Origin of the sequence: Rhodopirellula europaea 6C (genome assembly GCF_000338295.1) — a bacterium.
GTDB classification, from domain to species: Bacteria; Planctomycetota; Planctomycetia; order Pirellulales; family Pirellulaceae; genus Rhodopirellula; species Rhodopirellula europaea.
On sequence record NZ_ANMO01000053.1, the window covers coordinates 1 to 51,998 of the forward strand.

General features: G+C 55.3%; 42 protein-coding genes, 1 tRNA gene and 1 pseudogene. 21 read left to right on the top strand and 23 right to left on the bottom strand.

The window, feature by feature from the left end; translation table 11 throughout:
• Nucleotides 1–299: 299 nt before the first annotated feature.
• A complete protein-coding gene (locus RE6C_RS04515; protein WP_039961211.1) occupies nucleotides 300–1,259 on the top strand; it encodes a DMT family transporter in 960 nt (319 codons plus the stop codon).
• Between the two features lie 31 nt (nucleotides 1,260–1,290).
• On the opposite strand, the gene RE6C_RS04520 is transcribed toward RE6C_RS04515, so the two are convergent.
• The 13 genes from RE6C_RS04520 to RE6C_RS04585 form a co-directional block, all read right to left on the bottom strand.
• Complete coding sequence (locus RE6C_RS04520; protein ID WP_261340108.1) at nucleotides 1,291–1,992, bottom strand: Yip1 family protein; 702 nt, start codon at nucleotides 1,990–1,992, stop codon at nucleotides 1,291–1,293.
• Between the two features lie 254 nt (nucleotides 1,993–2,246).
• The gene (locus RE6C_RS04525; RefSeq protein ID WP_008654302.1) at nucleotides 2,247–2,720 is read right to left on the bottom strand and encodes a DsrE family protein; all 474 of its coding nucleotides are present in this window, start codon (nucleotides 2,718–2,720) and stop codon (nucleotides 2,247–2,249) included.
• 295 nt (nucleotides 2,721–3,015) lie between these two features.
• The gene (locus RE6C_RS04535) at nucleotides 3,016–3,936 is read right to left on the bottom strand and encodes a F0F1 ATP synthase subunit gamma (RefSeq protein ID WP_039961198.1); all 921 of its coding nucleotides are present in this window, start codon (nucleotides 3,934–3,936) and stop codon (nucleotides 3,016–3,018) included.
• On the bottom strand, nucleotides 3,923–5,437 hold the full coding sequence (locus tag RE6C_RS04540; protein ID WP_008654309.1) for an alternate F1F0 ATPase, F1 subunit alpha: 1,515 nt from the start codon (nucleotides 5,435–5,437) through the stop codon (nucleotides 3,923–3,925). The genes RE6C_RS04535 and RE6C_RS04540 overlap by 14 nt, the downstream gene beginning before the upstream one ends.
• A 93-nt stretch (nucleotides 5,438–5,530) precedes the next feature.
• Nucleotides 5,531–6,271 (bottom strand): F0F1 ATP synthase subunit B family protein, encoded by a 741-nt coding sequence (locus RE6C_RS04545; protein WP_008654311.1) that lies wholly within the window; start codon nucleotides 6,269–6,271, stop codon nucleotides 5,531–5,533.
• A gap of 16 nt (nucleotides 6,272–6,287) precedes the next feature.
• Nucleotides 6,288–6,554, bottom strand: coding sequence for a F0F1 ATP synthase subunit C (locus RE6C_RS04550; RefSeq protein ID WP_008654312.1), 267 nt, complete (start codon nucleotides 6,552–6,554; stop codon nucleotides 6,288–6,290).
• 82 nt (nucleotides 6,555–6,636) lie between these two features.
• Nucleotides 6,637–7,323 (bottom strand): F0F1 ATP synthase subunit A, encoded by a 687-nt coding sequence (locus RE6C_RS04555; RefSeq protein ID WP_008654313.1) that lies wholly within the window; start codon nucleotides 7,321–7,323, stop codon nucleotides 6,637–6,639.
• Complete coding sequence (locus tag RE6C_RS04560; protein ID WP_236617944.1) at nucleotides 7,320–7,667, bottom strand: N-ATPase subunit AtpR; 348 nt, start codon at nucleotides 7,665–7,667, stop codon at nucleotides 7,320–7,322. The genes RE6C_RS04555 and RE6C_RS04560 overlap by 4 nt, the downstream gene beginning before the upstream one ends.
• Nucleotides 7,654–7,938 carry an AtpZ/AtpI family protein gene (locus RE6C_RS04565; RefSeq protein ID WP_008654315.1) on the bottom strand — a complete coding sequence of 95 codons (285 nt, stop codon included), beginning with the start codon at nucleotides 7,936–7,938 and terminating at the stop codon, nucleotides 7,654–7,656. The genes RE6C_RS04560 and RE6C_RS04565 overlap by 14 nt, the downstream gene beginning before the upstream one ends.
• A 15-nt stretch (nucleotides 7,939–7,953) precedes the next feature.
• The gene (locus RE6C_RS04570; RefSeq protein WP_008654317.1) at nucleotides 7,954–8,349 is read right to left on the bottom strand and encodes a F0F1 ATP synthase subunit epsilon; all 396 of its coding nucleotides are present in this window, start codon (nucleotides 8,347–8,349) and stop codon (nucleotides 7,954–7,956) included.
• The gene (atpD, locus tag RE6C_RS04575) at nucleotides 8,340–9,800 is read right to left on the bottom strand and encodes a F0F1 ATP synthase subunit beta (protein WP_008654318.1); all 1,461 of its coding nucleotides are present in this window, start codon (nucleotides 9,798–9,800) and stop codon (nucleotides 8,340–8,342) included. The genes RE6C_RS04570 and atpD overlap by 10 nt, the downstream gene beginning before the upstream one ends.
• Nucleotides 9,801–9,931: 131 nt before the next feature.
• Nucleotides 9,932–10,528 carry a histidine phosphatase family protein gene (locus RE6C_RS04580; RefSeq protein WP_008654319.1) on the bottom strand — a complete coding sequence of 199 codons (597 nt, stop codon included), beginning with the start codon at nucleotides 10,526–10,528 and terminating at the stop codon, nucleotides 9,932–9,934.
• Nucleotides 10,525–12,906: a phosphoketolase family protein gene (locus RE6C_RS04585; protein WP_039961212.1), complete on the bottom strand. Its 2,382-nt coding sequence runs from the start codon at nucleotides 12,904–12,906 to the stop codon at nucleotides 10,525–10,527. The genes RE6C_RS04580 and RE6C_RS04585 overlap by 4 nt, the downstream gene beginning before the upstream one ends.
• A gap of 430 nt (nucleotides 12,907–13,336) precedes the next feature.
• Here RE6C_RS04585 and RE6C_RS32105 point away from each other — a divergent pair, with 430 nt between their 5' ends.
• Nucleotides 13,337–13,489 (top strand): hypothetical protein, encoded by a 153-nt coding sequence (locus RE6C_RS32105; RefSeq protein WP_160167184.1) that lies wholly within the window; start codon nucleotides 13,337–13,339, stop codon nucleotides 13,487–13,489.
• Nucleotides 13,490–13,597: 108 nt separating this feature from the next.
• Here RE6C_RS32105 and RE6C_RS04595 read toward each other — a convergent pair whose 3' ends face one another.
• The gene (locus RE6C_RS04595) at nucleotides 13,598–13,903 is read right to left on the bottom strand and encodes a hypothetical protein (RefSeq protein ID WP_008654323.1); all 306 of its coding nucleotides are present in this window, start codon (nucleotides 13,901–13,903) and stop codon (nucleotides 13,598–13,600) included.
• A gap of 314 nt (nucleotides 13,904–14,217) precedes the next feature.
• Here RE6C_RS04595 and RE6C_RS04600 point away from each other — a divergent pair, with 314 nt between their 5' ends.
• Entirely contained in the window at nucleotides 14,218–16,275 is a 2,058-nt protein-coding gene (locus RE6C_RS04600) for a glycogen debranching protein (protein ID WP_173401768.1), read from the top strand.
• Nucleotides 16,276–16,561: 286 nt separating this feature from the next.
• A complete protein-coding gene (locus RE6C_RS04605; RefSeq protein ID WP_008654327.1) occupies nucleotides 16,562–18,430 on the top strand; it encodes a heavy metal translocating P-type ATPase in 1,869 nt (622 codons plus the stop codon).
• A gap of 354 nt (nucleotides 18,431–18,784) precedes the next feature.
• On the opposite strand, the gene RE6C_RS04610 is transcribed toward RE6C_RS04605, so the two are convergent.
• From RE6C_RS04610 to epmA, 3 genes are all read right to left on the bottom strand, one after another.
• On the bottom strand, nucleotides 18,785–20,347 hold the full coding sequence (locus RE6C_RS04610; RefSeq protein ID WP_052034920.1) for a sulfatase family protein: 1,563 nt from the start codon (nucleotides 20,345–20,347) through the stop codon (nucleotides 18,785–18,787).
• Nucleotides 20,348–20,516: 169 nt separating this feature from the next.
• The gene (locus RE6C_RS04615; protein ID WP_008654330.1) at nucleotides 20,517–22,124 is read right to left on the bottom strand and encodes an aquaporin; all 1,608 of its coding nucleotides are present in this window, start codon (nucleotides 22,122–22,124) and stop codon (nucleotides 20,517–20,519) included.
• 9 nt (nucleotides 22,125–22,133) lie between these two features.
• The gene (epmA, locus tag RE6C_RS04620) at nucleotides 22,134–23,216 is read right to left on the bottom strand and encodes an EF-P lysine aminoacylase EpmA (protein WP_008654331.1); all 1,083 of its coding nucleotides are present in this window, start codon (nucleotides 23,214–23,216) and stop codon (nucleotides 22,134–22,136) included.
• Between the two features lie 279 nt (nucleotides 23,217–23,495).
• On the opposite strand from epmA, the gene RE6C_RS04625 reads away from it, so the two are divergent.
• From RE6C_RS04625 to RE6C_RS31415, 8 genes are all read left to right on the top strand, one after another.
• The gene (locus RE6C_RS04625) at nucleotides 23,496–24,596 is read left to right on the top strand and encodes an acyl-CoA desaturase (protein ID WP_008654334.1); all 1,101 of its coding nucleotides are present in this window, start codon (nucleotides 23,496–23,498) and stop codon (nucleotides 24,594–24,596) included.
• Nucleotides 24,597–24,918: 322 nt separating this feature from the next.
• A complete protein-coding gene (locus RE6C_RS04630) occupies nucleotides 24,919–25,734 on the top strand; it encodes a TetR/AcrR family transcriptional regulator (RefSeq protein ID WP_008654335.1) in 816 nt (271 codons plus the stop codon).
• On the top strand, nucleotides 25,731–27,221 hold the full coding sequence (locus RE6C_RS04635) for an efflux RND transporter periplasmic adaptor subunit (protein ID WP_008654336.1): 1,491 nt from the start codon (nucleotides 25,731–25,733) through the stop codon (nucleotides 27,219–27,221). The genes RE6C_RS04630 and RE6C_RS04635 overlap by 4 nt, the downstream gene beginning before the upstream one ends.
• On the top strand, nucleotides 27,218–30,415 hold the full coding sequence (locus RE6C_RS04640; RefSeq protein WP_039961200.1) for an efflux RND transporter permease subunit: 3,198 nt from the start codon (nucleotides 27,218–27,220) through the stop codon (nucleotides 30,413–30,415). The genes RE6C_RS04635 and RE6C_RS04640 overlap by 4 nt, the downstream gene beginning before the upstream one ends.
• Before the next feature lie 138 nt (nucleotides 30,416–30,553).
• Complete coding sequence (locus RE6C_RS04645) at nucleotides 30,554–32,158, top strand: aspartate:alanine exchanger family transporter (protein ID WP_008654339.1); 1,605 nt, start codon at nucleotides 30,554–30,556, stop codon at nucleotides 32,156–32,158.
• A gap of 295 nt (nucleotides 32,159–32,453) precedes the next feature.
• Nucleotides 32,454–33,488 carry a DUF1559 domain-containing protein gene (locus RE6C_RS04655; RefSeq protein WP_008654340.1) on the top strand — a complete coding sequence of 345 codons (1,035 nt, stop codon included), beginning with the start codon at nucleotides 32,454–32,456 and terminating at the stop codon, nucleotides 33,486–33,488.
• 5 nt (nucleotides 33,489–33,493) lie between these two features.
• Nucleotides 33,494–34,678: a PepSY domain-containing protein gene (locus tag RE6C_RS04660; protein ID WP_008654341.1), complete on the top strand. Its 1,185-nt coding sequence runs from the start codon at nucleotides 33,494–33,496 to the stop codon at nucleotides 34,676–34,678.
• A 2-nt stretch (nucleotides 34,679–34,680) separates the two neighbouring features.
• Entirely contained in the window at nucleotides 34,681–35,736 is a 1,056-nt protein-coding gene (locus tag RE6C_RS31415) for a hypothetical protein (RefSeq protein WP_160167185.1), read from the top strand.
• Nucleotides 35,737–35,861: 125 nt separating this feature from the next.
• Here RE6C_RS31415 and lipA read toward each other — a convergent pair whose 3' ends face one another.
• The gene (gene lipA, locus RE6C_RS04670) at nucleotides 35,862–36,812 is read right to left on the bottom strand and encodes a lipoyl synthase (protein ID WP_173401767.1); all 951 of its coding nucleotides are present in this window, start codon (nucleotides 36,810–36,812) and stop codon (nucleotides 35,862–35,864) included.
• Nucleotides 36,813–36,901: 89 nt separating this feature from the next.
• Here lipA and smpB point away from each other — a divergent pair, with 89 nt between their 5' ends.
• The 5 genes from smpB to RE6C_RS04695 all read left to right on the top strand — a co-directional run bounded on the left by smpB (nucleotide 36,902) and on the right by RE6C_RS04695 (nucleotide 43,012).
• Nucleotides 36,902–37,534, top strand: coding sequence for an SsrA-binding protein SmpB (gene smpB, locus RE6C_RS04675; RefSeq protein WP_008654345.1), 633 nt, complete (start codon nucleotides 36,902–36,904; stop codon nucleotides 37,532–37,534).
• A complete protein-coding gene (locus RE6C_RS04680; RefSeq protein ID WP_081605560.1) occupies nucleotides 37,534–38,250 on the top strand; it encodes an ABC transporter ATP-binding protein in 717 nt (238 codons plus the stop codon). Before smpB ends, RE6C_RS04680 begins: the two co-directional genes overlap by 1 nt.
• Nucleotides 38,247–39,614, top strand: a complete 1,368-nt coding sequence (locus RE6C_RS04685) for an ABC transporter permease (protein ID WP_008654347.1) — start codon at nucleotides 38,247–38,249, stop codon at nucleotides 39,612–39,614. Before RE6C_RS04680 ends, RE6C_RS04685 begins: the two co-directional genes overlap by 4 nt.
• 296 nt (nucleotides 39,615–39,910) lie before the next feature.
• Complete coding sequence (locus RE6C_RS04690; RefSeq protein WP_008654349.1) at nucleotides 39,911–41,260, top strand: right-handed parallel beta-helix repeat-containing protein; 1,350 nt, start codon at nucleotides 39,911–39,913, stop codon at nucleotides 41,258–41,260.
• Between the two features lie 300 nt (nucleotides 41,261–41,560).
• Nucleotides 41,561–43,012, top strand: coding sequence for a sulfatase family protein (locus tag RE6C_RS04695; RefSeq protein ID WP_039961204.1), 1,452 nt, complete (start codon nucleotides 41,561–41,563; stop codon nucleotides 43,010–43,012).
• 91 nt (nucleotides 43,013–43,103) lie between these two features.
• Here the strand turns inward: RE6C_RS04695 and RE6C_RS04700 are convergent, their stop codons facing one another.
• Entirely contained in the window at nucleotides 43,104–43,514 is a 411-nt protein-coding gene (locus RE6C_RS04700; RefSeq protein WP_039961206.1) for a hypothetical protein, read from the bottom strand.
• 66 nt (nucleotides 43,515–43,580) lie between these two features.
• Nucleotides 43,581–45,665 carry a hypothetical protein gene (locus RE6C_RS04705; protein ID WP_008654359.1) on the bottom strand — a complete coding sequence of 695 codons (2,085 nt, stop codon included), beginning with the start codon at nucleotides 45,663–45,665 and terminating at the stop codon, nucleotides 43,581–43,583.
• A gap of 231 nt (nucleotides 45,666–45,896) precedes the next feature.
• Between RE6C_RS04705 and RE6C_RS04715 the strand changes: the two genes are divergently transcribed.
• Nucleotides 45,897–45,970: transfer RNA gene (locus tag RE6C_RS04715), tRNA-Arg, on the top strand.
• 228 nt (nucleotides 45,971–46,198) lie between these two features.
• Here the strand turns inward: RE6C_RS04715 and RE6C_RS33440 are convergent.
• Both RE6C_RS33440 and RE6C_RS04730 read right to left on the bottom strand, forming a co-directional pair.
• Nucleotides 46,199–47,269: pseudogene (locus tag RE6C_RS33440) on the bottom strand (tyrosine-type recombinase/integrase); the annotation flags it as partial.
• Between the two features lie 82 nt (nucleotides 47,270–47,351).
• The gene (locus RE6C_RS04730) at nucleotides 47,352–47,651 is read right to left on the bottom strand and encodes a hypothetical protein (RefSeq protein ID WP_008654362.1); all 300 of its coding nucleotides are present in this window, start codon (nucleotides 47,649–47,651) and stop codon (nucleotides 47,352–47,354) included.
• A gap of 249 nt (nucleotides 47,652–47,900) precedes the next feature.
• Here RE6C_RS04730 and RE6C_RS32110 point away from each other — a divergent pair, with 249 nt between their 5' ends.
• Nucleotides 47,901–48,101, top strand: a complete 201-nt coding sequence (locus tag RE6C_RS32110; RefSeq protein WP_160167186.1) for a hypothetical protein — start codon at nucleotides 47,901–47,903, stop codon at nucleotides 48,099–48,101.
• 38 nt (nucleotides 48,102–48,139) lie between these two features.
• Here the strand turns inward: RE6C_RS32110 and RE6C_RS29880 are convergent, their stop codons facing one another.
• Entirely contained in the window at nucleotides 48,140–48,562 is a 423-nt protein-coding gene (locus tag RE6C_RS29880; RefSeq protein ID WP_081605563.1) for a DUF1580 domain-containing protein, read from the bottom strand.
• Nucleotides 48,563–49,289: 727 nt separating this feature from the next.
• Here RE6C_RS29880 and RE6C_RS04745 point away from each other — a divergent pair.
• Both RE6C_RS04745 and RE6C_RS04750 read left to right on the top strand, forming a co-directional pair.
• Nucleotides 49,290–49,982 (top strand): ParB N-terminal domain-containing protein, encoded by a 693-nt coding sequence (locus tag RE6C_RS04745; protein WP_008654368.1) that lies wholly within the window; start codon nucleotides 49,290–49,292, stop codon nucleotides 49,980–49,982.
• Nucleotides 49,983–50,863: 881 nt separating this feature from the next.
• Complete coding sequence (locus RE6C_RS04750; protein WP_008654370.1) at nucleotides 50,864–51,991, top strand: hypothetical protein; 1,128 nt, start codon at nucleotides 50,864–50,866, stop codon at nucleotides 51,989–51,991.
• Nucleotides 51,992–51,998 lie beyond the last annotated feature (7 nt).

Here is a 51,998-nt window from a genome sequence, read left to right on the forward strand (position 1 = left end):
CTTGGCAACACAGCAGTTAAAAACTGCACGACCTCTGCGTTCAGGAGGGTGATTTTAATTTTGCGAACACGGCACTTCAAAAACTGCACGACCTCGTAGTTGGCGTTGTCTTAAGAAACAATTTTTCGCCGTGGTTTTGGGGACCAGGCACGTGCCGTTTGAGTTGGCACGAATTCTGGTGAACCGATCGGGTGAGTCCGGTGTCGCCGCAGGAGCAGGGTGACGCCTTGCGACATCTTTCTCGCATTGCGACTCTGATGTCATCTCCATCGCCCCGCTCCATCGAATCGAGTCGTTCCGTGACCACGGAAACCACCGCTGTCGAATCTGTCGCTGAGACTGGTCCAATCCCCGTCCAGTTTTCTTGGGGATTGACGCTGGCGATCGTGGGGACGTTCCTGTTTGCCCTGAAGTCGATCTTTATCAAGCTCGCCTTTGCGGCCGGAGCTGACGCAACATTGTTGCTGGCCATTCGGATGGGGATGGCGTTCCCGTTCTACGTGGTTGTGTTCGCGGTGTTGCTTCGCCGTCGGCGGGCATTGGTCGCTGGCTCGGACACGCCAGCTTTCCCCATGCCGATCGTGATCCGTTCCCTGTTGCTCGGATTCCTCGGGTACTACCTCGCCTCTTATTTGGATTTGTCAGGGCTCGAGTATGTGTCTGCACAACTCGAGAGGCTGACGTTGTTCACTTATCCGGCGATGGTCGCTGCGCTCGCGTGGATGTTTCTCGGCGAACAAGTCAACGCGAGAATCTTGGTCGCGATTGGTTTGTCCTACGCTGGCGTTTGGTTGATGTACGGACAAGAGAAGGCGTTCACGCCCGACGCCAACACCGGTTGGGGAGTCTTTTTGGTGTTTCTGGCCGCGCTCAGCTATTCGCTGTACGTGTTATTCGCCAAACCGGTGATGCAAAAAATCGGAAGCCGCGAATTCACCAGTCTGGCGATGATCGGATCGACCTTCTTCGTCGCCGTCCACTTTCTGACCACGCATTCGGTCGATGACTTCTTTGAAGTTCAACCGATCGTCTATGTGTACGGGGTGGTGCTCGCGTTCGTGTGCACGGTGATTCCGAGTTTTATGATCAACGAAGCCATCTTGAAGATTGGAGCGACACGAACAACCGTGATCGGTTCGGTCGGGCCAGTGTTGACGATGTTGCTCGCTGTCATGATTCTCGGCGAGCCTTCGTCATGGAAGCACTTTGCCGGAATGGCGATCGCCATCGTCGGCGTCAGCTTGGTCGCAAAGAAGTGAAGCGGCCTCGGTCATTTGCACTTGCTCAATATCAACCGAGTGCAACCGCAGCGAATACCAATGCCATGATTGGGACGAAGACAACGGCTCCCGCGAGGAGCAGGTTAAAGAATCCCCGCCAAGCGGATCCGAACGACTGGACTTCGGCGATGGTATTGCACATCAGCACGAACGACCATATCGCCAAAACAATCTCGACCAGCGACAGAGCAAGCACGGGGACGATCAATCCTGGATTCGATTCCAAGCGAGGTGTTTCGCTCGTGAACAATTCCTCTCTCAGGAGCAACAGTTGAGGAATCCAAAGTATCGACGCAACGATGCTGGGGATAGATGCCCATGTCAAAGCGGTTCGCACCGTTTCGCTGGTTCCCCTGCCGCCCATCCACTTGCCGGTAATGGCAACCAACCAAGCGCCAATCCAAACCCCAATCAGCCCACCGATCGGTCCGAGGATGACGGCGACGGTGATGATCGCAGGCAATGGCAATCGATCGCCAAGGTCACGCATCGAAGCGCGGTCCAGCGTCTCGCCAATCCCTGACAGACATGCGAACAGCACCACGTGCAACGTGGGGTCGACCGAGACGATTTGACGAACAGTCCTTCGCGGTGAAAGCCAGATTGTTTTGAAAGGTTTGAACTCACCTGGAGGTTCATATTGGGTGGGCGGCCCAGCAGGGTCACTCGTTGTGAATTGCGGAGTTGAATATGGATTATCGTGGTGGCTCAAGGCGCCCTTCTCCGGCTCAGGTGGATGTTTTCAAATAACCTACGTTGCAACGAAGGATTGTGTCCATGACAGCGACTTCCTTCATTGAAACTTCAACGACCGAACCAAAAATCGAGTTCGCACCCCCGTGCATGCAGCATGAATGCTGCATTTGTGACCTTGCGTTGCATTGCCCGAACCGAACAAGGGAATGTTAAGTGCGATGTGCGTTGTCGAAAGCAGTTGTTTGCCGAGATGGTTTGATGGAACCAGGATCAATAGTCCATGACTTTGTCGGCTTCGATCAACATCTTGCCGAGCATGGGTAGCGTGGCAATTTGGGCATTGCGTTTGAGGCCAGGGTCGGTGACGTGAGCCGACTTGGCACAATGGGGGCACACCAAGACTTTTCCACCGCCGGCTGCAAACTTCTCGTAGAGTTCTGCCAGTGATGGTGAGTCAGGTCCCCAATTGAATTTGAGTTCCTGTTTACGTTCGGCGATGCGGACACCTTCCAAATCCACAAACAACGTTACTTCGGCGCCATAGTCCTGCATCAAGTTGGCAACCTTCACCGCCATGAAACAACGATGTAAATCTTCGGTGAAGTGGGACAAATGCACCACCACCTTTTGACCGCTTCCATCAACCTTCGATGTCTCCTCCGCGTTTGCTGATGAACCAATCGATGCGATGGCGACTGAAACGCCTAAAAGACCAACGCGAAAAATTTGTTTTGCATAAGACATGACTGAACTCCTGATGTGAGCTGAAACGGGACCAATCGGTTCAGTCCAGGTTTGGCAAACGACATACCGTCAACAGAAATCCGTGTGGCTTGGTTCTGACGCCTGTGAACCTGTGCGTCGGTGGACCTTGCGTGTGTTCGACGCACACTTGGTTGTGTCAGCATGACCCGACATCCGCGTTCGTTTGCGTGGTTGTAACATCTTGGCGCAGGTGAATCGCGTCGCCCGTTCGTCGACTAGCAGAGCGGCTTTGATTGGCGTTGCTGACTTGATTGCTCGGATGAATTTCTGCCGGTCATTGCTGGCCATCCGTCAACGCTTCGAAACCGACAACAACGTCCAGCAATTCTTCTGTGATCGCGGTTTGCCGTCGTGTTTTGAACGCCGTGTTCAGTTCGTCGAGCGTTTCTTCGATGTTCTTCTCCGCGGCCTGCATCGCTGCGATTCGACTGGCGTTTTCACTGGCCAACGATTCCGCGCAGGCTTGGTACAGCGAAACGTAAAGGCTTTGTCTCATGAGCAGCGAAAACAGTTCCTTGCGCTCGCCGCCAAAAGTAGGCAAGCAGGGTGACTCCCATCGCTTGACTGAAAGTTGTCTCAGCCATGCCAGGTCGATTGGCAGCAATTGCTTTGTGTGAGGCCGATACGCTCCCGCCGAGGACCTTGTGTTTGAGTGGATTCTCAGCGACGTCAAATTTCTTCGCTTTCGCACCGCTTCCACCGCGGTCAGCAAATCACTGACGCAGTCCGCGATTTCGGGCACGGAAGTCGGAATCCGAAACGCCTTGTCGATTGACCATCCGCTGTCGGTCAACAAAAACGCGACTCGCGAGCCGACGATCCACAATGCCTCAGGTGGCCGTCGACAGTGGCGGGCGTGATGTTCCAATGCAAGTGTCGCGATCTGTTCATTGAATTGACCGCACATGCCTTGGTCGCTGCCAAAGACAATTACTCCGTGGTGCGAACTGTCCTCACAGAAACTCGATTCCCGGTTTTCACCACTCCATTCATTGGTGGTCAGTTGGCGGAGTTTCTGCTCACGCAGAATCACTTGAAGTCCCAATTCAATGGTCCGGTTGTAATCCATCAAAGCGTCGGCGGCGCGTTGGTACTGATGGATGCGAACGGAAGCCAACGTCTTCATGGTGGTCACGACCGACTGTAAGTCCGACGCCGTTTCAATCTTCCGCCGCAACAGTTCAAGTGTTGGCATGAACCGCTCCCGCAGCGATGTCGGCAATCTGTTCCACTTGCCGCTGATCGAGTTTTTCACCGGCTTGCATTTGCTCGCACAATTCAGCTGCCTGCGACGTCACGGCGTCTTGGATAGCACGCTCAAGCCCGGGAAGTTGGTCCAGCGGAGATCCATCCAATACACCACTGGTTACCGCAACCAACGACGCGATTTGCTGTGGTAGCGTCAGCGGTTGAAACTGAGTTTGCTTCAAGATTTCTCGAATCAGACGCCCTCGATCGAGCGTTGCACGAGTTTCTTCATCGAGTTGGCTGCTGAAGCGAGCGAAACGTTCTAGTTCTTCGAATTGCGAGTACGTCAGTCGCAAGTCACCGGCCACGACGCGGTAGGCGGGCAACTGGGTTTTGCCTCCCACTCGAGAGACGCTGCGACCAACATCGATCGCGGGCAACACGCCTTTTCGAAACAATATCGGTGACAAGTAGATCTGACCGTCAGTGATCGAAATCAAATTCGTCGGAATGTACGCCGACACGTTTTGGGCTTCTGTTTCGATGATCGGAAGAGCCGTCAATGAGCCTCCTCCGGCGCTCTTGCTCAAATGCGTGGAACGTTCCAGCAAACGTGAGTGGACATAAAAGATGTCGCCTGGAAACGCCTCTCGACCTGGCGGTCGGCGCAGCAACAAAGAGAGGTGGCGGTACGCTCTCGCATGGGATGTCAAATCATCGTAGACGATCAGGACGTCGCGGCCCTGCCGCATGAAGTGTTCGCTCATCGTCGTTGCCGCGTAGGGTGCAAGGAACTGCAATCCCGGCGGGGCGTCATCGGCGCCGATCACAACAATGGTGTGGTCCAAGGCGTCGTGACGACGCAGGTTTTCGATCACGCGAGCCACGCCGGTGCTGCGTTGGCCGATACTGCAATAGATGCAAATCACATCGCGGCCGCCTTGGTTGATGATTGTGTCGATCGCAATCGCAGTCTTGCCTGTTTGACGATCGCCCAGCAACAACTGCCGTTGACCACGGCCGATCGGGATCATGGCGTCAACGACTTTCAGGCCGGATTGCAGCGGGACCGTCACCGGAGCACGTTGCATGATTGGCGGCGCATCGCGTTCGCAAGGTTCGCGGGGCAGATCGTCAAGCGACCGACCACCATCCAATGGCCGACCAACGGGATCCACCACCCGGCCAAGAAGTTGATCGCCGACGGGGGTGTCCAGCACGGTGTGCATTCGCTCCACCCGCGATCCTGCGGTGATTCGATCGCTGGAATCCAACAACACACAACCGACTTGGTCGGGATCCAAGTTGAACGCGTAGCCAAGATGACCACCAGCGAACCGAAGCACTTCGTCGACTTGGACGTGTGGCAATCCGTGCACGCGTGCGATCCCGCGTTGGACTTCTTCGACGGTACCGATTTCGGTGACCGTCAATTGCCCGGCCTGAGACTTCACCGCTTGGCCAAATTGGTGAGCAGCGGATTCGAGCGTTTCCAAGTAAGTGGTCATGATCGAGGGTGACTTTCACAGCGGCGAGGCTTGAAAGAGGGATTTGGGCCAGGTTCAAAGACCAACCACCTCATTTATCGTTCGCACCGATGTTTACGCCACGTTGGCCTCCATCTTTTTCAGAGCACGTTCCGCATTCCAAGGCAGGCTGTAACCGCCCGCGTCCATTTCGATTCCCGCGATCAGCGCGGGCTCTGATTCAAATCGAACTTCCGCATTGTTTTGAAACACTTGATGAATGGCTTCACGAATCAGACTTCGGTCGGTGTCATCCAGTTCATCGGTAGATCGAACCAAGACCGGGTTTCCCGAATCCGCCAGTTGCGTGGCAATCGAGGCACGCTGGATTTCGTTCAGCATCTGCAACTGCTTCACAAACGTTTGGCAAACCCGTTTCTGCAAGTCCTCGTCCGCCAGTTGCTGAATCGTTTCTCTTGCGGCCTGGAACCCCATTCGTTGAATGTCACGACGAGTTTGATTGGCGAGTTCCTTTTGGTCTCGTTCAAAGGTGGACGTCCAGTGTGCTCGTCGCGTGTCCGCTTCTTTCCTCGCTTCAGCGATCAATCGCTGACGTTCGCTGTCTGCTTCTGCTTTGGCCTTCGTGAACAGGTCATCTCGTTGTTCCTGCAGCAATTGCGATTGTTTTTCCAGTTCCACACGCTGCTGGTTCGCTTCGGCTTTCGCGGCTTCGGCATCGGTTAGACGCTGCGTCACCTTTTGTTCCCTTGCCTGCATCGCGCGGACGACGGGGCCGTAAAGGAAATGTCGCAACAACCCAACCAGGACCAGGAAGTTGATGACTTGTGCGGTGAAGGTGAACCAATCAATGCTCATCGTTTCGTCTCCCTTCCTATTGCGTCAGCTGGTTCCAGAAGGGATTCGCGAACAATAGGATCATTGAAACGACAAAGCAGTAAATGGCCGTCGACTCGATCATGGCCAAACCCACGAACAGGGTACGAGTGATCGTGTTGGATGAATCCGGTTGCTGTGCGATGGAACTGAGAGCTTGGGCCACGGCACGCCCTTCGGCAAACGCTGGCCCGATGGAACCAATGGCGGTGGTCAGTCCCGCCATGATGATGCTGGCGACGGCGATCGAAGTGGTGCTATCCATGATGTCTTCCTTTTGGATTGAAATGTGAATTCACTGTTCGGCGGACGAACGAGAAGGATCACGAAAAGTGTTCACCGCACAATCACTTCGCGACTTTGGTTGCCGATGCGATGTAGACCATCGCCAAAACGGCAAAGATGTAAGCCTGGATCATTCCTGTCAGCAGCCCCATCACTTGCATCACAATTGGAATGAAGAGTGGGACGAAACTGATCAGAATCGCGGCGATCACGGCGCCGCTCATCATGTTCCCGTACAAACGCACAGCCAGTGCCAAAGTCCTTGAAAGTTCGCCGATCAAATTGAAAGGCAGCATCAAAGGAGTTGGTTGCAGGTATCGCTTCAAGTACTCCCCTACCCCGTGTGAGGCGATCCCAAACACGGGGACCGCCACGAACACGCAAGTCGCCAGTGCGGCTGTTGTTGACAATGATCCCGTTGGTGCGACGTAGCCAGGCACGATGCTGAGTAAGTTCGCTACTGCGATGAAAAGGAATAGAGTTCCGACAAATGGCAGGTATGGTCCCGGGTCGTGCCGGCTGACATCTCGAATTTGATCTCGAATGCCGGTGACAAGCACTTCCAACAGATTTTGCCAACGCGGAATCTTGGTGTCGCTGGTCAATCGTCGCGTGATCCACCACGAACCGATGACCAACAACGCCATCACCAACCAAGTGAACGCAAGCGTGGCGTTGATCTTCACAACTGGCCAAACTTCGGATTGCCACAGGATCGATTCGTCCGGTGAGATTTGCACACCATTCATGGTTCGCTCCCGGGACGCAAAGTTTTCGCTGGCGGATTTTGTGCTGGTGCGAGTTGGAAGCTCTTGTCACGCTGGGCGATAGTGCACACACCGACTGTGCGTATAAGCGCGAAGCCCGCGGCCGCTGCGACCAGGATCCGCCAATCCCCACTTCGTGCCAGTGCGGCCAGAATGCCCAGTACCACCGTCATCCGTAGCAACGCACCGCCTCCAAGCAGCAACCACGGCTGATGAGACGCGGGCAAGCGAACCGTGGTCCACCACAACGACGCCACGAAGAACACTGCAGCTGCGGCTCCCGCGAGAAACCCGCTCGTCATCGCCATCCATTCATTCATCTTCATTCTCCCGGTTGATCCACCACCAAGCGTTCAGACATCCGATTCCGACACCGCCGATCAATAACATCAACGTCCACGAAAACCGACTCGGCCAACGTTCATCAATCCAGATTCCCAAGGCGATTCCGAGTAGTGTTGGAATTGCGATCGACCAACCAACCAAACCGAACATGCCGAGTCCAAACCATGCCGATCGATCGCCTTGCTGACGTGCATCGAGTTTGCGAGATTGCTTCGCATCGACGTTTTTCTGTAGCGTTTGACGCTCGTTCATGGATGGAATCGCTCCTTACACCACATGGTCTTCAGTCAGTGCCATTGTTCGGCGAAGGAAGTCCGCTTCCAGTTTTGCGATTGCCGAATGAGCAGCATGTTGCTGTTCGTCCATCTGCGAAAACTCCTCGAGAACCAAACGTCGCAATGTCTCCAATTCAGTTCCATGGGATGCGGCTTCGGCAGAGACGTAAACATTATCCGCTCGTTTGATGAGAATTCCGGTGCCGACGGCCGCAAAGGATTCTTTCCCCGCCTCATCGACCCAACTCAGCAAACCGGGAACCAAAGCGGCCAAGAAATCGACATGTCGCGGCAGTAAACAAAAACTTCCATGCGTGCCTTCGGCAACCACTTTGTTGACTGTCAGATCCAACACGATCTCGTTGGGTGTGTTCAACTTCAGGTGCATGACGGGGAGCTCGGAAGTTTGCCGACCATGTACAAGTCTCGCTCCGGCCGATTCTGAAACTCGTCATTCAAGATGCGTTCGCATCCGTCCAACGTGTCGTCGATGCTGACCATGTGTCCTTCGTGACCCGTGAATTGCTGCGTCGTGAAGAATGGTTGAGTCAAGAATCGCTCCAAACGTCTGGCCCGGTTCACCGTCAAGCGATCCTGACGAGACAGTTCTTCCATGCCCAGCATCGCGATGATGTCTTTCAATTCTTCGTATCCGGCCAGCGTTTGACGTACCTCGCTGGCGGTTTGGTAGTGCCGATCACCGACCACGCCGGGCAACATCATTTCCGAAGTTGACTTCAATGGATCGATCGCGGGATACAAACCCTCGCTGGCTCGTTTTCGCGACAATACGACGGTTGCGGATAGGTGTGCAAAGGTGTGCACCGCCGACGGGTCGGTGAAATCATCGGCCGGGACATAGACGGCTTGCACCGACGTGATCGCGGCATCCGAGGTGGTGCAAATGCGTTCTTCCAACTCTGCCAAGTCGCTCGCAAGCGAAGGCTGGTATCCCACACGGGATGGCAGTTGGCCGAGTAGACCTGAGACTTCCATCCCGGCCTGCACAAACCGAAAGATGTTGTCAATCAACAGCAGCACGTCTTGTTTCGCATCGTCGCGAAAGGACTCTGCCATCGTCATCGCGGCGTGGCCGACACGAAATCGGGCACCTGGTGGTTCGTTCATTTGTCCGAAGACCATGACGGTGTTGTCACGAACACCGGCGGTTCCCATCTCGCGGTACAGTTCTTCGGCTTCTCGGCATCGCTCACCGATTCCGCAGAACAAGCTGATTCCATCGTGACCGCCGACGATGTTGTGGATCAACTCAGTGATCAAAACGGTTTTGCCAACGCCTGCGCCACCGAATAAGCCTGCTTTGCCGCCGCGTTCGAGCGGCGACAACAAGTCGATCGCCTTGATGCCGGTCGTGAACACTTCCGATTTCGCGATGCGACGGTTGATCGTGGGCGGCGCCTGGTGAATGCTTCGATGCTCGACGGAGCTCAAGCTTTCACCATCGTCAAGCGTGTTGCCAAACACATCGAGCACCCTGCCCAACAGAGGTTTGCCAACGGGAACCTGCATCGGTCGTTCAAGACTCTGCACAGCAGTCCCCCGCGACAATCCTCGTGGCGATGTGATCGCGATGGCTCGCACGGTATGCGGGTCGAGTTGGCTGGCGACTTCTGCTACCACTTCACCACAGTCGCCAATCCGCAGTTCACAATTCATGGACGGTGGTTCACCGGGAAAGTAAACGTCAATCACGCTGCCGCGAACGGCCACGACGTGTCCTCTCGCGGAATCCTTCGGAGAGGGCGGAGCGTTCTCCATCCCATCAGATCCGGCTTTCACGGTGAAATCAGGCGATGGAGGCGATGGCTGGGTGTGCATATTGGGTACATCGTTGGAGTGCTCTCACGAACAAATCGCTAAGATGCATTCGCTGTGCCGCGAAAGAACGCACGGCAAGAGAACGCGGTTCGGCCTTGCCGGATTGCGTTCCATTCAGTCCGTTTTTTCATTCAGTCGGTGAGGTAACTGCGATCGTTCCACAACCGGATGACTGGGTCTCGTCGAGAATGGTGATAGCCGACAATGCTCAACGCAGCCGTGCCGAGAAAAAAATGGCGACCGGTATCCGGAGGCAAGCCTAGCCAACAGGCGGCAAAGACTTGCAGGAAGTGCTTGTGGGCGAACAATAAGCAGGCATCGTCCAGCTGGCGAATACGCTCGACAACGCGAGTGACACGCGTCGCCACATCGGTTAATGATTCGCCATTGGGGCAACCATCTTGGAAGAGATTCCAACCCGGATTCTTCTCTTGGATTTCGCTTCGCGTGAGCCCTTCGTAGTCGCCGCAATCCCACTCCGTCAGTTCCGCAACTGTGTTTGCCCGTTTGCCGTAGCCGGCGAGTTGGCAGGTTCGCTTCGCTCGCTGCAAAGGGCTGGTCCAGACTTCCGCAAACCGAAGTCCTTCCAGTCGACTTTGAAGTTGAGCCGCATTTTGTTCGCCCTTGGGCGTCAGTGGCATATCAGTTGAACCGGTGTGCTGCCCCGTGATTGTCCATGGCGTTTCGCCGTGCCGAGCAAGATAGACTTGAGGGAATTGATCGCTCATGACCCGGCACTCCATTGCCAATTCCGGACTTCGGGCATGTCTTGTCCGTTCCGATTGATGTAGCGTCGATGCTCGACCAACTTTTGTTGCATCAAAGTTTTTAAGAGTTGGCCTGGTTCACCGGTTTCGGGCAAACGATCAATCACGTCCATCACCAAATGGAACCGGTCGAGATCGTTCAGCACCGTCATGTCGAATGGTGTGGTGATCGTGCCTTCTTCCTTGTATCCACGGACGTGAATATTCGCGTGGTTGGTACGACGGTACGTCAACCGATGGACCAACCATGGGTACGCGTGAAAGGCAAAAATCACATGCTTGTTCTCTGTGAACAGGGCATCAAACTCAGGGTCGCTGAGACCATGAGGGTGTTCTGAATTGGGTTGCAATCGCATCAGATCGACCACGTTGACGACTCGGATTTTCAGCTCGGGCAAGTGCTCGCGTAAGATCGATACCGCTGCCAACGTTTCCAAGGTCGGGACGTCGCCACAACAAGCCATCACAACGTCAGGAGAATCTGATGACTCGTTGCCTGCCCACTCCCAAATTCCAATTCCTTTTGCGCAGTGCTCCACCGCTTCGTCCATCGTCAGCCACTGCGGCGACGGGTGCTTGCCCGCGACGATGACGTTGACATAGTGCTTGCTTTGCAAACAGTGATCCATCACGGAGAGCAAGCAGTTGGCGTCCGGCGGTAAGTAGACGCGAACGATTTCGGCTTTCTTGTTCGCAACCACATCGATAAAGCCCGGGTCTTGATGGGTAAAACCGTTGTGATCTTGCCGCCAAACGTGCGAAGCGAGCAAATAATTCAACGATGCGATTTTGTGACGCCAGGGCAACTCCGACGTGACCTTCAACCACTTTGCATGTTGGTTGAACATCGAATCGACGATGTGCACAAACGCTTCGTAGCAATTGAAAAGCCCGTGCCGGCCTGTCAGCAAATATCCTTCCAGCCAGCCTTCGCATTGATGCTCGCTGAGCATCTCCAGGACACGGCCGGTTGGTGCAAGTGATTCATCGTCCTCGACCGTCGCCGCGTTCCACTGCCGCTGAGTGACATCGAAGACAGCTTCCAAGCCGTTCGAAATGGTTTCGTCGGGACCGAAGATTCGAAAGTTCTTGTGTTCGTCGTTCAATTGAACGATATCGCGAATGAATTTGCCCATGACGTGCGTGTCACCGATTCCACGGCAACCTCGTTGGGTGATTGTGACGGCGTAGTCTTGGAAGTCGGGCATCTTCAATGGTCGTAGCAAACGTCCGCCGTTAGCATGCGGGTTCGCTCCCATCCGACGATCACCCCTGGGTGCGAGATCGGCTATCTCGGGCCGCAACCGCCCGTCTTCATCAAACAGTTCTTCTGGGCGATAGCTGCGGAGCCAATCCTGGATTTGTTGCAAGTGTTCGGGGCATTTGGCGGGATCTGACAATGGCACTTGATGCGAATGAAAGGTCCCTTCGTTGCGGACACCATCAACGGCTTTGGGCCCCGTCCATCCCTTGGGGGACCTGAGCACGATCATGGGCCAGCGAGGGCGAGTTGTGTCGCCACTTTCGCGTGCTTTTTGTTGAGCTGATCGAATTTGTTCGATGGCGACGTCGAGGGCTTCCGCCATCGCTGCATGCATTTTCATCGGATCATCGCCTTCCACGAAGATGGGCGTCCAACCGTATCCTCGCATCAGCTGATCCAGTTCCGCGTGGTCGATGCGAGCGAGGATGGCGGGGTTCGCGATTTTGAATCCGTTTAGATGCAAAATTGGAAGCACTGCGCCGTCAGTCGCTGGATTCAGGAATTTGTTTGAGTGCCACGCGGTCGCCAGTGGACCGGTTTCTGCTTCGCCATCACCCACCACACAAGCGACAATCAAATCGGGATTGTCAAACACTGCACCAAAGGAATGACTCAGCGAATACCCAAGTTCACCGCCTTCGTGAATTGAACCAGGACACTCCGGCGACGCGTGACTGGGAATCCCTCCGGGAAACGAAAACTGAATGAACAGCTTCCTCATTCCAGCTTCGTCTTGGCTGATATGCGGGTAGATCTCGCTGTAAGAACCTTCCAAATACGTGTTGGCGACAACCGCGGGGCCGCCATGTCCCGGACCCGAGACATAGATCATGTCGAGATCGTATTGTTGGATGACTCGGTTCAAATGGGCGTAGATGAAGTTTTGGCCTGGCGTCGTTCCCCAGTGCCCAAGCAGCATCTTCTTAACGTCCTCAATCCGAAGCGGGCGTTTCAGCAGCGGATTGTCATAAAGATAGATCTGCCCAACGGACAAATAATTCGCGGCCCGCCAATAGGCGTCGATCTTTTGTAGTGTCTCGGCAGCAACATGAGTGGATTCGAGTGTTTCAATCACGGCATTGGCTTTCACGGTTGGATGGGCGATGTCATGAACGATTGGCAATCTCTGTACCACTGTCTTCGTGAATTGGTCTGCTTGGAGAAAACGTCTTGTTTTCGACGCCACAGCAACCGGATGGCACGAGGAGAGATCTGATCTCAAACCATACTGTGCCAGGATGTCATTCGACGCACAGAGAATGTGCGTGCTGGAGCACTCTCATGTGGTCAGACTTCGACAAAACGGCAGGGCACGTGAATCGTTTGTGAATTGCCGCTATCCGACGGCCACTTTTTCAGATTTGGCCATTCTCTCACACGGAAAATGAAATGAGTACTCCAGCCACCAGCCAACGACTGCCCGCAGAACCCGACGCCCACGTTCTCTCTCGCCACTTTCGAACCGGATCCGCGTTCTCCTAGCGGCCAGTTTGATCGGAACGTGTTTGTCTTTGCTTTTCTTTCGCGAAGTTGCCTACCTCGCTGCGATTCCAATCCCCTTCCTGTATGCGGTATTGGCGCTGACGAACAACTTGGAAGTGCGATCTCGGGCAACCTCGTTGCGAGGGCATGCGACGCATCGACTTGCGGGCGGTTGATCTAATGAGGCGTACCGCGTCAGCGGCGGTCAACAAGACGCCAACCGGGGCTGATGCCCATCGGCTAATTGTTGTCATTCGGTATACGTGACCACGCAAGTTGCTAATTCAAGCGTGCGTGGATGTGAACGCAGGTGGATCACTGGCGGGAAAGCTCTCGTCGCTTGCCTCGTCGATCCAATGGTCTTCGATGTCATGGACCATATCCGATTGCCACTTCACGGCCAAGTGAGCCGCCTCCGCTACTTTCGTGAGCAGCTCCGAATATCGATGAGGTGGTTCGCTGGACGCAAAAGCGTGAGCCTGCGATTCAAAAATCTTTTCCTCGGATTTGTCATTGGCAAGCGTGCACGCACAACCATGAACACGTTTGCAAAGGGACCGCCATTCGGACTGAATAAATGGATCGTTCATTGGATACCTCGCAATTGAAGTGCAGATTCTCGGCTGATACGCAAAGCTTGAGCCATTCGTCGAATCATGCGCCAATGACTCAAATGTGGCTTTTGAGTCAAGGTTGCGATGGCGACTGAGCGTATGCGGACAGTGAATGTGCGATGGCGCACGGGATGTGACAGTGTCGACGCTCAATCATGTCAACCTTCCCTCAAGAAACCGATCGTTCGGGGTTGGTCCCTGGTTTGCGTTTTGGACTCCAGGCTTTCACTCTGTTTCTCCAACCGGATTCCAAGCATGTCGATGGCACGTTCCCATACTTGGATTCCAAGATGAATGCCTGGCAAAGAGCCGAAGGTTCGCCGTTCCCACTCGGTGCAAGTTGGATTGCGGAGGAGTCTTCCTTTAATTTCTCGCTCTATTCGCGACATGCCACCACGGTGCATTTGTTGCTGTACCGGAAGGATGATTTAGTTCATCCAGCTCGTGAAGTGAAGCTGAACTACCTATTCAATAAGTCGGGACCCATTTGGCATTGCCGCATTCATTGTGAATCATCCGATGACTGGGCTTACTATGCCTATCGAGTTGACGGGCCGGCGCCGCAGGGAGGTTACGACTTCCATGATTTTGACTTTCAAAAAGTTCTTTTGGACCCCTTTGCAAAAAGAGTCTTTTTTCCGGAGTCATTCTCTCGAGAAGCTGCCCGGCGGCCCGGTTCCAACGAAGGTCAAGCCCCGCTTGGGATACTCCCCAATCAATTCTGTGAATTTGATTGGCAGGACGATCGGATTTCGCGTCATGGAAGCGATCTTGTGATCTACGAGATGCATGTGCGGGGATTCACCAAGAACCCAAACTCTGGAGTGCCTGAAACGCGTCAAGGCACATTTCTCGGTGTCGTCGACAAAATTCCCTACCTCGTGGAATTGGGCGTGACCGCGGTCGAGTTGATGCCGGTGTTTCAGTTCGATCCAGACGACGGAAACTACTGGGGGTATATGCCTCTGAATTTTTTCTCGCCGCACCACGCATATTCAACGAATCCATCGGCTTGCAATCAAAGAGACGAGTTTCGAATGATGGTGAGGGAGCTGCATGCGGTGGGCATCGAGGTCATCTTGGATGTCGTCTACAACCACACTTGCGAAGGCGATCACCGCGGGCCAACGTACAGCTGGAAAGGGATCGACAGCAGCACCGCGTACATGATGACGGGCAATGCGAACACTCCGTACGCCAATCACAGTGGTACGGGGAACACGATGCACACGGCCAACCGAGCGATTCGTCGGATGATCGTCGACAGCTTGCGATTCTGGGATTCGCACATGCATGTCGACGGATTTCGTTTTGATTTGGCATCCGTCTTTACCCGAAACAGTGATGGTTCCATCAACTTGGATGATCCACCCATCGTCAGTGAAATTGGCACCGATTCAGACCTTTGTGACGATCGGTTGATTGCTGAACCCTGGGACGCTGATGGCCAGTTTCAGCTGGGGAAGAAATTTCCCGGGCAGCGATGGATGCAGTGGAATGCTCACTACCGAGACACTATGCAGCGTTTTGTCCGCGGTGATCGTGGCATGGTTCCCGACTTGATGACGCGTTTGTACGGCAGTTGCGATTTGTTTCCCGATGATCTGCGTCATGCGTTGCAGCCCTCGTTGAGCGTCAACTACATCACATCACACGACGGCAGCACCATGTACGACTTGACGGCCTACAACGAAAAACGAAACTGGGCGAACGGGCACAATAATACCGACGGAGCGAAGGAATACAGTTGGGATTGTGGTTGGGAAGGAGACGAAGAAACGCCATCCGAGATCTTGCAGATTCGCAAACAACAAGTCCGCAACTTTTTCTGTTTGCTGATGCTGTCCAATGGAACTCCGATGTTCCGGATGGGGGACGAGTTTCTTCAAACCCAACGTGGGAACAACAACCCGTACAACCAAGACAACGCGACGAGTTGGTTGGACTGGGATCGACGTGTTGAGCATGCGGATATCTTCGAATTCGTCCGCGAAATGATTGCCTTTCGTAAGTCCCATCCGTCGATCAGCCGTTCGCGTTTTTGGCGAGGTGATGTGCGATGGTACGGAACGGGGCACTTGGTCGATATGTCCTCCGAATCGAGACAACTTGCATACTGTTTGCATGGCGAATCGCAAAGCGACAAGGATATCTATGTCATGATCAATGCGGGATCCGAGTCGATCGAATTCGGGATCCAAGAGTGGGCGTTTGAAAAGTGGCGGTTGGCTGTCGACACGTCGTGCACGTCACTCAGTGAGCTTGCCAGCAGGCCTGAGAGCCAATGCGTTGTTACTCCCGCATGGAATTCACCCGCTCGATCCGTTTGTGTTTTGGTTGAACGTTAAACTTTTACATGCCTCGCTCTCGCTTGCCTGCTTCTTGATAGAGTCCCCTGGCGGGCTGTTGATTTAGTTGTATACCGAATGACAACAATTCGCCGATTGGCGACAGCCCCGGTTGACGTCTGATTAACCGCCGCTAACGCGGTACGGCTGGCTAAAATAGCAGTACCGCTAGGTGCTCGTCTCTCGAGTCAGTCATTTTGGACAGCATTACGCCGGGAGGATCTATCGTGGCGTCACGAAGGTTCACCTGCATCGGACGACGCACAACAACCGCCAGGCAAAAAATATGAACAATCGTTTGCAACTGGGAATCGCCGGGCTTGCTGTTTTTGCAATCGCCGTTCACCTGTGGCTGCGTTTTGGGTTGGCGTTGGACGGGCATGTCGCCGGCGTCGCGATGCGTGACTGGCCGTTGGTGCTCGCTCTCCTTTTTGGCGGCGTTCCGTTGGTATGGGAATTGTTGGTCAAGCTATTTCGAGCCGAGTTTGGATCGGATTTGTTGGCCGGCATCTCGATCGTAACTGGTGTGTTGCTCGGCGAATATTTGGCAGCCACGATCGTTGTCTTGATGCTTTCCGGTGGGGAGGCATTGGAGTCCTATGCCGTTCGCAGTGCATCGTCGGTGCTTCGTGCGTTGGCCAATCGAATGCCATCCATCGCGATTCGACAGGTTGGGGACACGACAGAAGAAATTTCTTTGGATGAGATCGCTATCGGCGACATCGTGTTGATTTTGCCACACAAGGTTTGTCCGGTGGATGCAACGGTGGTGTCTGGTCACGGTGCCATGGACGAGTCGTATCTGACTGGTGAACCGTATCGGATGTCCAAGACGCCGGGTTCGCTGGTGCTCTCCGGCGCAATCAATGGCGACTCGGCACTGACGGTCCGCGCGGACAAGCGCGCGGTGGATTCGCGTTACGCCAAGATCATGGAAGTGATGGAGGCGTCGCAGCAGAACCGTCCTAAAATTCGACGGCTCGGGGATCAACTCGGTGCCTTCTACACACCACTTGCGGTATTGATTGGCGTGGCGGCGTGGGTGGTCAGCGGCGACCCGTTGCGATTCCTTTCTGTGATGGTGGTGGCAACGCCGTGCCCTTTGTTGATTGCGATCCCCGTTGCGATTCTCGGTGCCATTTCTTTGTCGGCTCGACGCTCGATCATCATTCGTGATCCGTCCGTTTTGGAGCAAGTCGATCGATGCAAGACGATGATCTTCGACAAAACGGGAACGCTGACATACGGGCGTCCCAAATTGGTCGAGCAAGTGGTCGATCCCGATCAGGACGCGTCCCGCGTGTTGACTTTGGTCGCCAGCCTCGAACGCTACTCGAAGCATCCGTTGGCGGAAGCAATCGTTTCCGCAGCAACCCAAGACGGAAGTTCGTCTTCTGGTGCTTTGCTCAGCGTATCCGAAATCAGCGAACCTCCAGGCGCTGGACTGCGCGGCATCGTCGATGGTCACGAGATGCAGATCACCAGTCGCAAGAAGTTGCTTGCCAAAGGCGATGAGTGGGCGGAACGATTGCCCGAACAATCCGGCGGTTTGGAATGCGTCATTCTGATCGACGGGAAGTACGCGGCCACCTATCGGCTGCGAGATTCACCGCGAAAGGAAGGCCATTCGTTTGTCGATCACTTGGATGATCGCCATGGTGTCAATCGAGTTGTCTTGCTGTCGGGGGATCGCACCTCGGAAGTCGAATATCTTGGCAAGCAAGTCGGCATCACCGAGTGCATGGGCGATCAAAGTCCCGAAGACAAACTGCGTTTTGTTACCGAGCAAACCAAGACTTCCAAAACCGTCTTCGTCGGTGATGGAATCAATGATGCTCCCGCATTGATGGCGGCAACGGTCGGAATCGCGTTTGGGCAAAACAGTGACGTAACAACCGAAGCAGCCGGCGTGGTGATTTTGGATTCGTCCCTCGCACGTGTCGATGAGTTGATGCACATCAGCCGACGGATGCGACGAATCGCTCTTCAAAGTGCCGTCGGCGGCATGACGCTTAGCGTGATTGGTATGTTGATCGCCTTTGCCGGCTATTTGCCGCCTGTTGCGGGCGCGATTACGCAAGAAGCGATCGACGTGGTGGCGGTGCTGAACGCGCTGCGAGTTGCTTGGGCACCAAAGTCTTTGACTGACTTTTGACGTCTCTGGATCGGCAATCGATCTGCCAACTCCGTAGCCGATGGAGGCCCTCCGTCGGCAAAACCATTTTTGCAATGCAGGAGATTACTGAGTCAATTCATGGGCTCGTGTTTGATGGTGAGTCCGACCGCTTGTTGGGATTGTTTGCGCTCGAGCCGACGGAGAGCCTCCATCGGCTACATGTTTGCTAGCGGGTGATTGCGGCGGTTTGGAGACGAACACTGAGAATCGCTTGGTGGGTGACACAGTGTGAAAAGAAAACTGTGGTCTCAGCTTCAACGAAAAAGCGGCGGGCTCTTGGGGAGAGCCGCCGCTTAGAGTGTTCACTTTGCTTGATGAATCAAACGCTTTGCTTTAGTTCGCGTTGCGGTTGATTGGCTCTTCAACGACGAAGGCCTTTGGGAAGTCGGCGGCATCGGAACCACCTTGTTCTGACCAACGTTTGTTGTTGGATCCGCCGCGAGGTTGATTCATGGGGATGTCCATTCCTCCCTCGTCACCGAGCATTGCGTAGAGCTGGTCTTCCATCTCTTTGGCAACCGATTTGTAGTCCGGGTCGTGAATTAAATTGTTCAGCTCGTCAGGATCAGTCTGCAAGTCATAAAGTTCGTCGGTGTCCCAAAGCCCGTAGTAGGTGATGTATTTGAAACGGTCACCACGCAAGGCAAACTGGGTCGGAGTTTGTGGGAAGTTCTTTTCCCAGTAGTACACGTACAAGAAGTACTTGCGCCAGTCGGCGTCGCGATCGTTGGGCAAGTCGAGGAAGCTTTGGCCGTCCATGTATTCCGGTGCTTGCAAACCGGCAGCGTGCAAGATTGTCGGGCCGACGTCGATGTTTCCAACCACGTTCTCGATCGGTTTGCCACCGTCGAATAGGTTGGGGCACTGCATCAGCATCGGAACGCGAATCGAGGCTTCGTAAGAAACACGTTTGTCGATCAATCCGTGCTCGCCCCACATGAATCCGTTGTCACCCATGTAGATGATAAGCGTGTCATCGTGGATGCCCATATCTTTGAGTTGTTGCAGCACGCGACCAACGCTGTCGTCAACGGCCAGCACCGATTCGCAATAACGACGGTACAGATAGTCCAGGCCCTTGTCGCTGTGGTACGAGAAATCGATCCCGTGCCAGCTGTTCTTTTGATCGCGAACCCAGCGAGGTGTGTTCTTGTCAGCGGACAGTTCTTTGCCGGTTGGCAAAAAACTGAGGTCTTCATCCGCATAACGACCTTGGTGTCGTTCGGCGGGAGTGAAGTTGGAGTGGACCGCTTTGTGAGACAGGTAGAGGAAGAATGGTTTGTCGTCGTCGCGTTCCTTCAACCAGTCCACTGCGTAGTCGGTTAGCTCGTCAGTGATGTAGCCCTTTTGCTTGACTCGTTCGCCATTGACGTTGAGCGTGTACTTGGGGCCGGGCGGCAAGTAGTTGCCTTGACCGCGGAAACTGACCCAGTGGTCAAAGCCCGGTCGTGGGTCATCGTGATGCCCGCCCATGTGCCATTTTCCGACAAAGGCCGTGTCGTATCCGGCTCGTTGCAAATACTGCGGGAAGAACAACGTGCCGTCGGGTACCAAGCGGTTGTTGTCGATCACCCGGTGTTTGTGGGTGTATAGGCCGGTCAAGATGGACGCGCGGCTGGGCGAGCACAGGCTGGTCGTGACAAAAGCGTTCTTGATGTGCGTGCCGTTGGCCGCGATCGAATCCAGGTGCGGGGTTTCCAAGAAAGGGTGGCCAGCGCAACCCATCGCGTCGAAACGATGGTCATCTGTCAAAATGAAGACCACGTTGCGTGACGAGATTCCATCACGTTTGGGCGTTGGAGGAAGCTCGTCGGCAGCTTGTCCAACGGATCCACTGAAGGCCACGCATAGCAACGCGGCGAGAAACGGGCGGACTTGTGAAAGTGCAGTTCGCATGTTCAACAATTCTTTGGGGCGGGGATGTGGGGGAGGCCGCCATTGTAGTCGAATTGCGGGGCGAACTTCGCTGGCACCAACGCGAAATTGTTGCGGATCCATGCGGGCCCGCGCGATGATCGGCAGAAATGCAGTTGGCAGGCTGGGACGGATGCCAAAACGTCACCCGTTATTGATTCGCGGCAGCGTCCCAGATCGCTTGGTCTGCTTTTTGAATGATCGGTTCGAACTGCTCAATCTCGACCGCATTGTTGCCTTGTTCGTGTTTGCGAAACAGGAACAAGTAGGTCTCGTTTTGAGGTCGATAGCGATGGAAGAAGAACTCGTTTTTGCGAGCGATCGCTTCCAACAACAGTTCCCGTTCGGGGCTATCGGTCGAATGGTTCGCTGTCGTTTGATTCGATTGTCCAGTCGCGTCTTCTTGCGTTGGTTCTTCGAGCAGAGCATTCGCCAGAAGTGTTGCCAATTGGCGGTAGCCGACTTCGTTGGGCAGCATGCGATCTTCCGTCAATTGTTCATCGGAAGGTTGCCATTGCAATTCGACCAGTGCCAATGATTGGGCTCGTGCAACGTCTCGAAGCATTTGCTCGAACGCTTCCAGTCCGGCCTTGTAATTTGGGCGTCGGTCACCGGGCATTGCAACGGGAGTGAGCAAGATGACTCGTGTTTGTCGCTGCTTCAGGTCATCCACCAAGCCCATCAAGTCGGCTTGGATTCGTTCGGAGTTTTCAGCGTACTGACCAGCTTCGGATTGTCCGTACCAGATGAGAGCAACGGTAGGATTGGCTGCGTCGATGTCAGCTAAACGCCGGGCTCTTCCGGCTTCGACGGTGTCGAAACGTTTGCGAGCGATGGCCGATACCGTGTCCCCGGACCAACCTAAATTTCGGATCGACAATTTCCAATCAGGACGTTGTGTTTGCAGGGCAGCTTCCAATTCGTCGCGAGGTTGCATGCGTTCGACGAAAGTGCCACCGATGATTGCCACACGGTCGTTAGGGCGAAGCAGCGAGTTGCCTTCTCCGGCCATCGAAGTGCTGCCACACGCTCCGATAAGAAACGCGAATAAAACGACCGCCGAAATCTTCTTAGTCATGGCACCTTCCTCTGTGTCCAATTCGTCTTTGCCTCGCACGAATCGATACAAGCATCCACCCGCGATCGCACCCACAATGGGAGCGGTCAAATACAACCAGAGCAGATTGTAGTGGCTCGACATCACGGCGGGACCCAGGCTGCGAGCCGGATTCATGGACGCTTTGGTGAGCGGCCCGGCAACGAACGCTTCCATCGCGATCGTGGCGCCGACCGCCAAGCCTGCGGTGATCGATTTTTCTTTTGCGCCGGTGGAGACGCCAAGCACGACCCACATCAAGATCGTCGTCATCATGAATTCCACCGCCCAAGCCGATCCCGTTGGCAACGATGCCATCGTGGCACCCAGCTTGACGTCATCCACTCCGAACACAATTCCTAGCGAACCGGCAGCGAGCAACGCGCCCACGCACTGTGCGACGACGTACGCAGCGGCGTCAACGACCGGAAAACGGCCGACGCTGGCAAAAGCGATCGACACAGCGGGGTTCATGTGCGCCCCCGATAGATCGCCGATGGAATAAATCATCGTCATCACGATCAGGCCCCAAACCGTTGCCACACCGACGTGAGTCAGGAGGCCAGTTTGGTTGTCGACAACCATCGCACCGCAACCGATCAGCACCAAGCAATAGGTGCCAATGACTTCGCAAACGCATCGTCGAGTCAAAGAGAGTTGCATCGTGTGGAATCAAGCTCGGGTGGTCGGGAAGGGAACAACTTCTTCGATGGAATGGGCGTCGACACGCAGCATCAGCAATCGATCGATGCCGAGCGCCACGCCGCTGCATTCAGGCAATCCTTGCCGCATTGCACGCAACAAGGTTGTCTCCACGGCCAAAGCTGGGCGGCCGTGGGCCAATCGAATTCGATTGTTGTGCTCGTAGCGTTTTTTTAGCTCGTCTGCGTCCAGCAATTCGTCGTAGCCGTTGGCGAGTTCAACCCCACGATAGAACAGTTCGAAACGTTCGGCGCACTGCGGATCATCTTGGCAAGGTTTGGCAAGCGCGGCTTGGGTCAGCGGGTATCGAGTCAGGATGGTGGGGGCGTCGTTTGCGAAAAACGGTTCGATCCGCTCGCTCAACAAAACGTCCAACAGAGCGTCGCGATCAAGGCCGATCGACTCAGCGAGCGATGTGTCCAGTTCATCGACCAGGGCATGCAGGTCAACGATGGGTGTTTCAATCGGATCGAAGCCGAGATGTTTCTCAAACGCTTCGCGGTAGGTCACTGTTTTGTACGGAGGCGACTGGAGCACTTCGACGGCCAAGTCGCCCAGCAGCTTGATTGCGGACGCTGCATCGCCGCCGACCTCGTACCATTCCAGCATCGAAAATTCGACGTTATGCCGAGTCCCGGTTTCGCCTTTTCGAAACACCGGGGTGATGGCATAGATCGAGGGAGCCCCCTCGGCCAGCAAACGCTTCATGGCGGATTCGGGAGACGTCTGCAAATAGAACTTTGCTGGCGAATCAGGCTCGCTGACCAGTCCCACCTGAGACGCTTCGACTTCGATTGGATCCAGAAACGCGTCGACAACGCAGTCGCGGCTGAGGCAAGGCGGTTGGACCTCGATGAATCCTCGGTCGTCAAAGAATCGCCGAATTTCGCGGAGCATTTCGGCTCGTTGTTTCAGCCGAACCGCCAAATTCGTTTTGGGCGGTGCGTTGATCTTGTCCGCGGCCGTTTGATCGCCATCCAAAACTTCGGCAGCGGTCACCTCGAGGGCCGAATCGGCATCGGTTTCAGATGAGAACGCGGGTGGATCGGGCATGGACGTCAGGCGAATAGAGGCTGGCAAGTGGCAAAAGTGGCGATCCAACGGCCAAGGATACGCTCAATGCGAGCGTTCTCCACCCGGTTAATCGTGGATCAGACCCCAAGAATATGGGCATACGAAGAACAATTACATAACCGTTACACGCTTTTACACTACACGTGACGTCGAAACTGCCCCGCGTTGCTATTCTTCCGGCGGAAACGAGACGTCGGTCAGTTTTTGGCTGCGTCCCACGACTTATTTAACGCACCACGAGACCAGGATCGTTCTCTGATGTCGACCGTTGTTGAACCCACCAAAAACCGTGCCCCAAGCAAGAGCGAGGGCAACGCTGACCAACCCAACACCCACGTAGCTGAATCCACGACGTTGGACTTGCCTCAAACAGGCGAAAAGCTGCGTTTGGATCAACCTCAAGCCGAAGACGCCGACGGTTTCTCGTCGCTGGTCGCTCAAAAGGCCGCCAAGAAACGCGATTTGGCCAAACCCACCAAAGCTGACCGAGTCCGAGCGTCCAACATCAGTTGGTGGGCCGTCGGATGGTTGGCGATGGCTCACATCGTTTGCTTGGCCGCACCGTTCACGTTCACCTGGACCGCTTTGATCACCGCCGTGGTGTTGCACTGGGTCGCTGGCAGCCTTGGGATTTGCCTCGGCTACCACCGTTTGCTAACGCACACCGGCATGAAAACCTACAACTGGGTCCGATACACGTTCGCCGCGATTGGCTGTTTCGCTGGCGAAGGCTCGCCGCTTGATTGGGTCGCTGACCACCGCAAACACCACGCTCACAGTGACCTCGAAGGTGACCCGCACTCGCCTCACGATGGTGGTATCTGGAGTCACATTTTCTGGCTCGCATTCCACACTCACAACGGTGACCGTGACGCTTACCTGACTCGCTGGGTTCCCGACCTGTACAAAGACCCAGCGATGCGGGCTTTTGACCTGTTGTTCCTGCCGATTCACATTGTCGCTTCGTTTGCTTTGCTCGGCATTGGCTACGCCTTCGGCGGTTGGGAACTCGGCATCTCGATGTTGGTTTGGGGTATGTTCGTTCGCTTGGTCGCTGTTTTGCACGCGACTTGGATGGTCAACAGTGCATCGCACATGTGGGGCTACAAGAATTACGAAACCACCGATGACAGCCGCAACAATTGGTTGGTTGCGATCGTGGCTTACGGTGAAGGCTGGCACAACAACCACCACGCTTACCCACGTATGGCCAAGCACGGTCACAAATGGTGGGAATTCGACATCACTTGGCAAGCCATCAAGCTGCTTCGAGCTGTTGGGCTGGTTTGGGACGTGGTTGACTACCGCACCGTTGCTGAAAAGAAAGCTCGCGACGCAAAGCAATCCGTCGCAGCTTAGTGCTAGGGCGTTGGATCCGACTCGGTCCGATCCACCGCGAATCGAAGCCAAAACACAAAAAGCCGACCTCTCACGAGGCCGGCTTTTTTCGTGCGCTGACACCATTCGAGTTAATTGGAATGTTTGGGTTTGGCCCCGGGAGTCTGTGATTTGCGACGCAGCAACGGCGAGCACCAGAACAGCCCGTATGCCGGAAATTAGCTGAGTTTTTGTATCGCACCACACAAATTTTCAAGCGTGGTCGCAAATGGATCGGCGTCTTTTTGACGCATTGTCAAAAATGACATCTTGTCAAAAAGAGCGATCGGACGATTATGGGGGTATGAACCAAGCGACCATTGAAAAAGCGACGGCGGGCATGACGCCGAAGCAACTAGAAATTCAGCAGCGAGAATCACGCATTCTCGACAAAGCCTTTCCGATGCTGCGAAGCGGCGGAGTGGGGGCGATCAACATGAACGCCATTGCGAAAGAGATGGGGTGTACTCGCGGCACGATCTACAACCACTTCGCCAACAAAGAAGAGATTTTGCTGGCGCTCGCGACGCGATCTGTTCGCCGCCGGATCGCTTTGTTCCAGTCCGCGATGGCGAGCCAAGCCGAATCTCGCGACCGGTGTGCGGCGGTTGGAATCGCGGTCGAAGTCTATGCCGACTACATGCCCGACGAATTTGCGATCGAACAAATCATTCGGCACGACGTCGTGTGGCAAAAGACATCCGAAGGGAGACGGGATGTGTTGTCGGATTGCGAGCAACTGTGCATCGGTTCGCTCGGCCAAGTTGTTCAAGCGGCCATTGCTGCGGGTGACTTGAAACCGGGACGCGGCCAAACGGCGTCGGAGCTGACTCAGCAACTGATCTTTGGGTTGTGGTCGCTTAGCTATGGAGGATTGGTTTTGGAAGCAACCAGTCCATCGTTGAAAGCGGCCGGCATCGACGACGCGAGAATGACCATCCGTCGCAACGGAAACCTTTTGCTGGATGCCGTCGGTTGGCAACCGCTCTTCAACGCCCGTCGTTACAACGCGTGGGCGAAACGCTTGCGTCCGGTGTTGATTGTGAACGCAAAGAAGATTCGGCAATTGCCGTTCAACAGTGAACAAGATTTTGCCTACGCCTCCGAGGCCGCATCATGAACGCATCATCGCACCCCATCAAACGACGCTCGTTTTGGAAGGCTCGGACCATCGGCGCAATCGCCTTCGTTGCAGTGCTCGGAACGGTTCTATCGGCTGCGTTGGGACCGGGAGTCGTCGGGTTGGACCCTGCTCCGGCGGGCGACGGATCGACGGCAGTGGAAACGCCGCGCTTGCATGTCCGTGTGGCTCAAGCCCAATCAATTGAAGGTCCTGAGCTGTTCCATCGATACCGCGGTGAAGTCATTGCTCGTCGCGACAGTTCGCTCGCGATGCGACGTGGTGGACGATTGCAAGAAGTCGCCGTTCACGAAGGTGATCTGGTCAAACGCGGCGATGTTTTGGCACGGATTGATGTCGCCGATCTATATGCGGCTGCGGCCTCTGCGGACGCTGAGATCGCTGCGGCAGAGGCAGCATTGGAAGAGGCAACCGCGGGACCTCGGTACCAAACCATTCGAGCCGCGGAAGCCAGAGTTCAACAACTGGAAGCCCAATGGACCGCTGCGAAAAATCGATTTGAACGACAGCGATCCCTTCGCAGTCGCGGAGCGGGAACGCAACAAGAATATGACGATGCCAAGTTTGCCAGCGACGCACTCGCCGCGAATCAGATGTCCGCGAAAGCGGAGCTCGATGAACTGAAGGAAGGAACACGGCAGGAACAAATCGCTGCCGCCAGGGCTCGCTTGCAATTGGCGAAGGCTGCTCGCCAACGCGTCGATGTGGATTTGTCAGACAGCCAAATCGTGGCACCGTTTGACGGTGTGATCGCAGCGCGGTTGTTCGATGAGGGATCGATCATCGGACCCAATCAACCGGTGCTGCGAATCTTGGAATCGCCACCTGTTCACGCGACATTTGGCGTTCCCGCCGATGTGTCCGACTTTCTGAAGCTGAACGATCGTTTGAGAGTGTCGGTTGGCGAAGATGGGCCTGACAACTCTCAGCCGGCTCGCGTTATTCGAATGCAGCCACAGATCAATCTCGTCACACGGACTCGCGTCATCGAAGTCGAGCTACAAACCGATAACTCAGACACCGCGACCGAGTCGATCAGCTGGATCGGCAAGACAGCGACTCTTTGGGTGCCATGGTCGCAGACTCAAACCCAACAAGATGGCTGGATCGCACAAAGCGATGGAGCCGATCGGATTCCGATTTGGGTTCCGACATCCGCCCTGGTTCGCGGTGTGCGAGGATTGTGGTCGGTTTATGTTGCGGAACCCGAGTTGCATTCCGATTCGAACGCCAAATCCATCGACACGGCATTGGGTGGAATCGACACAAACGTCGTCACGATCAGTCGCCGGGATGTTAAAGTCATTCGAACCGCTGGCCAAATGTCATTGGTTTCTGGTTCGATCGCTGGAACGGAAGCCATCGTGGTGGAGGGGACTCAGCGGGTTGGTCCGGGAGTCAGTGCGGTCGCGGTTTGGGACACGCCAGCATCTTCGTTGTCATCGCAGGAGACGGCGGCACGATGAGCAAAGCTGTCTCTCCGGTGAAAGACAACATGGTATTCAACCAGACATGGTTGGAACGTGTCGCGGAACGTTTTTTTAATGACCGGCGTTTGCTTGTTCTGATCCTTGCTTTGATCTTGGTCGCGGGGCTTAGCAGTCTGGCGATTCTGCCGCGAATGGAAGATCCGGTTCTGGCCCGTCGCGTCGCTTTGGTCAACACTCGATTGCCCGGTGCGGGGGCCGAACGCGTTGAAGCGTTGATCACCGAAAAGATCGAAGATCGGCTGCGTGACATTGAAGAGATCAAAGAGCTTCGCTCGGTGAGCCGTGTCGGGATCAGCACCGTTTCGATCGAACTTCGCGATGAAGTCACCGAGACGGACACGGTTTGGTCGCGTGTTCGAAGCCGAATCGAAGACTCGCTCCCCACTCTTCCGCCCGGTGCCTCGCGGCCCGAATTTGATGAGCTGGAAGTTCGCGCGTACGCGTTGATTGTTGGGCTGACTTGGCACGGCGACGGTCCCGCTGACACCAGGTTGCTGCGGCGTTTGGCAATCGATCTGCAAGACCGAATGCAGAATGTGATTGGCACCGATTCAATCGATCGGTTTGGCGATCCCGGCGAAGAGATCGACGTGCGGTTGGATCCACGAAGACTCGCGGCGATGGGATTGACTCCGTCGGACGTGGCGTCGCGGTTGGCGGCCTACGATGCAAAAGGAACCGCCGGTCAGTTGCGGAACGCTCCGATGCAAATGCTGATCGAAGTCGGCAACCAATTCGATGCGACCGAACACATTGCCTCGATTCCTATTCGTTCCGGTGACGGAAACGACATTCGGCTGGGCGAACTCGCACAAATTCAGCTCGCCGTGCCGGATCCGCCTTCGACGGCTTCATTGATCGAGGGGCACGAAGCGGTGGTGTTGGGCATGATGGTTCGACCCTCCTATCGAATTGACACTTGGACCAAAGATGCGGAAGCCGTTTTGGCGGAAGTCGCTGAGACGTTGCCCGATGGTGTTCGTCTCGACACGATATTGCGGCAAGGCGATTACGTGGATGCTCGTCTGCAATCGTTGACCGGCAATCTGTTGATGGGTGCCATCGCTGTCGCTTGCGTGATTTGGTTGTTGATGGGATGGCGATCTGCATTGATCGTGACGCTGACGTTGCCGCTCGCCAGCCTGATGGTTTTGTTCGGGTTGCGTGTTGTCGGCATCCCGATTCATCAGATGTCGATCACTGGTCTGATCATTGCATTGGGGTTGTTGATCGACAATGCAATCGTTGTGGTCGATGAGGTTCAGGCTCGTTTGCGAAGCGGCATGTCGCCTTCCAAAGCAATGACGAGCAGCGTTTCGCACTTGGCGGTTCCATTGCTCGGGTCAACGCTCACGACCGCACTGGCGTTCGCACCGATCGCGTTGATGCCGGGGCCGGCGGGTGAGTTTGTGGGTTCCATCGCGATTAGCGTGATCATGGCAATCACTTCATCGTTGTTCTTGGCATTGACCGTCATTCCAACGATCGCATCGCGAGTCCTTGCCAGTTCGTACAACGTGGCGGACAGCGGAACCTCCGCTTCTGAACCTCGTCTTCGATGGTGGACCAATGGGATTCGATTGCCGCGTGTGACTCAAGTGTTTGAGTCAGTCGTTCGCTTGTCGGTCCGGCGTCCCGCGATTGGGCTGGCCATCGCTTTCGCGTTGCCGGTGTTGGGTTTTGGTTTGGCTCAAACTTTGGAAGAACAGTTCTTTCCGCCCAGCTCACGCGATCAATTTCACATCACCGTCGAAGGCGACGCGACATCTTCTTTAGCAACAACGCGAAAGACGGCGGGAATTGTCGACGCGATGGCTCGCGAGATGGGCGCGGAGCGGATCGACTGGTTCTACGGCGAAAGTGCACCGCAGTTTTACTACAACGTGATCGCGAATCGACGCGGCACCGCGAACTTCGCGCAGGCCCTGGTGCGAATGCCTGAAGGTCAAACGCCCACTCCCGTCATACGCGAATTGCAGAAGCGACTGGACCGACGCATTCTTTCCTCTCGCGTGTTGGTGCGTCAGCTCGAACAAGGTCCGCCGTTCGCAGCCCCGATCGAGGTCCGACTGTTTGGACCGGACTTGAACGTGCTGCGTCAGATCGGCGAAGACGTGCGTGCCCGTTTGACTCGCATGGATCACGTGGTCGCGGTTCGAACGGATCTTGCGGAAGTGTTGCCTCAATTGACATTGGATATCAACGATGCCGCGAGTGCTCGTGCCGGGGTGACGCCGAGCGAGGTGTCTCGTCAACTTTCGACCGCGCTGGAAGGCCAACGTGGCGGCAGTGTTCTGCAAGGCAACGAAGAACTGCCGATCATCGTTCGTGTTCAGGCCGATGATCGAGGTGATTTGGCCAGTCTTGAAAGCATGGACTTGGTGCTCGCGTCGAAGGTCTCATCTGACGGCGACCCTGCGCCGGCTCGGCTGACTCCAGTCTCCGCATTCGCGACGACCAAGTTGCAGCCGGAATCGGCCGCCATTCCTCGGCTCAATCGACGCCGCATGAACGAAGTCGCTGCCTTTTTGGATGCGGGTGTGCTTCCCAGTTCTGTCCAGCGTCGACTGGAAGCGGACTTGGAATCGGATCCGTTGGATTTGCCCGCCGGTTACTCGATGGAATTCGGCGGCGAGGCATCCAAACGCGATGACGCGGTCGGCAATCTGTTTTCGACGGTCGGTGTGTTGGCTGTTTTGATGTTGGCAACTCTCGTGTTGTCTTTCAGCTCGTTTCGGATGGCCGGCATCATTTCCGTGGTGGCCGTTTTGTCGATCGGATTGGCGATGGCTGCCCTTGCAATCAGCGGCTATTCATTCGGATTCATGGCGATCATCGGCACCATGGGTTTGATCGGTGTCGCCATCAACGACTCGATCGTGGTGTTGGCGGGCATCCGAGCCAATCCGAAAGCGTCGGCTGGCGACATCGAGGCGACCGTTGCGGAAACCATGCACACGTCTCGCCACGTGGTTGCGACGACCTTGACTACCATGGCGGGGTTCACGCCATTGATTTTGGACGGCGGAGGCTTCTGGCCGCCGATGGCTGTTTCGATTGCCGGAGGCGTCGCCGGGGCAACTTTACTGGCATTGGTCCTGGTTCCGACGCTTCATCAACGATTGCTGAGAACGCGGCGCGATGAAGAGCCTTCTGCAGTCGCGGTCTGACCGCCCGAGTGTTGATGCTAGCGTCCACGAATAGGACCTAGCCCGCGCGGGACGAAAACCATACGCGAACGCAGGTTGTGATATTGGCTCAAGCCTCGTATTGTCCGGCCGGTAACTTTCCTTGGGGCTTCGGAGACCATGAACCCAATTCTCGTTCTCCTGTGTGTGATTGCCTTGGGCCTGCTGGTTGGCCGCGTTTCTTTTCGCGGCATCTCGCTGGGCACATCGGCGATCCTGTTTGTCGCTTTGCTTGCCGGGCATTATGGATGGACCATTCCGACGGGGTTCGGAACGCTTGGTTTGGCTTTGTTTGTCTACTGCGTCGGAATTTCGGCGGGGCCGACCTTCTTTCGCGGGCTCGCTTCACACGGCCGTGCCATGGCGATTACTGGTTCCGTCATCGTCCTGACCGGCGTCGCGGTGACATGGACATGCGCCCGGCTGTTGGGGCTGCCAGCGGAATTGGCCGGAGGGTTGATGGCTGGCGCGATGACCAGCACGCCCGCACTTGGTGCGATCACCCAATCATCCAGTGATCCCGCCGCCGTCGCGGTTGGTTTTGGTGTGGCTTATCCAATTGGAATCATCGCGGTGGTTTTGTTCGTTCAAATCGCGATCAAATTGTTTGCCAAGTCGATCGATAGCGACGGGACCGATTCCGCCCCAGAAACGGCTGCGCGATCGAGTGCCGCGACCGCCGACTCGAACGGTATCGGCAGACGAGTCGTTCGAATCGCCAATCCGGTTGTGTCCGGCAAACGTCCCAGCGATATCGTCGCCTTTGCGGATTCACCATGCCAGATGTCGCGAGTTCAACGGGAAGGTCGCTGGCGTCCCACACCGCCGGACTACCAATTTCACATCGGTGACGATGTGATGTTGGTTGGCGGAGCCGCTGAGATTCGCCGAGTGTCGGAAACCTTGGGTGAATTGCAAGACACTGCGGAACCAGTCGTCGATGCGGATCGCGAACGTCGATACGTCGTCGTGACATCGCCCGAAATTTACGGCCGGACGCTCAAAGACTTGCGTTTGCGATCGAAGTATGGAGTGACAATTGTTCGAGTTCAGCGTCATGACGTGGAGTTTGTTCCGTCGGCGCGCACGCGCATCGAGTTTGGTGATGGCTTGGTAGCCGTTGGTGAACCGGACGCACTCGCAAAGATTGCGAATGCTGCGGGGCATCGCCCCCGCACGGTGAACGAAACCGATTTGTTGTCACTCGTCGCCGGCATTGTGATCGGAATTTTCGTCGGCAACTTGTCGCTGCAAATTGGCGAGTTCTCAATGTCATTGGGGATCGCTGGTGGCCCGTTGATGGTGGGACTCATCCTGGGGCACTTTCGTCGACTCGGTCCCATTCGAGGATCGTATCCACCCGCGGCGATGCTGTTGATGACGGAAGGCGGCTTGGCGTTATTCCTGGCTGATGCGGGATTGAACGCGGGCGCCAACGTTGTCGAAGTTTTAATGGAGCGAGGCGTGATGCTGTGCGTGGCTGCCGCGGCCATCGCAATTATTCCATTGTTGGTCGGCTTTGCCGGATCAAGGTATCTCGGCGGGCGAACGTTGTGGCAATCGCTCGGTGCGACCTGCGGCGGGATGACGTCCACGCCGGGATTGGCGGTTCTGACGGGAGCGACCGATTCCAGCCAACCGGCAACCAGCTACGTCGCGGCCTATCCGGTCGCACTGGTCTTGATCACCGTTGCCGCACCTTGGTTGGTCGACCTGATCAGCTGAGCCAATCTTGCTGGTCGTTTCGTTTTAATTGCCGATGTCGAGCTGCCACCGAAAAGTGCCATATTGCGAAAATCTCTGGTTTCAGGTGGTTGCAATCGCAAGAATCTTGTGAACAATTGCTTGTAAATGAGACCGCCTCTCAATAAGCAGCTGGCCGTTTCGCCGATCACGTAGCAAGCCAAAGAAGTCTGCGGTCAGTTTCTGCAGGAGTTCTCTCGCCAGCCAACGTCGGACTTGTGGCAACTTCCCACGATGGGTAATCGCCATTCAATCTTCGACTTTGACGAGAGTAGCGATGCGTTTGAAGAGATGTTCTGAAGCTCGTGGTTTTACTTTGGTTGAGCTTCTGGTGGTCATTGCGATCATCGGGATTTTGGTTGGCCTTCTACTACCCGCTGTCCAAGCAGCCCGCGCCGCCGCTCGGCGGATGAGTTGTAGCAACAACGTCAAGCAAGTGTCGTTGGCGACACACAACTATCACTCAACATTCAACCGGTTTCCTGGAATTGGTGACTCGATCACAAATGGCTGGAGTGTTCAGGCTCAGATCCTCCCCTACGCTGAACAGTCTGGTCTTTACGACTTAATTGATTTTGAAGCGGGCCTGGGGCGTGCTGCTTCGACCACCGGTTTCAACCCGCCCAATGACGAAGCCGCGGCAACTGTGATCCCTTTTTACAATTGCCCGAGTGATGACGTTCGCCCGAATAAGATGGTGACTTACACGCGAGGTCGGAACTCTTACGGATGGGAACATGCTGGGCTGAACTATTCCTTCAACGTTGGGACTGGCACCGGAACCAATGTCGACTACGGAAGCCCCACGGACGGTTTGTTCTGGCGGCAATCAAAGACGCAATTTCGCGACATCTTGGACGGTACATCCAACACGATCTTGTTGGCCGAAACATTGATGGGACCTGGTGCAGATGCTGCCGAGATTCCATACCACCTCAATGGAAAATTCGTCGCCACTGGATCCGGTCGCAATGTCAGCGACATGCAACAATTTCGAGATTCCGTTTGGGGGCAAGATCCTCGAACCTTCATTGGTTCGCACACAAATTGGTCGGGTACGCGCAACACCGCATGGATCTCTGGTTTCGGGAGTGGCGGTGGTTCCATCAACGGTTGGTATACACCGAACAATGCCTTGCCGGATCTGGCGGTCAGGGCCTACATGGTTAGCGGACCGCGCAGCCAACATGAGGGCGGAGTGATGGTCGGTCTTGCCGACGGCAGTGTACGGTTCGTCACTGACAGCATTGACCTCGAACTGTACCGAGGTCTGTGGACCGTCCGAGGCCGCGAAGTTCAGACGGAGTTTTGATTCCAATGTCGACAACCATTCAACCCAATCACATCAATTCACCTGCGTCTGAACCGCAACCGGAAGCGACTGCTTTGCCGAATTCGCCGGAGCAGAATTCACCGGTTCCCAAGCGAAAGCCAAAGAAGAAGACTTGGTATGGCAAGCTTGGGAAGTCCACCTTGATGCTTGTTCGTCGAACGCATCTTTACTCGGGAATTTTTATGTTCCCGTTTGTGTTGCTTTACGGTTTCACGGGCTGGTTCTTCAACCACCCTCGTCTTTTCACTGGCGATGAAGTGCGGTCATTCGCCTCGGCAGATCTACCAGAAGGAACGATTCAAGGGATTCCGCAGGCCGAGGAGTTAGCAGCTTCGGTCGTGGAAGAAATGAACTTGGAATCGTTCTTGATTGACGGACCGATCATTGAATTGTCGAAAACTCGGTCACCTCGCTATACCGGGTATTTAAGCTACTCGGTCAATACTGAATCTGCTTCTCACCAGATTACGGTCAATCCTAACACTGGTGATGGCGAAGTCCGGACAACTCACGTCGTTGCGTCCGACGACGATGACGAACCCAAGATCAATCCGATCGGTGACATCATTCATGCGACGGTCCCCGGAGGTCCTTTGGAAATCGCTCAGGAAGCGATTCCAAAGGTCTTGGACGAGTTGGGACTCGAAAGCGGTGAAGCTTTCACAGGCAGACGATCGCCCTCTTTGGAATTCGCGGCAATCGCAGATGGAGTTCCCTGCATCGTGACCTGGAATCTGGGGAGCGGTGGCATCACCTCGGTTCGTGAAGATTCTCGGTCTCAGATGGAAGCGAAATCTTTTCTTCAACGACTGCACTTAGCACGTCACTATTCGCCTGGATGGGATGTTCGTTGGGTTTGGGCGTTGATCGTTGATGTGATGTTCGTGTCCATGGTTTTTTGGGGCGTTTCGGGTTTGATGATGTGGTGGCAGGTCAAACGCACCCGAGTATTGGGTGGCGGCGTGCTGGCGGCTAGCATCGTGTTCACGGTTTTGATGGCGCTCAACATGCACGACAGTATGACAACGGGTGCCGGTCGAGGTGGCCGCGGAGGCGGAGGTGGCGGCAACCGCGGGGGTGGTGCAGCTGTTTTACCACCTCCGACACAGGATTCACTCACGCTGCGCACTGTTCCCAATTCATCCGCCGACTTCCTTCAAGGTTCCTGAATATGTCAATCACACGAATAAAATTCCCGCGGTCTCTTCACCTGATGGGCGGACTTGCGTTCTTGTTGACCTGCGTGAGTTTGACTTCCGACGCAATCGCGGATGAGCCCGCCCACGACGAACTTGTGGCTTCGATGGCGGACACGCTTTGGTCAGGAGTTCAGCAATCCTTACCCGACGAAAAACAAGACGCTTCGGAGGTGCCATTGATTGGTTTGATCAAAGTGCTTCGTCAATCAGGAATCGATTCGGCGGCAGCTGCTGGTGGTCGCGGCGGTGGCGCGGGAGGCCGTTCAGGCGGGGGCAGGGCTCAGCGCGGTGGTGGAGGCGGAATGCCCAGCACTACCGATGAGGTCCGTGCGAAATTTGACTCAATGGATCTCGATCGGGACGGTGTCTGGAAGGGAGACGAGATCAACAGCTACATGCGAGGCCAACCTGCCAGTTCAGACAATGAAGTCACATTTGAAGAATACAACGAAGCCTGGAATCAATTGCGTTCGCGTATGGGAAGCGGCGGCGGACATCAGCACGGCGGCGGCCAAGGTGGCAACCGTGGCGGAAGAGGTGAAAGAGGATCAGGCGAACGTGGAGGTCACAACCATGGTGGGGGCAGAGGCGGTCGTGGCGGTGCACCCAGTTCATCTCGCGTCAATACAAACGCGGAGTTTGTGCTGGCTTTAGATGTCAATCGAGATCGCAAGTTGACACGTGCTGAATTGCAAACCGCAATTGCCACTGCACTCAACCCCAAGCCTGCGGGAAGCGGTGCAGGAGACGAAACGACTCCCGCTCCACCTGCAAATCGCGGCCTGCAACGTCGGACGGAAATGCAAGTGCGAGCCATCGCGATTTGTTCGGCTTGGCATGCGATCGATCTAAACGGAGACGAGAAGATTCAACTCTCTGAATTGAAAGCTCGTGTTGGAAGCGATGCATCCGAATCGCTCGCCGAAGCGATGGGAATCACTCAAGAAAAACCTCTGCCAATGGATCAACTGTACGCATCAGCACGTCGTCTGAGTGACGAACTGACTGCTGCTGCATTGCAGAAGTAGAGCCGCTTCGCGATTGTTCGCCCGCCAAATGCTTTTGAGCACGCTGGTGGGCAAACAATTGAAAAAGATTCAACGCAGTCTTCTTTCCGAAAAATGGCAACGAGCACATTGCTCGCCGCCAATGATCACTCAGTCTCGGCCATGTCTCGTGCGTGATAGCTACTTCGCACGAACGGGCCGCTGGCGACCTTCTTGAATCCCATTGATTTGGCGATGTCGGCCAATTCATCGAATTCTTCTGGCGGAACATAGCGGACGACGGGCAAGTATTTCTCGCCCGGTTGCAGATACTGACCCAACGTCAGGAAGTCGACGTCGTGTTCGCGAAGATCGGACAGAGCGTCGAGCAATTCGCCTCGTTCTTCGCCCAATCCCAGCATCAAACCGCTTTTGGTTTTGACTTCGGCGTCGTAGCGTTTGACTTGACGCATCATTTCCAACGTCCAGGCGTAGTCACTCTTGGGCCCGCGAACTCGGCGGTAAAGACGTGGCACGGTTTCCATGTTGTGATTGAACACGGTCGGTTTTGCTTCGATGACCCGAGCCAACGCTTCTTTGCAATGCACAAAGTCAGGCGTCAGGACTTCCGTTGTTGCCCCGGTGCGTTCCCGAACCGCGATGACGCAGTTGTGGAAGTGATCGGCACCTCCGTCGGGCAAGTCATCTCGGGTGACGCTGGTGATGACAACGTGTTTCAGCCCCAATCGTTCAGCCGCTTTCGCGATGCGATCTGGCTCATCAACGGCGGGGGCAGCCGGTGGACGGCCACGGCTGACGGCACAGAAACCACATGGGCGGGTGCAAACGTTGCCCAAAACCATGAAGGTCGCCGTTTGCTGGCTGTAGCACTCCATCCGGTTGGGGCACTTGGCGTTGTCGCAAACGGTTTCCAACCCGTACTCTTCCATCAACGAATCGGTCAAATGATTCGAGTTGGATTTGGGGATGGGCCGCTTGAGCCAACGTGGCAACCGTCCCGTCGAGCTGACGTCGGTGCCCGCGGGAATTTCTGGTTCGGCGACAACTGGCAATCGAAAAGCCATCGGCGTCTGTCCGGATGAAAGGCAAAAAATCAAAAATCAATGATCGGCAGTGAACCGAACCGTTCCGAGGAACCGTCCGTAACCCAAGCCGACTCTGGTCAGTGTAATGACCATTCATTGTAGTGGTCCGGGCGGAAAACGAAAATGGTCGCCCCATCCTGCTTTTGTGGGTTCCCGATACAATCACGACCATGTCAAAGAACAAAAGTAAAAAGCAGCCCACCTTGACTGAGGCTGGCGCGAAAAAAGCGGCCGGTAAGAAGTCTGGGAAGGGCAAAGGCAAAAACGCGAAAAAGAATCAACCGAACATCACGCCGGTCGCTGAAAACCGCAAAGCCAAGTTCCGCTACGAAATTCTCGACAGCGTCGAGTGCGGCATGATGCTGATGGGCAGCGAAGTCAAATCGATGCGTGAAGGCAAACTTTCCCTCGATGAGGCTCACATTCGGGTGACCAACGGCGAGTTGTGGTTGGTCGGTTCCGACATCGCTCACTACAACAACGCGGGAATGTGGAACCATGATCCACGCCGGCCTCGCAAATTGCTGGTGCACGCCAAAGAGTTTGACAAATTCGCAGGTCGCGCTTTCGAGCGGGGGCTGACACTGATCCCGCTGCGGGTGTACTTCAGTGAACGAGGCCTCGCCAAATGCGTGATGGGTTTGGTCAAAGGTAAAAAACTGCACGACAAACGTGAGACGATCAAGAAACGCGAATCCGACCGCGGGCTGCAACGAGCCATGCGGCGGAAGTAATCAACGGCCATGCGGCGAAAGTTAACAGCGACATGCTAGCGATTGAAAACCTGATCAAACGATTCGATCAACCGGGTGGAGGCGAGCTGACGGTGCTGGATGTACCACAGTTCGACATCGCGGAGGGCGAGCAAGTTGCCTTGATCGGACAAAGCGGCGGCGGCAAGACGACTTTGTTGCATCTGATTGCTGGGATGCTAACGGCGACATCCGGTTCAATTCGCATCAACAATTTGGAACTCACTCGGCTGAGTGAACAAGGCCGCGATCGTTTTCGTGCCGGAACGATTGGTTACGTCTTCCAAACGTTCAATTTGTTGCCCGCGTTCTCGGCACTCGAGAACGTCAAACTCGGCATGTCGTTTGGAAACGGCAGTGTCGATGCGGCCCGAGCGTCGGATCTGCTCGATCGAGTTGGATTGTCCGATCGAGCGCACTACCGCCCGAATCAATTGTCGGTCGGACAACAGCAACGCGTCGCCATCGCGAGAGCACTCGCGGGACGCCCGAAACTTTTGCTCGCCGACGAGCCCACCGCCAATGTGGATCCCGCCAGTGCCGACACGGTGCTGAATCTGATCATTGATTCGTGTCGCGATGAGAATATTTCGTTGTTGATGGTCACGCACAGCATGGATGTCGCTCAACGATTCCAACGTTGCGACAAACTGGAAGACATCAACCGAGCCTTCTCGCCACTGGGGGCCGGAACATGAGCTTGTTATTCATCGCATGGAGAAACTTTCGCTACCGAGCTTTGTCGAGTTTCTTGACCACGTTGTCGCTTACATTGGGCGTCGGGTTGGTGGTTTTGGTGATGTCGGTTTATGGCATCATCAGCGAGGCCTTCGTGCGAAACGCATCGGTGGGATACAACTTGGTCGTCGGTCCCAAAGGCAGCACGCTGCAGTTGACTCTCAACGCGGTCTACTACCTCAGCCAACCGATCGAGAACCTTCCTTACACGGAATACATGGAGTTCTATCCGAAGGAAAAGCGGGCCGAGATGGTACGTACCTTCGGAGGCGATCCCGCGCTTGGTGAACGCGATGGTGTTTACGCGGGATTCATGACCGATGGCTATGCGATCCCGCTCGCGCTGGGCGACTATTTCGGTGAGTTCCGTGTGGTTGGTACGACACCGGATTTTTTCGAATTGCTCAAGCACGGTCCCGATGCCGACCAGCCGTTCACGTTTGAAGAAGGCCGGAACTTTGAGTTCCACAACGAAGAGAACAGCTACTTCGAATGTGTGCTTGGTTCCCGCGTCGCCGCTCAAATGGGAATGCGTGTGGGCGATGTGATGAACCCGACCCACGGCGACCCGGAAGGCAAAGGCCACGGGCAAGGATTCCAGATCGTCGGTGTTTTGGATCCCACCGGAACGCCCAACGACCGCGCCGCGTTTGTGAACCTGGAAGGCTTTTATCTGCTGGAGGGGCACGCGAAACCGATCCCGGATGACGCGGTGATCGTGCTGCCTGAGTCTGCGGAAACGGCTGGTCCAGACGAACCATTGTTGCTGACGATTCCCGAACGCGAAGTCACGTCGATCTTGGTTCGCAATGGGAATTTGATGATGGCACCCTTGCTTCAAAACCGAATCAAAGAAAGCGTGCGTGCGGAAGCGGCTACGCCAATCGGTGAGATCAACAAACTGATGACGATGATTGTTGGCCCGCTCATGCAAGCCTTGTTGGCCATCACGCTAATCACTTGCGTGGTTGCTGCGGTCGGTGTTTTGGTCGCAATCTATAATTCGATGAACGATCGCAAGCGAGACATCGCAGTGATGCGTGCCTTGGGAGCTCGGCGTGGCAGTGTGACCTGGATCATCTTGTTCGAAAGTTTGATCATCGCCTTGGTTGGCGGCATCGCTGGTTGGGTGCTGGCTCACCTCGGAATCCTCGCCGCCAGTCCTTTGATCGAGGCTCGGACGGGCGTGCAGGTTGGGTTCTTTTCGATGAGTACCTATGAGCTTTATCTGCTGCCGTTGGTGATCGGATTGAGTTTGCTCGCTGGAATCGTTCCCGCCGCATCCGCCTATCGAACCGATGTTGGTACCAATCTGTCGGCCTAGTTCGGCTGTCGCGACTTATTTCTAGAGTTAGTGGACGAGGTCACGAGTCCTGAACTGGCGTTAGATCCAAAGACTCGTGTCATCGTCCACTTCGATCAACCCAAAGTTTCAGCTGTGACAGTTCACGAATCGCTGGAATGATTCAGGCGGACGTTGTCGAGATAGTGGCAAGCGATGATCGGCTCAATCCAGGTATCACTGAGGTTCGCCCTGGGACAGAGCCGACCGGCGGCAATCAGCTTTCGGAGAATGCTAGACTGGCCGGTCCTACCTCCCACCACCGAGAACGGACCACCATGAATCGTCTCCCTGCCCGCCGCGTCTCCCGCACCCTCTTCCTCACGTCGCTGGCCGCGTTTTCTGTTTGCTCGTTTGCGATTCTGCCGGTCTCCTATGCGGCTGATCCGGTCGGCGATGGTATCGCCGACGACACGACGGCAATCCAAAAGTGGATTGACGCCGAACATGATGTAAACCTTCCTGCGGGAGCATACCGCATCACGCGGCCCCTTCGAGTTGACCTGAAGAGCACCGGTTCGATCGCGTTCAAAGGAATGGGGCGAGTTCGAATTGTGATGGCCGGAGCCGGTCCTGCAATTCAAGTCGTGGGCACGCACGCTGGAACTGCCGACCCAAAGACGGTAACCGACGAAGTCTGGGATCGGCAGAATGCTTTGGTCGTTTCCGACTTGGAAATTGTCGGCGAACATCCTGATGCCGATGGAATTGAACTATCGGGAACGATGCAGCCCACGCTTCACAACCTGACCATCCGAAAGTCACGACACGCGATTCATTTGGTCGACCGCAATCGCAACGTGATCGTCAGTGATTGCCATCTCTATGAGAATTCCGGCGCCGGATTGTTTTTGGACGCTGTCAACCTGCACCAGATCAACGTCACGGGAAGCCACATCAGCTACAACGCAGAAGGCGGCATCGTTTCGCGTGATGGCAACGTTCGCAACTTGCACATCACTGGCTGCGACATCGAAGGCAACATGGGGCCCGCCGATGCCGCATCTTCCGCGAATGTTTGGCTGGTTAGCGGATCGGGATCGATCGGCGAAGTTGCCATCACTGGTTGCACGATCCAGCACACTCACCAGGGCAAAGACTCTGCCAACATCCGAATTGATTTGCACAGCGAGCCAGTCAAAGGCACTGAAGAACGTCGGCACGGCAATGTCACGATCAGTGGCAACATCCTGTCCGACGCGCAGGTGAACATCCACCTGCGACATCTGCGAAGTGCAACCGTCACGGGCAACACCCTTTGGCAAGGTTTCCACAGCAACATCGTGATGGAACATTGCGAAGCGGTGACGCTCGCATCCAACGCGATGGACCGGAATCCTCGCTATCACTTGGGACGTAACTCAGTCGCGAAACACGGCGTTCAACTGATCGACTGCCGCGATTGCGTTCTATCCGCCAACGTGATTCGAGGTGTCAGCGAGCGTCCCGCGGTGCTGGAAATGACCCGATGTCACGGCATCCTCGTCCATGGCGGATTGTTTTCAGACGACAAGGTTCCAGCAATTCTTGCGGTGGAGTGTTCGGACTGCCTGATTCAAAACAACATCACTCGCGGCGGCGAATCTCCGATTGTGCTGCGAGATTGCAAAGGTATGCGAACGGATTGATTGGTCACTTGCAAGGTGCCGCTGATAGCTAGTCGCTTCGAAAATGCTATTCGTGAGAAGCCTTTGAAAGGAGCATTTGGTTGCTCCGTGACGGAGTCCTGAAACAAGCCGCGAAGAAGGACGATCGATCAACACGAATTCTTGTTATGCATATCGAGTAACTTGCGTGTTTCCACCGTTCAAGCGGCCACCTTCGGCGACTCGACAGGTATCATTGTGGAACTTTTCGACGCGTGAGCTCGGCTGCATTCGGAAGTCTTTCCTACCGTCGCTGAAAATCCTCTCGATCGTGATTTCGTCATGCCATTATCCACCCCTTTTCCAATCCGCTTCTGTGTGATCGCAGTTGTCGCAGTTTCGTTTGGCGGTCACTTCGCTTTGGCGAGCGACCGTCCCAACTTCGTGTTGATGATGTGCGATGACTTGGGTTGGGGCGACACGGGTTTCAATGGCAACACGATCATCCAAACGCCCGAACTGGATGCGTTGGCAAACGAAGGAACGGTGCTTGATCACTTCTACTCGGTCGGTCCCGTTTGCTCGCCAACCCGAGCTTCGTTTTTGACCGGGCGGCACTACTTTCGAATGGGAGTTTGGTCGGCCAACAAAGGTCACCTGCCTTCGCAGGAATTCACCCTGGCTCGGATGCTGAAAGCGGAGGGCTATGCGACCGGGCACTTTGGGAAGTGGCACCTCGGCACGCTCAGCCGAACGATTTCGGCAAAGGGAATGGGACGGCGACCGGATCTTCACTACGCTCCGCCGTGGGAACGAGACTACGACGCGTCGTTTGTGACGGAGTCCGCCGTGTGCACGTGGGATCCCGGCATTGGCAAACGGTCTCGCAACAACCCGTACTACGAGAATGGCGTTGCGACAAACGAGAACGTTTTGGGCTGTGATTCGCGAGTCCTGATGGATCGAGCGTTGCCATTCATCGAGGCCGCCGCGAAACGCGAACAGCCCTTTCTCAGTGTAATTTGGTTTCATGCCCCGCACGAAGACATCCAAGCCGGACCGGAATATTTGGCGAAGTATGAAGGGCACGGCGAGGCCGCTCACTACTATGGATGCATCACCGCGGTGGACGACCAAGTCGGACGTCTACGGAAAAAGCTTGCTTCGCTGGGCGTGGCCGACAACACGTTGCTGTTTTTCTGCAGCGACAACGGTCCGGAGGGAGGCGAGCCCAAGGACCGGTCGAAGACGCGTCGGGCCGGAAGTGCTGGCGAGTTTTCCGGACGCAAACGCAGCGTGTTGGATGGCGGTGTTCGAGTTCCCGCTTTCGTTCATTGGCCCGGACAAATCCCGGCGGGCGTTCGCCTTGGCACTCCGTTGTCGGTGATGGACTTGCTCCCCACCGTGGCCGCGATCACGGGAACGGAACCGATGCCGAATCGTTTGCTGGATGGTGAAAACGTTCTGCCGATTTGGAAGGGTGACCAGGCACAACGAGAAAAGACGATTCCGTTTCGCTACGGACAATTCGCTTGCTTGGTACGAGGCAAGCACAAGCTAATCATCGAGTCACCAACCGATGACTCCAAGGACCGATTGTTTGATCTCAGCAACGACGTCTCCGAAACAAGCAATCTTGCGGATCAAAAGCCCGAGTTGACCGCATCCATGAGAAGAGAATTGCTGGGCTTCTTGGAGTCAGCAAAAGCCAGTCACGCTGGAAAAGAATACGAGGGTGACGATACAAAACCGGTCGAAAAGTGGCATCCGCTCGGCAAAGCCAAGCAACGTTAGTCCCGCTCGCGAGCGTGCTCGTGCGTGCAAATTGATTCGCGATGCCGCTGCGACTCACCGCCTGGCACTGCGTTGGTCGAAGAATTAAACGCTAAGCCGTTTTCTCACGCGTGAACGTGGTGTAAACGACTGCCGCGATCGCGGCCGCCATGGCGAACCCGGCCCAGCCATGCAGTTCCACCAGTTCATGCATGGTGTCGGTCGAAGCAACCGGCAACATGCACACAAACATGGTCGCGATGGTTGCAATTCCAAAGATCAGCAACGTTTGAAACGCCCCCATCTCCATGGCTGATTCCGTGGCTGGCTGACGCCGCATCAGCAATCTCGCGATCGCATAAACGGGAAGCAACACGACGACGGCACCACTGGCCATCATGTGAAAACGCAACATCGCACCGCCCAAGTGGCCGCCCCACAAAGTCGGCAGGGCCGTGGCGACCAGAGCACCCGTGGCAATCACCAACACCAGCAGTGACACGTTTCGAATAAGAGACAACAAAACAGACGACTCCGAAGACCAATCAACAACAATGAAACAATAACTCAAGCTTCCTTTCGGCGGCGTCTATTCGATTCGAGATCGAACCGTTGGCAGGCAGCTTCCCGCGACGGCCAGCAACAACAAAATCAACGAGGTCGCGGTCAAGACTTTGAACATCTTGCGGCCACCAAACAACTGGTTCCATTCCAATCGCGTCGCCTCATCCAGCCCTTGAATGCTGGCCATGTTGATTGGTTCAGCAGTCACTGGTGCGGGGCCTTTGGGTGTGACCGTCGATGTGAACACCAAGCCATCGTCGGAATGGCATTCCAGACATCCGGTGGCTCCGAGAGCCCAACCTGCGGGTCGAACGTTGTGTGCCATCGGCCAGCGAACCATTTCGACGGCGTCACGGTTTTCAACTTCCACTTCGATTAATGAATCTTCCTTGTCGCCGCGAGCGAAAACGAGTCCGGTTGAAACGTACACCGCTTGTTCGACTTCCATCGTTTTTTCAATCGCCGCCAACGCACCCGCGACTTTCTCGTCGAACTCCTCCCGGCCCTTTTCTGACAATTCCTCGATGAAGTCTTTGCGAACCCGAAGAGCACGACGGGTGTTTGTGTAAACCTCCTCGGGCGAAAGCGGCACGACTTTTCCGTCAACCAATTTGCCCCAGTAAGCTGGCCACATCGCTCGGTGCGGCGTCACCAATCCATTGCTGTCAGCCTTTGCGAAGACGGGGCCTTGAATCGACGGGAGTTCCAATCCGCTGCGATGACCTTTCTCGCCCAAGCCATGGGCCAGCGACGTCATCATTCCGATCGCCTTTTCGCCCGGAATGGGGCCGCTGTGACACGCCGTGCAGCTCAGCTTTTCAAAGTGGACCGGCGGCAATCCTTCGTGTTTGGGAAACGGGGATCCGAGGCGGCCCGCCCGAAACGCGATTTGGGTCAACGACAGTGGATCATCCTGGCCGTGGGCGTGTGCATCACCGGCCAGTTCTGATACGCCCATGTGGCATCCGCGGCAGCTCAATGTCGTCGCCGAAACGCCAGCTGGATGCTGTTCGCCTTCGAAGCCGCGAACGGTTTGATGATCGATGCCGTTTCGATGGCAATCGACGCACTTCATACCAGCCCGCAGGTGAACGTCTTGGTCGTGATTCCAGCGAGCATCGATGCCTGAGTCGGACACCGTCCGCTGGCTGTGGCACTGGTAGCACGAATTGTTTTCAGGGACGCGTACCAAGTCAAAGAAGACCGTTCCATCGATGCCAAACCGGCGATCGTCATACTGAACCTTTGGCAGTTTGGCTTGGACTTTTTCGTCCTCCAGATCGACACCCGCTTTCATTCGCGAAACGGAACCGGACACCTCGCCAATTCGAATCGCCGCGGTGGGGGCCCAAGCGAAGTTTTCATCCTCGATCGTTTCTCGTCGACGCTCGAAATCGTAGGCTCCCGACTTTGCATGACAGGCCATGCAGTCAATCTCCAGCGACCCAGTCAGCGGCCACCGGGTCGGCTCGGATGATTCATCGGCGAGTTCCGCGGATTTCGGATCCCAATTCGCTGCAGCTCCGCCGCCGGGGATCCGAGCACCGAATTTCTGCGTCATATCGTGAGTTGTGATTCCGATTTCGCTGGGACTGAATCGTCCTTCCCAATCGCGGTAAGCAAGTGGCAATTGAGTCCCCGTGCGTGCGTCCGTCCAAATCCACGGCTCACCCGGACGACCGTCGGATCGAACGTCTTCGTCTTCGGTGTGCTCGGCATCTGCCTCGGAATGCTCGGGCGATTCTGATTGAGTGGCCGTTTCATCGGTCTCGGCTTGCGATGCCGCTTGAGCCGCAGCGTTCGATCGTTGGCGTTCGACTTCGCTGGCGAAGGCGTTGAAGTGCCAACCGTGCGAGATCGTTTCGAAGTCGTGGCATCGTCCGCAGGTCTTTTCAACGGAGTAGGGTTCCGTCGAATCGGGCGAGATCTTGCGATTGTTGCGATCGTAGAGATCGATGTGGTGCAAGAAACGTTTGTCACTGTCGCTGTGAGCGTACTTGCTCGAGCCTGCTGCATCGACGCGAGACGCATTCCAACCGAATGCCGCGACCAATACGAAAGTCAGAACGCACCAACGCAGGCACCTGCGATTCAATCGACTCACATCCATCCCCAGAACAAAACCATGCGCCCGTTACAAAACGTCCAAAAACCAATGCGAGCGATCGCATCCGGAATCAAGATTGCTGGCTAGAAAATCGCGACAACGATCTCTTCGCCGAGCTCGAAAAGATAGCAAATGAAAGTCGATCTGTCCGGCTTGCCACCGCAAGCAAATCTCGGCATACTGTCCCAGGTCGTGGCAGCCGATTCCGAATCGGCCGCCCGCCATCTTTCCAGCGCATCCGTAGCTCAATTGGATAGAGCATCGGTCTTCGGAACCGAGGGTTGGGGGTTCGAATCCCTCCGGGTGTACTGATTGGCTTTTCCCAAGGCCTTTCCAGCCATCTCAGGCACGCAATCGTTGGCTTTCTTCGGTTTCTGCTGATCTGCTGATGGCCCGGCACTATCTACTGAGGTGCCCTCCTGTGTGCCCTCCAAATCTGTTGAGGGCACATTTGATGCTGGTTCATCAGCGAGGGCATCGAGGAAGTCATCCTCGGTGACGCTGAGGTAGTGGGTTTCTGCGATGGCTCCCGAGTGCCCAAACCAGTCGTTCAGAACGTGGTTTTTGTGCCTGCCCGATCGCTCAAGCTCTGTCCGCCTGCTGGCTCGCAATGCCATGAACGGCTTCGGGTAAACCGCAAGTCCAGCCCGTTCCACGATTTTGTTGTACGTGGTCCTCAAATTGGCTTCGCTGCATCGGTATCGCTGGATGACATAGGAATCAGCGGCACATTCCAGCCCAGGCCCCACAATGGAGAACAGAGCATCCAGCTCGGTCCTGACTTCACGGAACAGCGGCACAATCCGCGTTCCCTTCCCGTATCGCTTCGTCTTCGGTGCCGTGACTTTGAATCGTCCCCGGTTCCATTGAATGTCCGACCAACGCAACCGCAGCACTTCGCTCGGGCAACGCAGCCCTGCAAAGCGGCAAAGACCAAAGATCACTCGCCATTCCTGGTCAGGACAAGCTTCCATGATCGCGGTTGCTTGATCTGCTGCAATGAACCGGTTCTTACTCGTGTCGCTTCGCAGATCAATCTTCACCCCAACGAACGGGTTCGACTCGATCAGGTTGTCGTCAACTGCCTGTCGCATCATCTGACGGCAACGCTTCACGTTCTGGCCCGCGGTGTTCGGTGACAACTTCGGCCCTTTTTTGTCATCAATCATCCACCGTTGCCACCGCTCAACATCTCCCTTTACCAAACTGCCAAGCGGAGCATCTTTTCCCAGGTAAGCCTCAAGGTGATCTACGGCCTGCCGATAGTTCTCCGGCTTTTTCCAGTCCGTCCGGCTTTTGATGTAGGCACGCATGAACGCCAACACAGTTCGCGGGAGTTCTGCACGTTGGCGAGCCTCGACCAGTCCATGCGACGCGATGCGATCATGGATCTCAAGCGGTAGGCGATCCAGCCAGTCAGCCGAGGACGGTGCTGGGGGGCGTCCACGTCGATGCTGTCCGACCAGGTGTTCGATGTGCTCCTTGGCCTCATTGGCTTGCTCTTCATTGAACTCACCCAAGCCGATGCGAATCCGTTTCTTATCCAGTGACAATCGCAGTCGGTAGTGATTGCGTCCGTCTCGTGCAACGTGCTCCAGGCTAGCCATTCGTTTTACCTCGCTTCTTGAATTTGGGTGGTTTCTATTTTAGATCAAGTTGACCAATCAATGCGCCTGTTTGCGTGATGGTTCATTTGATGCGGACAAGTGGCATGATCCCGGGCACCTTCTCGTCTGACTCCCGGATTCGTTGGCATGCCAACTCAGCATCGGATTCATGAGTGACAATCCCGTCGGGGAGCGGAAGTAACAACTTCCCTTCCTCAATCAGTTGGATCAGAGTGGGGGGCATCACGTCGCCTTCCTTCGTCATCTGGTAGCGAGCGAACCCATTCTGTCGACCGTACCTGTCCTCAATGAGCTCCTGAAACTCATCAGGAGTCATGTCCGGCATGATCTCAGCTGCAGGATGGATTGGGAAATCGCTCATCGCAACGCCTCGACTACCTGCTGCGGAGAGTATCGACGTGATCTGCCGACAGTTGTCGATGGGATACACCCTTTTCTTCGCATCTTGTCCAAGTGTTGCTCAGAGATCGATAGCAAACGAGCCATCTCAGCTGAGTTTACGAGCAACGGAGAGGCGGATTGGCTAGATGGAATCGCATCAACAATCGTCTGCTGAATCCTATCGATCAATCGCGCGTAGTCCTCCTCAGTGAGGACGATGAAGTTTGGAGTGTTGGTTGCCATGGTTGGTCCGATGGTTGATCTGATGTTTGAAGTGATGTTTGAAGTGATGTTTGAAGTGATGTTTGAAGTGATGTTTGAAGTGATGTTTGAAGTGATGTTCGAAGTGATGTTTGAAGTGATTTCGCTTGCCCAACAGCCCGACGTCCAGCCCAGCTTAGGGTTCGAAAGAACTCGTCGGACCCGATGAGGGAGTCATCGGCAAGCGGATCTCGCCGTCCGTGCCGGTTATCGGGTTTGTCTGTTTTTGAACCGATTCCATCTCGCCCAACTGGACCAATGCGACCCAGCAATTCGGCGAGCCCTCGCCGAATTGTGAATGCTGCAAAACGATCGATCGTGCGATTGCGTGAGGTTCGTTCGTGGTCTCAGTTGAATGCGAAAGTATTCTGCACACCGCGTTTGCCGTTTTGAGGTCCGCCCCAGGAACCTCATGACGGCCTGAACGCTCTTTGAGCGTTTGCCTCCGACACTTACGGTTTCGAGCTTGACTCCCTTTACGCCTCGATTGGCCCATCGCCACGCAGTCGAAGCATGAACACGCTTCTGCAACAGTGGCGGCACGTTTTTGAATTGGATCAAGTCCTCCGCCAATCTCATGAGATTGGCGTAGTTAGCTTTAGCTCCCCGGTTTTTGTTTTCTTGATTCATCGTTCTCTCCGAAACGGTTGAAGTGTGTGTTGATCAATGGAGCCGAGTGCAAAGAACGATTCAATTGACGTTTGCTGCAAAATCATGTGTACGTGAATGAAACGCCGGAGGGGTGATTACAAACAACTTGAGTGCGCACAGCAGTGAATCTTGTGTCCGCTATCTGGTAGCAAGCTGCGGAGTTGAAAAAGACCTCTTTAAGAAATGCGGTCAAGGCATCCTCAAGTCGGTTGCCAGTCGCGTTGCATTCTTGACTGACTCGAGCCCCGAACTCAGTTTCTGTTTGCGCCGCGACATTGCTCTTGGCTGAGTCAGACTGAAATCTGTTTTTCTTCTTGCTGCTTTATTAGCACGGTGCCGCTTCAGCTTTTCTGCTACTGCTGCCCGCTGTGCCCATCGCCTTGGTCATGCCTGCTGCTTTGGACGCTGCATGGGACACTGAGTGACACAGGGATGAGTTGAAACGCGTGCCATGGGGATCTCCAATCGCGAACTCGCTCCTGATCTGCGGTGGCCGGTTTTCACCCGCAAATCAATGGCCGGTTTTGCTCGCGAACTGACAGGCATCAGACGTATCGGTGAAGGCTGCTTCAGGGCGGAACAAAAACGTCTGTTTAACTTTGTTTCCGCTGGCCACACATTGGCAATGTGGCTGCCGGAGAGGCGGCCGTATCGCATGGCGAGACATCTGTGTCTGCCTATCCCTGACTAACACGAGGAGAAAGAAATGGAAGTTGTGATAAATGAACTAGAGCATGGACTGTTTTGCCAATGGTCCATTGATGAAGTGATCGGTGGTTATCGCGGCAAGATCAACGGTATCCATGACGCTTGCCGGAGAATGCCGATGATCAGCCGTTTTGACCTCGATAGGCTCGTGATGTCAATTCACGACCACGGCGTGCTTCGCCCCATCTTGGTCAACAAAGACCGGCTTCTCATTGATGGTCGTAGCCGGTTGCTTGCCGTTTCGGAACTCGACAAGTCAATTCCAGATGAGCTTATCGAAGTGGTCGACGTTGACCCGCACGCCCTCGCAGAAGCAAACACGACACGTCGTCATCTGACTCCTGACCAAAGGGTCATGTCCGCGATAGCGGTGCTCGTGAATCGGAGAGAGCGGGCTCGGCAGCGCCCCAGCGGGTCGGACGCAGGGAGAGGCGATGTCCACCAGAAAGTGGTTGCGAAGAATTTCTTTGTAGAGGTCTTAGATAGTGGCGTGGTTCAACATTCAGTTGAGAGAGGTGATGGACAGCAATGCCCAGATCTCTCGGCTGCTTTGAGCCTTCACAAGTTTCGTCCCGAGCTAGCCTCCGATGTACGCCAAGGCCGACTCAATTTGCGTGAAGCCATCAGCCGAGCTGAGTTCAGGGAAGACGAGCTGCAGCCAACGGACAAGTCTTTGCCTTCACTCGGCTAGGAAAAAAGGTCGGCAAGTCGTCGCCATTGATCTTTCTATGTCGACCTTTTGGAAGACCAGGGTGCCTACCTTGGTAGTGGAGAACGCAAGAGGTGTCTGCGGATCTCGAACCATATTGCAGCGATTCGTTGGATGTCTGACGAATCGCTGCATCACGTTAGTAGCTGCTAGAGCGACAGCCCATAGGCGGAGCGGCCGTAAGCAACCGTCTATTGATCGATATCCGCTCGCCTGGCCTCTCTAGACCATTATTGACAACAAACCTCGGCTACCAAAGGTTCGTGGTCAAGCGATTCAAATGCACGTTCGGTGCGTTGCGCGGGCCCTTTTATCATTTCTCTTCTCGGCGATCGAGCGTGATGTACGCATAACGCCCTGCGCACGGTGATATGACGTTGACTCAGAAAAACCTCTGTAGCCGGGCTGGCCTCCATTCAAGCAACCAACGCATTTCTAGTAGCCAGCGTAGCGGATCCAGAACCACTTCAGTGCAACCAGTCTGCATTACTGGGTGGTTCGTCGGGCACGCAGGCATCGCTGATGTCATCCCGTTCGCAACAAAGGGATCACGACGGTGGAGGCAAAGGCCTGTCGGGACGGCTGTAGGTTCCGTCTTCGGATCCTCGGCTACCTCCGTGTCGAACATCCCTACCTTCAAATCACAAGCCTGAAAACCGCCTGCCAGCACCGCGCTAACAAGACAAGCGACAAGTAGACGAGCTATGCCCTCCGGGGTGATCCAGCGGGCTTTTTTCGTTGGTGCTCAGAAACGTCCCTGGAGTCATTACTCCGGGTTATGTCGTCTGTCACCTGTCTTTCCTCGAACATGTTCGAGGTTCCCAACCAACCTTTTTCCCGACAAAGAAGTTGAAGAGAAGCATATGTTGGACAACCATTTCCATTCAACAGACGCGGGAGTTAAATACCGCGATGTTACGGAAGAATTTAAGCGGGCTTATCCGAAGGCCTGGAAGAACCTCAACGCTAAGAATTGGCAGCTGGATCGGAACGCCAATGTAGCGATACTCTCGGGCGGAACGCCTTGGAGTGAAGAAGGCAAGCGTGCGAAAGAGTGCGGCATCCACCGCCGCGGTAAATCACGACAAGCGATGCTGAGGTACACCCATTACTGCAAGCAGCAGTACATGTGTGTCCGGTGTGCATCTCTCGTTTCACGCTACAGAGCCCAGCAACTGATGACCGCGTCCGAGAAGTTTGCGGAGCACCTGGGGACCAACCACTTGCGTCTCCAGACATTCACGCTGAAGCCGAACACGTTCCGCATCACTTCGGACACACAGGAATCGTTTCCTACGCAGGTCCGATTGTTGTCACGGTTCTTCGATCTACTTGGGAACTACCACAAGGAGCGTGGCGTTCGGTGGTTCGACAAGACGAAGGGCCGATCCCGGGAGAAGGAAGTAACGCTACTAGGCCCAACCGTTGGCTCGATCCATGTCGTACCTGCGTGTGAAAGCCGAGACCCTTACTCCCATGCCCACGCACACCTCGGTGTCGTGATGACGAAGAATGGTCAGAAGCGGAAGCTGAAGGCGAAGCTCGAGGAACTGTTCGCGAAGGCGAAGAACGATCTCAAGCTGAGCTACACACCTGATGCCGACAAGCCGGAGATCGTGCCGATCAAGAGGAACCAGGTGTTTGCTGATCGCAACAACATCCCGGAGCAGTTCAAGAATGCGTCTTGGGAATCATTCGATCCGGACTTCTTAAAGAATGACACGCCTGAACAGCAGATGGCGATGAAAGCCTTCCACTACATGAGCCGACCGTTCAAAGCGAAGTGGTCTCCCGAAGGCGTCCTCGAAGCTCGACAGATGCTGGACATGATCGGCATGACCCCGTCACAGCTGCACCGCCGTTTCGGAATGCTCGATACGGTTCGGCAACAGCTTCCCGATTCGCCGCCTTCCGATCCGGAAGACCGAACGCGACTGGCGAACTACGACCCAATGCTTGGTTGGAAGATCTACGAACCAGTCATCGGCTGATTCGGCG

Coding starts and splice junctions, on each gene's coding strand:
- RE6C_RS04645 (WP_008654339.1), top strand. CDS start 30,554: ATGAACCCAATTCTCGTTCTCCTGTGTGTGATTGCCTTGGGCCTGCTG.
- RE6C_RS04695 (WP_039961204.1), top strand. CDS start 41,561: ATGCCATTATCCACCCCTTTTCCAATCCGCTTCTGTGTGATCGCAGTT.
- RE6C_RS04550 (WP_008654312.1), bottom strand. CDS start 6,554: ATGGATAGCACCACTTCGATCGCCGTCGCCAGCATCATCATGGCGGGA.
- RE6C_RS04535 (WP_039961198.1), bottom strand. CDS start 3,936: ATGCCAACACTTGAACTGTTGCGGCGGAAGATTGAAACGGCGTCGGAC.
- RE6C_RS04600 (WP_173401768.1), top strand. CDS start 14,218: ATGAATGCCTGGCAAAGAGCCGAAGGTTCGCCGTTCCCACTCGGTGCA.
- RE6C_RS31415 (WP_160167185.1), top strand. CDS start 34,681: ATGTCAATCACACGAATAAAATTCCCGCGGTCTCTTCACCTGATGGGC.
- RE6C_RS04655 (WP_008654340.1), top strand. CDS start 32,454: ATGCGTTTGAAGAGATGTTCTGAAGCTCGTGGTTTTACTTTGGTTGAG.
- RE6C_RS04545 (WP_008654311.1), bottom strand. CDS start 6,271: ATGAGCATTGATTGGTTCACCTTCACCGCACAAGTCATCAACTTCCTG.
- RE6C_RS04750 (WP_008654370.1), top strand. CDS start 50,864: ATGTTGGACAACCATTTCCATTCAACAGACGCGGGAGTTAAATACCGC.
- RE6C_RS04555 (WP_008654313.1), bottom strand. CDS start 7,323: ATGAATGGTGTGCAAATCTCACCGGACGAATCGATCCTGTGGCAATCC.
- RE6C_RS04605 (WP_008654327.1), top strand. CDS start 16,562: ATGAACAATCGTTTGCAACTGGGAATCGCCGGGCTTGCTGTTTTTGCA.
- RE6C_RS04660 (WP_008654341.1), top strand. CDS start 33,494: ATGTCGACAACCATTCAACCCAATCACATCAATTCACCTGCGTCTGAA.
- RE6C_RS04525 (WP_008654302.1), bottom strand. CDS start 2,720: ATGTCTTATGCAAAACAAATTTTTCGCGTTGGTCTTTTAGGCGTTTCA.
- RE6C_RS04540 (WP_008654309.1), bottom strand. CDS start 5,437: ATGACCACTTACTTGGAAACGCTCGAATCCGCTGCTCACCAATTTGGC.
- epmA (WP_008654331.1), bottom strand. CDS start 23,216: ATGCCCGATCCACCCGCGTTCTCATCTGAAACCGATGCCGATTCGGCC.
- RE6C_RS04630 (WP_008654335.1), top strand. CDS start 24,919: ATGAACCAAGCGACCATTGAAAAAGCGACGGCGGGCATGACGCCGAAG.
- RE6C_RS04730 (WP_008654362.1), bottom strand. CDS start 47,651: ATGAGCGATTTCCCAATCCATCCTGCAGCTGAGATCATGCCGGACATG.
- RE6C_RS04580 (WP_008654319.1), bottom strand. CDS start 10,528: ATGAGCGATCAATTCCCTCAAGTCTATCTTGCTCGGCACGGCGAAACG.
- RE6C_RS04615 (WP_008654330.1), bottom strand. CDS start 22,124: ATGCAACTCTCTTTGACTCGACGATGCGTTTGCGAAGTCATTGGCACC.
- RE6C_RS04625 (WP_008654334.1), top strand. CDS start 23,496: ATGTCGACCGTTGTTGAACCCACCAAAAACCGTGCCCCAAGCAAGAGC.
- RE6C_RS04690 (WP_008654349.1), top strand. CDS start 39,911: ATGAATCGTCTCCCTGCCCGCCGCGTCTCCCGCACCCTCTTCCTCACG.
- RE6C_RS04685 (WP_008654347.1), top strand. CDS start 38,247: ATGAGCTTGTTATTCATCGCATGGAGAAACTTTCGCTACCGAGCTTTG.
- RE6C_RS04705 (WP_008654359.1), bottom strand. CDS start 45,665: ATGGATGTGAGTCGATTGAATCGCAGGTGCCTGCGTTGGTGCGTTCTG.
- RE6C_RS29880 (WP_081605563.1), bottom strand. CDS start 48,562: ATGAATCAAGAAAACAAAAACCGGGGAGCTAAAGCTAACTACGCCAAT.
- RE6C_RS04565 (WP_008654315.1), bottom strand. CDS start 7,938: ATGAACGAGCGTCAAACGCTACAGAAAAACGTCGATGCGAAGCAATCT.
- RE6C_RS04635 (WP_008654336.1), top strand. CDS start 25,731: ATGAACGCATCATCGCACCCCATCAAACGACGCTCGTTTTGGAAGGCT.
- atpD (WP_008654318.1), bottom strand. CDS start 9,800: ATGCACACCCAGCCATCGCCTCCATCGCCTGATTTCACCGTGAAAGCC.
- RE6C_RS04640 (WP_039961200.1), top strand. CDS start 27,218: ATGAGCAAAGCTGTCTCTCCGGTGAAAGACAACATGGTATTCAACCAG.
- RE6C_RS04595 (WP_008654323.1), bottom strand. CDS start 13,903: ATGAACGATCCATTTATTCAGTCCGAATGGCGGTCCCTTTGCAAACGT.
- RE6C_RS04610 (WP_052034920.1), bottom strand. CDS start 20,347: ATGCGAACTGCACTTTCACAAGTCCGCCCGTTTCTCGCCGCGTTGCTA.
- RE6C_RS04745 (WP_008654368.1), top strand. CDS start 49,290: ATGGAAGTTGTGATAAATGAACTAGAGCATGGACTGTTTTGCCAATGG.
- RE6C_RS04560 (WP_236617944.1), bottom strand. CDS start 7,667: ATGAAGATGAATGAATGGATGGCGATGACGAGCGGGTTTCTCGCGGGA.
- RE6C_RS04570 (WP_008654317.1), bottom strand. CDS start 8,349: ATGCACCTGAAGTTGAACACACCCAACGAGATCGTGTTGGATCTGACA.